Source organism: Nocardioides palaemonis (assembly GCF_018275325.1).
In the GTDB taxonomy this organism is placed as follows: Bacteria; Actinomycetota; Actinomycetes; order Propionibacteriales; family Nocardioidaceae; genus Nocardioides; species Nocardioides palaemonis.
Map to the genome: position 1 here is coordinate 619,081 of NZ_JAGVQR010000001.1, position 57,671 is coordinate 676,751.

At 73.4% G+C, this 57,671-nt stretch carries 49 protein-coding genes, 1 tRNA gene, 1 pseudogene and 1 riboswitch (2 of these 52 only partly in view); of the genes and pseudogenes, 31 read left to right on the forward strand and 20 right to left on the reverse strand.

All coding sequences use genetic code 11. The features are described 5' to 3' along the window. Window positions 1–802, reverse strand: the 5' portion of a protein-coding gene (locus KDN32_RS02910; RefSeq protein WP_211730613.1) for a sulfite exporter TauE/SafE family protein. 230 nt of this gene lie to the left of the window's left edge; only the first 802 of its 1,032 coding nucleotides appear in the window; the start codon lies at window positions 800–802; the stop codon falls past the left edge of the window. A 308-nt stretch (window positions 803–1,110) separates the two neighbouring features. Between KDN32_RS02910 and KDN32_RS02915 the strand changes: the two genes are divergently transcribed. From KDN32_RS02915 to KDN32_RS02925, 3 genes are all read left to right on the forward strand, one after another. Continuing rightward, window positions 1,111–6,249 (forward strand): PKD domain-containing protein, encoded by a 5,139-nt coding sequence (locus KDN32_RS02915; RefSeq protein WP_307853654.1) that lies wholly within the window; start codon window positions 1,111–1,113, stop codon window positions 6,247–6,249. Window positions 6,250–6,630: 381 nt separating this feature from the next. Then, a complete protein-coding gene (locus tag KDN32_RS02920) occupies window positions 6,631–7,578 on the forward strand; it encodes a hypothetical protein (protein ID WP_211730615.1) in 948 nt (315 codons plus the stop codon). A 77-nt stretch (window positions 7,579–7,655) separates the two neighbouring features. Continuing rightward, window positions 7,656–8,549 (forward strand): hypothetical protein, encoded by an 894-nt coding sequence (locus KDN32_RS02925; protein ID WP_211730616.1) that lies wholly within the window; start codon window positions 7,656–7,658, stop codon window positions 8,547–8,549. Between the two features lie 22 nt (window positions 8,550–8,571). Here KDN32_RS02925 and KDN32_RS02930 read toward each other — a convergent pair whose 3' ends face one another. The 9 genes and pseudogenes from KDN32_RS02930 to KDN32_RS02970 form a co-directional block, all read right to left on the reverse strand. Continuing rightward, complete coding sequence (locus KDN32_RS02930; RefSeq protein ID WP_211730617.1) at window positions 8,572–9,705, reverse strand: hypothetical protein; 1,134 nt, start codon at window positions 9,703–9,705, stop codon at window positions 8,572–8,574. 160 nt (window positions 9,706–9,865) lie between these two features. After that, a complete protein-coding gene (locus tag KDN32_RS02935) occupies window positions 9,866–12,931 on the reverse strand; it encodes a lamin tail domain-containing protein (RefSeq protein WP_211730618.1) in 3,066 nt (1,021 codons plus the stop codon). A 120-nt stretch (window positions 12,932–13,051) separates the two neighbouring features. After that, complete coding sequence (locus tag KDN32_RS02940; RefSeq protein WP_211730619.1) at window positions 13,052–14,611, reverse strand: oligosaccharide flippase family protein; 1,560 nt, start codon at window positions 14,609–14,611, stop codon at window positions 13,052–13,054. Next, window positions 14,608–16,194 carry a Wzz/FepE/Etk N-terminal domain-containing protein gene (locus KDN32_RS02945; protein ID WP_211730620.1) on the reverse strand — a complete coding sequence of 529 codons (1,587 nt, stop codon included), beginning with the start codon at window positions 16,192–16,194 and terminating at the stop codon, window positions 14,608–14,610. Before KDN32_RS02945 ends, KDN32_RS02940 begins: the two co-directional genes overlap by 4 nt. Continuing rightward, a complete protein-coding gene (locus KDN32_RS02950; protein WP_211730621.1) occupies window positions 16,184–16,990 on the reverse strand; it encodes a GumC domain-containing protein in 807 nt (268 codons plus the stop codon). Before KDN32_RS02950 ends, KDN32_RS02945 begins: the two co-directional genes overlap by 11 nt. Window positions 16,991–17,136: 146 nt before the next feature. Then, window positions 17,137–17,847: pseudogene (locus tag KDN32_RS02955) on the reverse strand (sulfotransferase family protein); the annotation flags it as partial. Next, on the reverse strand, window positions 17,844–19,085 hold the full coding sequence (locus KDN32_RS02960; RefSeq protein ID WP_211730622.1) for a protein kinase family protein: 1,242 nt from the start codon (window positions 19,083–19,085) through the stop codon (window positions 17,844–17,846). The gene KDN32_RS02960 and the pseudogene KDN32_RS02955, both read right to left, overlap by 4 nt. Further along, entirely contained in the window at window positions 19,082–20,449 is a 1,368-nt protein-coding gene (locus KDN32_RS02965; RefSeq protein ID WP_211730623.1) for a hypothetical protein, read from the reverse strand. Before KDN32_RS02965 ends, KDN32_RS02960 begins: the two co-directional genes overlap by 4 nt. Then, the gene (locus KDN32_RS02970) at window positions 20,446–21,402 is read right to left on the reverse strand and encodes a sulfotransferase (protein WP_211730624.1); all 957 of its coding nucleotides are present in this window, start codon (window positions 21,400–21,402) and stop codon (window positions 20,446–20,448) included. Before KDN32_RS02970 ends, KDN32_RS02965 begins: the two co-directional genes overlap by 4 nt. 173 nt (window positions 21,403–21,575) lie before the next feature. Between KDN32_RS02970 and KDN32_RS23170 the strand changes: the two genes are divergently transcribed. Then, on the forward strand, window positions 21,576–22,358 hold the full coding sequence (locus tag KDN32_RS23170) for a laminin G domain-containing protein (RefSeq protein ID WP_211730625.1): 783 nt from the start codon (window positions 21,576–21,578) through the stop codon (window positions 22,356–22,358). 11 nt (window positions 22,359–22,369) lie between these two features. Here KDN32_RS23170 and KDN32_RS02980 read toward each other — a convergent pair whose 3' ends face one another. Beyond that, on the reverse strand, window positions 22,370–23,368 hold the full coding sequence (locus tag KDN32_RS02980; protein WP_211730626.1) for a hypothetical protein: 999 nt from the start codon (window positions 23,366–23,368) through the stop codon (window positions 22,370–22,372). Between the two features lie 131 nt (window positions 23,369–23,499). On the opposite strand from KDN32_RS02980, the gene KDN32_RS02985 reads away from it, so the two are divergent. The 5 genes from KDN32_RS02985 to KDN32_RS03005 are packed head-to-tail and all read left to right on the forward strand — an operon-like array spanning window position 23,500 to window position 27,372. Further along, window positions 23,500–23,988 carry a glycosyltransferase family 28 protein gene (locus KDN32_RS02985; protein WP_211730627.1) on the forward strand — a complete coding sequence of 163 codons (489 nt, stop codon included), beginning with the start codon at window positions 23,500–23,502 and terminating at the stop codon, window positions 23,986–23,988. Beyond that, window positions 23,985–24,551, forward strand: coding sequence for a glycosyltransferase (locus KDN32_RS02990; RefSeq protein WP_211730628.1), 567 nt, complete (start codon window positions 23,985–23,987; stop codon window positions 24,549–24,551). Before KDN32_RS02985 ends, KDN32_RS02990 begins: the two co-directional genes overlap by 4 nt. Window positions 24,552–24,563: 12 nt before the next feature. After that, entirely contained in the window at window positions 24,564–25,592 is a 1,029-nt protein-coding gene (locus KDN32_RS02995; RefSeq protein ID WP_211730629.1) for a sulfotransferase, read from the forward strand. Further along, entirely contained in the window at window positions 25,589–26,542 is a 954-nt protein-coding gene (locus tag KDN32_RS03000; RefSeq protein WP_211730630.1) for a glycosyltransferase family 2 protein, read from the forward strand. The genes KDN32_RS02995 and KDN32_RS03000 overlap by 4 nt, the downstream gene beginning before the upstream one ends. Continuing rightward, window positions 26,539–27,372 carry a sulfotransferase family protein gene (locus KDN32_RS03005; RefSeq protein WP_211730631.1) on the forward strand — a complete coding sequence of 278 codons (834 nt, stop codon included), beginning with the start codon at window positions 26,539–26,541 and terminating at the stop codon, window positions 27,370–27,372. Before KDN32_RS03000 ends, KDN32_RS03005 begins: the two co-directional genes overlap by 4 nt. A gap of 570 nt (window positions 27,373–27,942) precedes the next feature. Here the strand turns inward: KDN32_RS03005 and KDN32_RS03010 are convergent. The 4 genes from KDN32_RS03010 to KDN32_RS23175 form a co-directional block, all read right to left on the reverse strand. After that, on the reverse strand, window positions 27,943–29,454 hold the full coding sequence (locus tag KDN32_RS03010) for an exopolysaccharide biosynthesis polyprenyl glycosylphosphotransferase (protein ID WP_211730632.1): 1,512 nt from the start codon (window positions 29,452–29,454) through the stop codon (window positions 27,943–27,945). Between the two features lie 370 nt (window positions 29,455–29,824). Beyond that, complete coding sequence (gene asnB, locus KDN32_RS03015; protein WP_211730633.1) at window positions 29,825–31,630, reverse strand: asparagine synthase (glutamine-hydrolyzing); 1,806 nt, start codon at window positions 31,628–31,630, stop codon at window positions 29,825–29,827. Further along, on the reverse strand, window positions 31,627–32,310 hold the full coding sequence (locus tag KDN32_RS03020; RefSeq protein WP_211730634.1) for a response regulator transcription factor: 684 nt from the start codon (window positions 32,308–32,310) through the stop codon (window positions 31,627–31,629). The genes asnB and KDN32_RS03020 overlap by 4 nt, the downstream gene beginning before the upstream one ends. Then, window positions 32,288–33,724 (reverse strand): sensor histidine kinase, encoded by a 1,437-nt coding sequence (locus KDN32_RS23175; RefSeq protein WP_211730635.1) that lies wholly within the window; start codon window positions 33,722–33,724, stop codon window positions 32,288–32,290. Before KDN32_RS23175 ends, KDN32_RS03020 begins: the two co-directional genes overlap by 23 nt. 529 nt (window positions 33,725–34,253) lie before the next feature. Here KDN32_RS23175 and KDN32_RS03030 point away from each other — a divergent pair. Together KDN32_RS03030 and KDN32_RS03035 are read left to right on the forward strand one after the other, a co-directional pair. After that, window positions 34,254–35,054: a helix-turn-helix transcriptional regulator gene (locus KDN32_RS03030; RefSeq protein ID WP_211730636.1), complete on the forward strand. Its 801-nt coding sequence runs from the start codon at window positions 34,254–34,256 to the stop codon at window positions 35,052–35,054. Next, complete coding sequence (locus KDN32_RS03035; RefSeq protein ID WP_211730637.1) at window positions 35,051–35,821, forward strand: 3'(2'),5'-bisphosphate nucleotidase CysQ; 771 nt, start codon at window positions 35,051–35,053, stop codon at window positions 35,819–35,821. The genes KDN32_RS03030 and KDN32_RS03035 overlap by 4 nt, the downstream gene beginning before the upstream one ends. A 66-nt stretch (window positions 35,822–35,887) precedes the next feature. Here KDN32_RS03035 and KDN32_RS03040 read toward each other — a convergent pair whose 3' ends face one another. Continuing rightward, window positions 35,888–36,202, reverse strand: coding sequence for a DMT family transporter (locus KDN32_RS03040; protein ID WP_211730638.1), 315 nt, complete (start codon window positions 36,200–36,202; stop codon window positions 35,888–35,890). 12 nt (window positions 36,203–36,214) lie between these two features. After that, window positions 36,215–36,279, reverse strand: a riboswitch (guanidine-III (ykkC-III) riboswitch). 81 nt (window positions 36,280–36,360) lie between these two features. On the opposite strand from KDN32_RS03040, the gene KDN32_RS03045 reads away from it, so the two are divergent. Further along, entirely contained in the window at window positions 36,361–36,774 is a 414-nt protein-coding gene (locus tag KDN32_RS03045; RefSeq protein ID WP_211730639.1) for a VOC family protein, read from the forward strand. Window positions 36,775–36,793: 19 nt separating this feature from the next. Here KDN32_RS03045 and KDN32_RS03050 read toward each other — a convergent pair whose 3' ends face one another. Continuing rightward, window positions 36,794–37,486, reverse strand: a complete 693-nt coding sequence (locus KDN32_RS03050) for a hypothetical protein (RefSeq protein WP_211730640.1) — start codon at window positions 37,484–37,486, stop codon at window positions 36,794–36,796. Window positions 37,487–37,583: 97 nt separating this feature from the next. Further along, on the reverse strand, window positions 37,584–38,282 hold the full coding sequence (locus KDN32_RS03055; RefSeq protein ID WP_211730641.1) for a hypothetical protein: 699 nt from the start codon (window positions 38,280–38,282) through the stop codon (window positions 37,584–37,586). Window positions 38,283–38,485: 203 nt separating this feature from the next. On the opposite strand from KDN32_RS03055, the gene mfd reads away from it, so the two are divergent. The 11 genes from mfd to KDN32_RS03110 all read left to right on the forward strand — a co-directional run bounded on the left by mfd (window position 38,486) and on the right by KDN32_RS03110 (window position 48,681). Beyond that, a complete protein-coding gene (mfd, locus tag KDN32_RS03060; RefSeq protein WP_211730642.1) occupies window positions 38,486–42,055 on the forward strand; it encodes a transcription-repair coupling factor in 3,570 nt (1,189 codons plus the stop codon). 2 nt (window positions 42,056–42,057) lie between these two features. Next, window positions 42,058–42,753 carry a SurA N-terminal domain-containing protein gene (locus tag KDN32_RS03065; protein ID WP_211730643.1) on the forward strand — a complete coding sequence of 232 codons (696 nt, stop codon included), beginning with the start codon at window positions 42,058–42,060 and terminating at the stop codon, window positions 42,751–42,753. A gap of 5 nt (window positions 42,754–42,758) precedes the next feature. Next, the gene (locus KDN32_RS03070; RefSeq protein WP_307853658.1) at window positions 42,759–43,199 is read left to right on the forward strand and encodes a MazG nucleotide pyrophosphohydrolase domain-containing protein; all 441 of its coding nucleotides are present in this window, start codon (window positions 42,759–42,761) and stop codon (window positions 43,197–43,199) included. Between the two features lie 42 nt (window positions 43,200–43,241). After that, window positions 43,242–44,519, forward strand: a complete 1,278-nt coding sequence (eno, locus tag KDN32_RS03075; RefSeq protein ID WP_211730644.1) for a phosphopyruvate hydratase — start codon at window positions 43,242–43,244, stop codon at window positions 44,517–44,519. Between the two features lie 19 nt (window positions 44,520–44,538). Then, window positions 44,539–45,168 carry an FtsB family cell division protein gene (locus tag KDN32_RS03080; RefSeq protein WP_211730645.1) on the forward strand — a complete coding sequence of 210 codons (630 nt, stop codon included), beginning with the start codon at window positions 44,539–44,541 and terminating at the stop codon, window positions 45,166–45,168. A 56-nt stretch (window positions 45,169–45,224) separates the two neighbouring features. Then, on the forward strand, window positions 45,225–45,740 hold the full coding sequence (locus KDN32_RS03085) for a DUF501 domain-containing protein (RefSeq protein ID WP_307853987.1): 516 nt from the start codon (window positions 45,225–45,227) through the stop codon (window positions 45,738–45,740). Beyond that, window positions 45,737–46,666 (forward strand): Ppx/GppA phosphatase family protein, encoded by a 930-nt coding sequence (locus KDN32_RS03090; RefSeq protein WP_307853659.1) that lies wholly within the window; start codon window positions 45,737–45,739, stop codon window positions 46,664–46,666. Before KDN32_RS03085 ends, KDN32_RS03090 begins: the two co-directional genes overlap by 4 nt. Continuing rightward, the gene (locus KDN32_RS03095) at window positions 46,663–47,487 is read left to right on the forward strand and encodes a uracil-DNA glycosylase (RefSeq protein ID WP_211730647.1); all 825 of its coding nucleotides are present in this window, start codon (window positions 46,663–46,665) and stop codon (window positions 47,485–47,487) included. Before KDN32_RS03090 ends, KDN32_RS03095 begins: the two co-directional genes overlap by 4 nt. A gap of 13 nt (window positions 47,488–47,500) precedes the next feature. Next, window positions 47,501–48,019: a glycine cleavage system transcriptional repressor gene (locus tag KDN32_RS23180; RefSeq protein WP_211730648.1), complete on the forward strand. Its 519-nt coding sequence runs from the start codon at window positions 47,501–47,503 to the stop codon at window positions 48,017–48,019. A gap of 11 nt (window positions 48,020–48,030) precedes the next feature. Next, entirely contained in the window at window positions 48,031–48,582 is a 552-nt protein-coding gene (locus KDN32_RS03105) for a peptide deformylase (RefSeq protein WP_307853660.1), read from the forward strand. Window positions 48,583–48,607: 25 nt separating this feature from the next. Beyond that, window positions 48,608–48,681 (forward strand) — tRNA-Leu (locus KDN32_RS03110). A 144-nt stretch (window positions 48,682–48,825) separates the two neighbouring features. Here KDN32_RS03110 and KDN32_RS03115 read toward each other — a convergent pair. After that, on the reverse strand, window positions 48,826–49,266 hold the full coding sequence (locus tag KDN32_RS03115) for an adenylyltransferase/cytidyltransferase family protein (protein ID WP_211730649.1): 441 nt from the start codon (window positions 49,264–49,266) through the stop codon (window positions 48,826–48,828). A gap of 156 nt (window positions 49,267–49,422) precedes the next feature. Between KDN32_RS03115 and KDN32_RS03120 the strand changes: the two genes are divergently transcribed. The 4 genes from KDN32_RS03120 to KDN32_RS03135 all read left to right on the forward strand — a co-directional run bounded on the left by KDN32_RS03120 (window position 49,423) and on the right by KDN32_RS03135 (window position 53,426). Next, a complete protein-coding gene (locus tag KDN32_RS03120; protein ID WP_211730650.1) occupies window positions 49,423–50,754 on the forward strand; it encodes an HNH endonuclease in 1,332 nt (443 codons plus the stop codon). A 223-nt stretch (window positions 50,755–50,977) separates the two neighbouring features. Beyond that, on the forward strand, window positions 50,978–51,160 hold the full coding sequence (locus KDN32_RS03125; protein WP_211730651.1) for a hypothetical protein: 183 nt from the start codon (window positions 50,978–50,980) through the stop codon (window positions 51,158–51,160). A gap of 29 nt (window positions 51,161–51,189) precedes the next feature. Beyond that, the gene (locus KDN32_RS03130) at window positions 51,190–52,464 is read left to right on the forward strand and encodes a calcium-binding protein (RefSeq protein ID WP_211730652.1); all 1,275 of its coding nucleotides are present in this window, start codon (window positions 51,190–51,192) and stop codon (window positions 52,462–52,464) included. Between the two features lie 146 nt (window positions 52,465–52,610). Beyond that, complete coding sequence (locus tag KDN32_RS03135; RefSeq protein WP_211730653.1) at window positions 52,611–53,426, forward strand: Bax inhibitor-1/YccA family protein; 816 nt, start codon at window positions 52,611–52,613, stop codon at window positions 53,424–53,426. An 82-nt stretch (window positions 53,427–53,508) separates the two neighbouring features. On the opposite strand, the gene KDN32_RS03140 is transcribed toward KDN32_RS03135, so the two are convergent. Next, window positions 53,509–54,555, reverse strand: a complete 1,047-nt coding sequence (locus tag KDN32_RS03140) for an SGNH/GDSL hydrolase family protein (RefSeq protein WP_211730654.1) — start codon at window positions 54,553–54,555, stop codon at window positions 53,509–53,511. A gap of 61 nt (window positions 54,556–54,616) precedes the next feature. Between KDN32_RS03140 and KDN32_RS03145 the strand changes: the two genes are divergently transcribed. The 4 genes in view from KDN32_RS03145 to KDN32_RS03160 are tightly spaced (at most 36 nt apart) and all read left to right on the forward strand, a layout consistent with a single transcriptional unit that may run on beyond the window. Beyond that, window positions 54,617–56,011 (forward strand): cystathionine beta-synthase, encoded by a 1,395-nt coding sequence (locus KDN32_RS03145; RefSeq protein WP_211730655.1) that lies wholly within the window; start codon window positions 54,617–54,619, stop codon window positions 56,009–56,011. After that, the gene (locus KDN32_RS03150) at window positions 56,008–56,454 is read left to right on the forward strand and encodes a hypothetical protein (RefSeq protein WP_211730656.1); all 447 of its coding nucleotides are present in this window, start codon (window positions 56,008–56,010) and stop codon (window positions 56,452–56,454) included. The genes KDN32_RS03145 and KDN32_RS03150 overlap by 4 nt, the downstream gene beginning before the upstream one ends. A 2-nt stretch (window positions 56,455–56,456) precedes the next feature. Beyond that, entirely contained in the window at window positions 56,457–57,236 is a 780-nt protein-coding gene (locus KDN32_RS03155; RefSeq protein WP_211730657.1) for a TSUP family transporter, read from the forward strand. Between the two features lie 36 nt (window positions 57,237–57,272). Continuing rightward, window positions 57,273–57,671 carry the beginning of a YihY/virulence factor BrkB family protein gene (locus KDN32_RS03160; RefSeq protein WP_307853661.1) on the forward strand. The gene runs 618 nt beyond the window's last position, so the window shows 399 of its 1,017 coding nt (coding positions 1–399); it begins with the start codon at window positions 57,273–57,275; its stop codon lies off the right edge, out of view.

Below are 57,671 nucleotides of genomic sequence, written 5' to 3' on the forward strand. Positions count from 1 at the left end.
AGCCCGCCTTGTCGAGCAGCGCGACGCCCGACATGGTCAGCACCACGACGATGCCCCGGCGCACGACCGACTGCGGCACGCGCGGCGCTGCGAGGCTGCCCAGGATCGTGCCCGGCACGGAGCCGAGGATCAGGGGGATGGTCAGGGCGAGGTCCAGGCCGTGCAGGGAGATGTTGGAGATCGCGGCCGCGAGGACGAGCGGCACCGCCTGCACGAGGTCGGTGCCGACCAGGCGGACCGCCGACAGCCCGGGGTAGAGCATGAGCAGCGCGATCATGATGACCGAGCCGGACCCGACGCTCGTGATGCCGACCAGCAGCCCGCCGAGCGCGCCGACCAGGAGCGTCGGGAGCGGGCGGATGGCCGGTCGCTCCTCCGTGGTGACGCCGCGCCGCATCCGCGCCAGGTTGACCCACAGGCGCAGCGCGTAGGTCAGGGCCGCGAAGAGCAGCGCGAAGCCGATGCACATCTTCAGGACGTGGTCGAGGTCGCCGGGCGGGGAGAGCCAGCTGATCAGGTGGGGGCCGAGCAGCGCCATCGGGACCGACCCCAGCACCAGCCAGCCGGCCAGGCGCAGGTCGGGGGAGCCCTCCCGCTTGTGCACCACCGCCCCGCCGGTCTTGTAGACCGCGGCCGCGGTGAGGTCGGCCGTCACCACCGTGGCGGCGTCGCCGACGCCGAGGAAGATGAGGGCGGGCGTCATCAGGGCGCCGCCGCCCATCCCGGTGAGGCCCACCACGACGCCGACCACGAAGCCGGCCGCCACGATGGCGAGGAAGGTCGTCATCACCAGGTCGTCCACGGGCCACCCCTGCCGGCGAGATCGGTCCGCACCCGGCGGGTGCGGCGTACGTCGACCATCTGAGCGGTCGCAGGGGCGTCCGAGGCGCTCGTCCGGGGTGGTTCCCCAATTGGGGTGATAAGCCGGTGACCGGTCGTCCACGCCGTCCGGCGCTCCCTACGTTGCCGATCGACACCTGTCCGCGTCGACACACCGTGCCGTGTGCGGGCCCGGAACGACACGGCTCTTCGAGGGAGTGCGGCATGAAGGCTAGGAACAACGTGGGGCGCACGCGGCGCAGTGTCGCGCTGTCGTCCGTGGGGGCGCTCGTGGCAGCACTCCTGGGAGTCGTCGCCGCGGCGACCCCCTCCGCGGCGGCGGACACCATCACCTTCCGGGCGGCCACCCAGGCGGCCTGGAACCAGACGACCGCGCGGGTGACGGTCCCCACGACGGTGCAGGCGACCGACGGCATGCTGCTGTTCGTCACGACCAACACCGACGTCGCGCTCACCACCCCGGCCGGCTGGACGCTCGAGGGCACGCGCCTGTCGAACGTCGACACCGAGACCACGCTCTACAGCAAGGCCGCCGAGACGGCCGACATCGGCCGCAACGTCGCGGTCACGCTGTCGCAGACGGCGAAGAGCTCGATGACCCTGCTCGCCTACGACGGCACCGCCGCCGACCCGGTCGCCGCGTTCGCGTCCGCGGCCGAGACCAACCCCTCGAAGACCGCGCACGCCACTCCCGGTGCCGCGGTCGCGACCGCGGGGTCCTACGTCGTGTCCTACTGGGCCGACAAGTTCGGCCAGGAGACCAACGGCTGGACCCTCCCGGCCGGGCAGACCCAGCGCTCGATCGTCTCCGGTGTGGGCGCGGGCCGCATCTCCGCCGTCGCCTCGGACGAGAACGCCCCCGTCGGCGTGGGCGCGAGCCCGAGCCGCACCGCCACCAGCGCCGCCTCGAGCGCCAAGGCGACGATGTGGACGGTCGTCCTCCAGGCCGACCAGTCGGCCGACCCCAACGTCGCGCCCGTCGCGTCGTTCACGACCGCCTGCCCGACCGCGACCTGCACCGTCGACGCGTCCGCCTCGACCGACACCGCGCCGGGGACGATCGCGTCCTACGCGTGGAGCTTCGGTGACGGCACCACCGGCACCGGCGTCTCGACGACCCACACCTACGCGACCAGCGGCAGCAAGACGATCACCCTGACCGTCACCGACAACCAGGGGCTGAGCGCCACCACGACCCGCACGGTCAACGTCACCGTCGGCGGCGGCACCGGGGGAGCCGGCGACCAGCCGCGTCCGGGCCACACCCGCCTGGTGCCGAGCACGCCGCGCAGCAACACCCCGCGGATCAGCAACGGCGAGATCTGGGACATCGAGGTCGTGCCGCAGCTCAACCGGGTGTTCATCGCCGGAAACTTCACGTCGATCCAGAACAACGCCACCGGCAACACCACGACCTACCAGCAGGCGGGCCTGGCCAGCTACAACTACCAGACCGGCCTGGTCGACGCGCAGTTCCGCCCGACCTTCAACGGTGGGGTCGCGGCCGTCGAGGCCAGCCCGGACGGCACCAAGCTGTTCGTCGCGGGCTCGTTCAACACCGTCAACGGCGTGGCCAAGCAGAAGGTGGCCAGCCTCAACCTCACCACCGGCGCACCGCTGAGCACCTTCGGCTTCACCAACTCCACCAACAACCAGGTGCAGTCGCTGGCGGCGACCAACTCCACGCTCTACGTCGGTGGACGGTTCTCGCGCATCAACGGCGTGCTCAAGACCGGCCTGGCCGCGGTCAACGCGGCCTCGGGCGCCGTCGACACGGGCTTCTCCAACGACCTCGCGGGCGGCATCGGCGTCAACGGCCAGCTCGGCGTCCCGCAGCTCAAGCTGACCCACGACAACTCCAAGCTGATCGTGGTCCACACCGGCCGCTCGATCGCCGGACAGGACCGCCTCGGCGTCGGCATCATCGACACCGCCACCAAGCAGCTGCTGCCCTTCCGCACCCGGCTCTGGGACGAGAACCTCGCCCGGGTCGGCGGCGTGACCCGCATCTGCTGCGCCGACGTGGCGCCCGACGACTCCTACTTCGTCGTCACCTCCGGCTCCGGCGGCGACGCCCCGCCGATCAGCGACACCGTCATCGCCTACCCGCTCTCCGCGGCGGCGATGCAGAACGACGACGTCGACGAGATGTGGCTCTCGCGCCACTTCGACTCGATCTACTCGGTGGCGATCACCGAGAACTCGGTCTACGTCGGTGGTCACTACCAGTTCGTCGAGTCGCCGACCTCCTGCGCGGCCGAGCCCTGCTACCCGGGGCTGACCAACGTCGGCTACGGCACCGGCCAGGGCCTCGCGGGCTACGGCCTCGGCGACGCCGTGGTCCGGCGCGACCACATCGCGGCGCTCAACCCGGCCGACGGCCGCGCACTCGAGTGGAACCCCACCGGCGGGTCGAACTCCTTCGAGGGCAACAAGGCGATGGAGGCGACCTCGCGGGGTCTGTTCATCGGAGGCGACGGCATGTTCCAGGGCGGTGTCCGCACCGGACGTGTCGCGTTCTACGACTTCAACAGCGAGACCTTCCCGGCCGCCCTGCCCGACACGACCATCACCGCGCCGATCGAGGGCCGTGTGGTGGCCAACAACGCGCCGACCACCATCACCGGCACCGCTCGCGTCAGCACCGGCACGGTCGGTCGGGTCCAGGTCTCGATCCGCGACCGCGACTCGGGCCAGTACCTGCAGGACGACGGCACCGCCTTCACCACCTTCGGGACCGGCACCAACACGCTCAACGCGACGCTGTCCGGCACGGGCACGACGCGCAGCTGGTCGATCCCGGCCACGATCACGGTCAACCGCAACATGATCGTGACGGCGACGGCGTTCACCGCCGCGACCGGTGGCACGGGCGACTCCACGCCGGCGACCAAGAAGTTCGAGTCGTTCAGCACCGACGACCAGACGCCGACCACCAACATCACCGGACCCAGCGGCGTGCAGACGTCGACGACCTTCACCGTCACCGGCACCGCCAACGACGACAAGGGCGTCAACTCGCTCACCTACTGGTTCCGCGACGAGGCGGGGCGCTACCTGCAGAACGACGGCACCGTCGACGACATCTACAACACCTTCCGCGGCCAGCCCGACGTGGTCGGGGCGACCAGCGCCACCTGGTCCTACGAGGTGACGCTGCCGCACGAGGGCATCTGGCGGGCCAGCGCGACGGCGGTCGACACAACCGGCCAGGCCGACCTGCGCAGCGCCACGCGTGACTTCCGGGTCGACTCCACCTCGGTGGCGCCGACGGTGAAGATCAACGCGCCGGTGGAGATGACCCCGCCGTTCGCCGTCCCCGCCGTGACCGTCGACCCGGGTGGCCGGGTCACCTTCTCCGGCACCGCGACCGACGACGCCGGGCTGAAGAACGTCGAGATCGGGCTGCGCAACACCTCGACCGGCGAGAACCTCGGCAGCGACTGCACCTGGGCGGTCGGGATCAGCGCCGGCAACTGCCGGATCTCCCCGGTCGACATCAGCGGCGCCAACTACAACTGGAGCTGGACCACGCCGTTCAACCTCTCCGCGGGCACCTACAGCTTCACCGTCCGCGCCACCGACGACGAGGACCTCACCACCTCCTCGACCAACCAGGGCCGCCTGACGCTCAACGCCCAGTTCGCCGGTGACCTGCCGCCCGACACGACGATCGCCTTCACGCCGCCGGCCGACCGCTCCCTGGTGGTCAACCTCCAGGGCACCGCGGTCGACGACCTGGGCGTCGACCAGGTGCGGGTGACGCTGCAGGACCGCGACACCGGTCGCTACCTGCAGGCCAACGGCACCATGTCGTCGACCGTCGCCTTCCGGACCGCCACCCTGGCGAGCCCGGGCGCGACCAGCACCACCTGGTCGCTGCCGACGATCACCCTGCCGACGGGAGGAAACTGGCGCTTCACCGCGACCGCGTACGACGCCGCCCACGCCCAGCAGGACGCCAGCCCGGCGACGGCGAGCTACCAGGTCTACCCCGGTGACGGGCTGCCGACGCTGTCGGACACCCTCGGCCAGCCGGTCAGCGGCTCGACCTTCGACCAGGGCAAGATCGTGGTCACCGGTCGCGCCGAGGACGCCCCCGACCAGTTCGCCGGGATCTCGGCGGTGCAGGTCGCGGTCGTCAACGCGGCCGGGCAGTACATGAGCTCGACCGGCACCTTCACCAGCACCACGCCGAGCTTCCGGACCGCGTTCCTCAACAGCCCCGGCAGCGTGGGGTCGAACTACTCCTACACGACCCCGGTCATCCCGGCCGGCACCTACAGCGTGATCGTGCAGTCGGTCGACGTGCACAACCAGGTGATGACCCCGCCGCGCACGTCGACGGGTGTCGTGGTCACGCAGCCGGCCAACAACCCGCCGGTCCCGAGCTTCACCTACACCTGCAACCAGAACGTCTGCACCTTCGACGGCCGCGGGTCGACCGACGAGAACACCAGCGCCCTGACGTACTCCTGGAGCTTCGGCACCCAGGGCACCGCCACCGGGCCGCTGCCGACCAAGACCTTCACCGCCGCCGGCACCTTCCCGGTGACCCTGACGGTCAAGGACGAGTGGCAGGTCTCGGCCACGACGGTCGCGCAGAACGTCACGATCGCCGAGCCCGCGGGCAACGTCGCCCCGGTCCCGACCTTCATCCAGAGCTGCCTGGGCACCACCTGCTCGGTCAGCAGCGCGGGCACCGCGGACCCGAACACCGGCGACACGATCACCTACTCGTGGAACTGGGGCGACGGGACGCCGCTCAGCACGGGCGCCTCCCCGGCGGCGCACGCCTACGCCGCACCGGGCACGTACACGATCACGCTGACCACCACGGACGGCTGGGGCAAGTCCGCCTCGACCACCCGCACGGTCAACCTGGTCGAGCCCGCGAACAACACGGCACCGGTGCCGCAGTTCACGGTGAACTGCCTGTCCTTCACCACCTGCACCTTCAACAGCTCCGGCACCGCGGACCCGCAGGGTGACTCGATCCGCTACGCGTGGACCTTCGGCGACGGCGCCACCAGCACCGCCGCCAACCCGTCGCGGACCTACGCGACGGCCGGGGCCTACACGGTGAACCTGACGGTCACCGACGTCTGGGGCAAGAGCACCACGATCAGCAAGGTCGCGACGATCGAGGAGCCGGTGGGCAACAACGCGCCGACGGTCACCTTCACGACGGCGTGCACCGGCCTGGTCTGCACCATGAACAGCACCGGCACGGTCGACAACGACGGCGGGATCCGGAGCTATGCGTGGACCTTCGGTGACGGCGGGACCGCCACGACGGCGAGCCCGACGCGGACCTACGCCGCCGCCGGCACCTACACCATCACCTTGACGGTGACCGACAACTGGGGGAGGGCCACCGCGGCGACGCGCACCGTGACCGTCCCCTGACCGGGGCGTCCCGATCCGCTCGTGACGGGACCGTGGGCCGCTCGGCCCGCGGTCCCGTCACGTCTGTCCGACGGCTGTTGGCACGCACGTGTGCACACCAATTCGCACGTGGTGTGACACCCTCGTCACCCGCCTGACGTCACCGCACGTGACCCCCCGTCCGGCGTCCCGCGGGGGGTCCCGGCGACTTGACGACCCCGGCGCGGTGGGGTGGACTGCCGGTGGTTTGGCGTACATCACCCACCGGCACGGGGGCCCAGGTCGGTGGGGGCGTCAAGCCGGCATCCCGCCCTGCGGATGTCGCCCTCGTCCCCCAGCGGCGTGGCCCTCGGTGCCCCTCGTGCACCGCCCTGCCCGGCCCACGCCGACCCGGAAGGTCTCATGGAACACGTCTCCCGTCGTCACGTCCTGCAGCTCGTCGGAGCCACCGGTGCCGGAGTCGCCGGCGCCTCCACGCTCGGCTCGCTCCCGGCCGCCGCCCGCAGGGGTGGCCGCGGCCGACGCACCGGCATCCGCAGCATCCAGCAGCTCCGCGTCCCGCTGGTCGGCATGAGCGCGCCCGTCGAGGACTGGGCCGAGCGCCACGCGCTGGTCGGTCCGGGCGTCGGCGCCCGCCGCATCTTCGCCGACCTCGCCGACGGCCCCACCTCCCAGCTCCGCCTGGTGCGCGAGGCGCACGCCGCGGGCCAGCTCCCGGTCATCTCCTACAAGGCCGGCGGCAGCGTCGACGACGTGCTCGCCGGGCGCTACGACGCCGTGGCCGCCGAGGCCGCGGCCCGGCTCGGGTCCTTCGGCAAGCACACGGCCGTGACCTTCTGGCACGAGCCGCACGGCAACATGACGCCCGCCGAGTACGTCGCGGCGAGCAAGCGCCTCGTCCCGATCCTCAAGCGCGGCGGCGCCAAGGTGAAGGTGGGCCCGCTGCTCAACGGCTGGCTGCTCGACCGGCAGGTCGACCTGTTCGCCCAGTACGCCCCCGACGAGCTGCTGAAGAAGTGGGACTGGTTCGGCCTCGACACCTACGAGTCGGGGACGATGGACAGCCCCGGCGCGGTCAAGCCCGCCTCGCGGATCCCGGCCGCGCGGCAGTTCCTCGCCTCGCGCGGCTTCGACCTGCCGCTCGGCATCGGTGAGTACAACGGCTACTCCGCCGCCACCATCGCCGAGGCCGGCAACACGCTTCTCAACACCGACAACGTCTGGTTCGGCTGCCTGTGGAACACCACCGGCGGCAAGGGCGTGGAGCTCAGCGGCGACCGCCTGACGGCGTTCCAGGGCACCCTGCAGAAGGCGCGCGCCCGCCGGTCCCGTCGCCGCAAGCGCCTCTGACGCTGCCCCCCGCGGGGTGCGAGCCCCTCACCGCCACGCCATTTCTCTCGTCGTCTCCCCGGAAGGTCCCAGGACCCATGGAACACCTGTCTCGTCGTCATGTCCTCCAGCTCCTCGGAGCCACGGGCGCCGCGGTCGCCGGCGCGTCCGCAGGCGCCCGGGCGGCGGTCCCGCCGTCGACCGTCCCCCAGATCGGGATGAGCTCGCCCGCCGCGCAGTGGGCGACCCGCACGGCCCAGGTCGGCCCCGGCCTCCGCGCGCGCCGGATCTTCGCCGACCTGGCCGCCGGCCCGACGTCCCAGCTCCGCCTGGTGCGCGAGGCGCACGCCGCGGGCCAGCTCCCGGTCATCTCCTACAAGGCCGGCGGGTCCATCGCCGACACGCTCGCCGGGAGGTACGACACCGTGGCCGCCCAGGCGGCCGCGCAGCTCGCGGCGTTCGGCAAGCCCACGGCCGTGACGTTCTGGCACGAGCCGCACGGCAACATGACGCCGGCGCAGTTCGTCGCCGCCCAGCGGCGGATGGTCCCGATCTTCCAGGCCGGCGGCGCCTCGCTCAGGGTCGGTCCGCTGCTCAACGGGTTCCTGCTCGACCGCCAGGTGGCGACGTTCGCCCAGTACGCGCCCGACGACCTGCTGGCCCGCTGGAACTTCTTCGGGATCGACACCTACGAGTCCGGCACCATGACCAGTCCCGGCACGGCGAAGCCCGCTCCGCGCATCGGCGCGGCACGGACGTTCCTCACCCAGCGCGGGTTCGCGACGCTGCCCCTCGGCATCGGCGAGTACAACGGCTACAGCGCGCAGACGATCACCGACACCGGCAACGCCCTGCTCACCACGTCCGGCGTCTGGTTCGGGTGCCTGTGGAACAGCACCGGCGGCAAGGGAGTCGCGCTCAGCGGCGACCGACTCACGGCGTTCCGCGGCACCCTCGCCGCGGCGACCGCCCGCAGCGGGCTGCTCGCCTGACGCGGTCGGGACCCCGGACCCGTCAGGCCCGGGCCGCGGCCAGCGTCTGCTGGAAGGCCGCGAGCCGCTCGCCCTCGAGGACGTGGCCCTTGCTCTCGGTCGAGTTCCACAGGCACCCGAACCACACGTGGGGCGTGTCGAGGATCGCTGCGCCGGCTGCGGCGATCGTCGCGGCGGAGTAGCCGTTGTACTCGCCGACGCCGATCGGCATGGTCGGGTGCCCCCGAGCCGCGAGGTAGGCCGACAGCGCCGGGAGGCGCTGGGCGGGCTTCGCGGGCCCGGGCGAGGCCATGGTGCCGGACTCGTAGGTGTCGATGCCGAACCAGTCCCACAGCGAGAACAGGTCGTCGGGACAGAAGCTCGTGAACACGTCGAGCTGGTTGTCGAGCAGCCAGCCGTTGAGGATCGGCCCGACGCGGACCTCGCCCTGCCGGAACGCGGGGAGGATCCGCCGGCTGGCGGCGGCGTACTGCGCCCCGGTCAGGTCGCCGTAGGGCTCGTGCCAGAAGGACACCGCCGTGGGGAGGCCGTAGGACGCCAGCCGGGCTGCGGCCTGCCGGGCGACGGCGTCGAACCGCCCGGCCGCTGCACCCGCGGCGTCCCCGCCGACCTTGTAGGAGATGACCGGCAGCATCCCCGCGGCGTGCGCCTCCTCGACGAGTCGCAGCTGGGTGTCGGCCCCGTCGGCGAGGTCGGCGAAGATCCGGCGCGCGCCGAGACCGGCACCGACCTGGGCGACGCGCAGGTCCCACTCCGGAGCGGGCGCGCTCATGCCGATCAGGGCGCCGGTCCCGCCGACGGTGACCTCGGTGCCGAGGACCTCGTAGCCGATCGTGCGGCGGAAGACCCGGCCGTCCTTGCGGCGGACGACGACGGTGACCGCGCCGGTGCCGGGCTCGGTCGGCGTGGCCGTCCAGACCTGTGAGCGGCGGTGGCGCTCGGTCCGCGTCCACACCAGTCCGCCGTCGTCCCGGACCCGGATCCTGCGGGGCTGCTTGAGCCGCTCGACGACGGTGAGGGTCAGGAGCTCACCCGTGTGCACGGTGCTCGTGGCCAGCTCGGCGCGGACCTTGCGGCGTCGACGCGCCGCGCGGGCGGGCGCGAGGAAGCCGCTCGCGCCGAGGACGCCGGTGGCGACGCCGGAGAGCTGGAACACTGATCGACGGGAGAGGTGCGGCACTTCTCGAGCCTTTCGAGGGGTGGTCGAGGCGTCCGCTGCCCCCGCTGGCACGCGCGCACCCGGCGTGGGCGCAGACGTGCGACGGACGGCAGCACCGTACGGGAGGGGTCGGTCGGGCTGTCAACCGTCGGGGCGGTCAGCGAGCCACCACGGCGGCCGACCGCGCGGAGGGCGCACCCGTGCCGACCGCGTTGACGGCCACGACCTCGAACCGGTAGGTGCCGGCCGCGAGGGTGAAGTCGTACTGCTTGACGTTGGGGCCGAGCAGGCGCGACGTCTGGGTGCCGAGGACGGTGGCGTCGGCCGCGGCCGAGCTCATCCGCAGCGCGACGACGCGGTAGCCGGTGATCGCCGACCCGCCGTTCGTGGACGGTGCCGTCCACCGGGCGATGGCGCTGAGCGTCCCGCCGGCCGCACCCTGCGCGGGCGTGCCGATCACCGGTGCCCCAGGGACGGTCGCGGCGTTGCTCGGCGTGACCGCGTTCGACAGCGCGGAGTACGCCCCGGTGCCGGCGCTGTTCGTCGCGGCGACCTGGAGCCGGTAGGCGGTGCCGTTGGTGAGCCCGGTGACGGTGAGGCTCGTCGCCCCGGCGGCGGCCGGGCGGAGCGCACCGACCTGGGCACCGGCGCCGTTGACGACCCGGACCTGGTAGCCGGTGACCGCCGACCCGCCGTCGTCGCTCGGCGCGGTCCAGGTCAGCGTCGCGGTGCCGTTGCCGGCGCTCGCGGTGCCGACCGTGGGCGCGGCGGGCGTCGTGACGACCGGCCCGGTGCTGCGCGGCGTCCCGGGGGTGCCCGCGCCGGTCGACAGCGCCCAGCTCGCGCCGGCGTCGTTGTCGGACGCGGGGTCGAGCAGCTCCAGCGACTGGCCCGCGGTCGGGACCGGCCAGCCGGCGCCGCCGTAGGTCACGGTGTCCGCGAGGCTGCCGTCGGGGCGGGTCAGGGTGAGCGTGCCGGAGGCGGGGAGCGCCCCGCTGAAGCGGTCGCCGACGAAGACGCCGGCGCCGTAGGCGGTGCGGAACGCCGGGTCGTTCGCCACCAGCGTCAGCGCCGAGCGGGCCGGGACGACGGTGCCGGGCTGGACGGTCGCGCTGGCCGCGCCGGCGAGGGTCCAGCCGCTGAGGTCGACCGCCTGGGTGCCGGGGTTGTAGACCTCGACGAACTCGGCGCCGTCACCGGACGCCGGCGAGTGCTGGATCTCGTCGATCACGACGGCCGGGGCAGCCGCCTGGGCGGCCGGGACGCGGGCGTCGGTGGCGAAGACCGTCCTCCGGGCGGCGAGGTCGTTGAACAGCCGCTTGCGGAAGGTGGCGTAGTCGACCGGGTTGCCCGGGTAGGGCCAGGCGCCGTGGTCGAGCGCCGCGACCGGCTGCGTGGGGCCGTAGGTCGCGTCGTAGAGCGCCTCCATGCGACCCGGTGCGAGCAGGTCGTCGACCAGCGTCCGCAGCCGGCGGAAGTACATCGCGCGCCACGTCGGGTCGGCCAGGATCGCCCGCATCAGCGCGCTCGTGTTGTCCCCGGGCTCGGCCGGGGTGACGAACGTGCTGTTCACGTTGCAGCAGCCGTTGCCGAGGGTGTGGTCGAGGTCCCACGGGAGGATCCGCCAGCGGCCGGTGACCGAGTCCTGGACGAGGTAGAAGTTCTTCGACGAGGAGTCGTGGTGCTCCACGATCGCGGTGACCGCCGCGTAGTTGATCATCTGCGGCAGGTCGGCGGTGGCCAGCAGGGCGTTGCGCTGCGCCGCGCCGGTGAGCCGCACGCCGGCGACGAACGCGCTGATCGGCGCGAAGTCCTCGTCGGCCGGCTCCTTCTTGGAGAACTGGACGGTGATCGGCCGCGTCGAGAACGCGCTCGTCTCGGCCTCGAAGAACTGGTCGTCGTCGTAGCCCTCGCGCTCGCGCCAGGTGCCGTCGTAGGTCTCCTGCAGGTTGTAGAGCCCCTGGAACGCGCCGTTGCGCTGGGTGCGGACCGGGAACATCGTGTGGTCCTCGAACCCGGCGCGGCGGTAGGCGTCCCACGAGAGCACCGCGCGCCCGTGCGAGCGGTCGCTCCAGTCGGCCTGCATGTCGATCTCGTCGACGGGCTCGACGAAGAGGCCGGGCAGGTCGAAGTCGTAGCCCGACGGCGTCTTGAACTTCCAGCTCACCTTCGGGTCGGTCTGCGAGGCGTGGCCCTTGATCTCCATCGAGACGTTGTCGTAGACGGTGCCCCCGTAGGCGATCGCACCGGAGCGCACGATGTCGGCGGTCGGGTTGGCGACCATCTGGTTGTAGTCGGCGGGCGCGATGAACCACTCCCACTGCGGGATCGGGCTGCTGATGCCGCTCGGCACGACCACGCCGCGGTAGACGACCGTGTCGTCGACGCGGGGCAGACGGGTCGTGGCGACGGCGTTGGTCGCCTCGAGGCGGTAGCGCAGGAGGTGGCCGGCCGCGGCGCCGGGGATGGTGGCGGTGTAGGTGTCGCCGCCGGCGGGGGTCATCGCGACCGACTGCTCGGCGGCGAAGTCGGTGCGGTAGCGCAGGGTGGCCGACGTCTGGTCGGTGATGGTCGCGGTCACGGTGACCGGCTGGCCGGGTGCGGGCGCGGTGGTGCTCGGCGTGACGCCCGAGATGCGCGGCCCGAGGCCGGAGCGGCGCACCGAGTTCGGGGCGCCGGGGGTGCGACCGGCCGCGTTGGTCGCCGAGGCCCAGTTGAGGGCGTCGTCGTTGTCGAGGGTGGCGTCGACGAGCTCGAGCGACGGGCCGGTCCCGTCGGCGGTCACCGGCCACGGGTCGGCCTCGCCGTAGGTCACCGTGTCGATGGTGGCGCCGCCGGCGTCCCGGAGGGCGATGGTCTCGCCCGAGTTGGACAGGTTGCCGCCGTAGACGGCGGCGGGCGCGGAGCCGTAGGTGGCCTGGAACTGCGCCGCGTCCTTGGCGACGACCAGGAAGCCGCCGGGCGCGATGCTGGTGCCGGCGGGCAGGGTCAGGGTGATGCCCGAGAAGGTCCAGCCCGAGAGGTCGACGGCGGTCGGGCCGGTGTTGAGCAGCTCGAGGTAGTCGTCGCCGTCGAGGTCGGAGACGGCGTGGAACATCATCTCGTTGATGACCACGTCGGTCGCGGCGGCCGTCGCCGGCGGGCTCGTGGCGATCGCGAGGCCGGCGGCGGTGGTGGCGGTCGCGGCGAGCACGGCCGCGAACCTGTGCGTGGGTGTGGTCATCCGTCTCGCCCCGTCTCGTCGCGGACCGGGGCCGCCGGTCGCGACCGGTCCTGTCGCAACGTAGGTCGCTCGCCGCCCGGCCCTCCAGCCCCGGATTGGTGAAACCCGTGCGGAGCCGGGTCAGGTCCCGGCGGGCATGCGGGGCGTGGCGACGGCGGGCCGGCGCAGCGCGGACCGGAAGGCCGCGAGGCCGAGCGTCTCGCGCCACGACCACACCAGCGCGAGGTAGGCGGCCAGCGCGACCGCGGTGAGGGACGCGTCGGCGACCAGGCCGGGGTCGCGCAGCGCCATCACCACGCCGACGGCCCCGAAGCACCCGACCGCGGCCGCGCCGACGCGCACGGCCGGGCGGGTGACCGGCCACATGTCGAGCTGTCGACGGACCTGGACCAGCGGCAGCACGTTGCGCACCACGATCGCCACCGACCACGCGACCGCCGCGCCCCGGATGCCGTCGAGCGGGATCAGCACGAGGTTGAGCCCCACGTTGACCGCGAGCGCGACGGTGCTGTTGCGCAGGCTCAGCCAGCTGCGCCCGGCCATCAGCAGCACCGCGTCGACCGGTCCGCACGCGGTCGCGAGCAGCATCGTCAGCGACAGGATGACCACGACCTCCGACGCCACCGAGTAGCCGTCGCCGAAGACGTCCATCAGGGCGGGCGCGAACGCCGCCAGCACGAGGTAGAGCGGCCAGCTCGCGATCATGCTCCACCGGGTGGCGGCCTGGAAGACGGCGTTGGCGGCGCGGTCGTCGCCGCGCGCGAAGAGGGTGCTCATCTGCGGCGACAGCGCCTGCTGCACCGACTGGACGAAGAGCTGGCCGAGCACGATGAACCGGCTCGCCGCGGTGTAGAGGGCGGCCTCGGCCGGACCGGCGAGCGCGGCCACCATGACGATGTCGGAGCGCTTCAGCGCGGTCTGCGTGACGCGGGCGATCCCGCGCGCGGCCGTGTAGGACCAGAACTCGCGGGCCACGTCGGCCCAGCCGGTCGTCGCGACCTGGCCGCGCGCGCGGCGGCGCACGAGCCGCGACAGCCAGAAGGACGAGGCCAGCAGCCCGGGGACGTAGGCGAACGACCACGCCAGCGCCAGCACCGTCGGGCTGCCGTCCGACAGCCACGCGAGCAGGACCAGCAGCGACTGCAGCCCCAGCCGTCCGATGTTCTCCACCACGACGGTCGGGCGCATCGAGCCCGCGCCCCGGGTGGCTGCCACCACGAGGTCGTGCAGGGCGGCCACCGGGAGCACGATCGCCAGCACCCGCAGCATCCCGGTCATCGTGCCGGCCTGCGCGTCGCCGACCAGCCAGGGCGCCAGCGTGGGAGCCAGGGCGTAGGTCGCGGCGCCCACGCACAGCGAGAAGCCCAGGACCGGCCCGATCGCGACCGCGAGCGTGCGGCGCACGTCGCCCGCACGACCCGAGGCCAGCTGGGTGGGCAACCAGCGCACCAGACCGGTGTCGGTGCCGAGCAGCGCCACCGACTCGAGGATGAGGAAGGCGGCGGTGGCGGCGAACAGGGTACCGGCGACCTCACGGGAGAAGCCGTTGGTGACGATGACGACGAGCGCGACGCCGAAGAGCCCGCTGAAGCCGGCGCCGATCACGCTGACCGTGCCGCGGCGGGCCAGCCGCTGCAGCTGGCCGGCGTGGCCGGCGGTCGGGTCCGTCGCGTCGGTCACCGGCGCGACCGTGCCTTCGGGTCGTCGGCGGAGGACGTGGAGCCCTCCCGGCCGGCGGTCGGGCGCGCGGGCTGGTCCTCGCGTCCGGGAGGGGCAGGGTGGCGCAGGTCGCCGCGCCCGACCACGAGTGCGACCCGCGGTGAGCCCGAGGCGGCGGCCTCGGCGACCAGCTCGTCGACCTGACGGCGCCGGCTCCGGCCGGTGGACACCACGACCAGGCCGAGGTCGGCCGCCCCGAGGTAGGCCTCGTCGTCGGCCGGGCCCGCGTCGTCACCGGTGGGCACGTGCACGACGACCACGTTGCCCTCCTCGACGAGCGGGGCGAGCACGCCGCGCAGCCGCTCGGCGCTGAGCAGCTCGCGGCTCTCGGCGCCCATCCCGCCCCCGTCGAGCACGCTGAGCAGCGGCTCGACGGTCGGGCGGAGCACGTCGCGCACGTCGAGGCGCTCGTGCAGGAGCAGCTGGGCGAGCCCGTGCTCCTCGACCGCGACCTCGCCCGCTCCCGGGCCCTGGGCCGGGCGCACCAGCACGACCCGGTGGCCGGCGCGGGTGAACGACCCGGCCAGCGCCTCCGCGGCGCTCGCGTCCGAGGTGTCGCTCCCGGTGCCGACGACGCTGATCAGCTCGGGCCTGGGGTCGAGGGCGAGGACGGTGGTCCGGACCCGGCGCACCGCCGCGTCGACCTGCTCGCGGCGCTCCACCGCGCTGCGGCGCTGCCAGACGTGGTGCCGCGGCACCGCGGACACCACGGTGAGGCCTGCGTCGCGGACCTCGGCGACCGAGCGGACCGTGCCGCGCAGCCGCTCGAGGAGCAGGGCGAGCAGGAACCCGACGCCGAGCCCGGCGACGGCGCCTGCGACCGGCCACAGGAGGGTCGCGAGCAGCGGCGGCCCGGACGGCTCGGTCGCGGGCGAGACCACGGTCCCGGAGGGGGCGGTGAGGTTCTCCAGCGCGGTGCGCTGAGCGCGCAGGTTGACCAGCTCGTTGCGCAGCGCGTCGGCGAGCTCGTTGTTGAACGCGCGCTGTGCCGGCGTGCCCTTCTGGGCGGCGTTCGTGGCCGACCGGAGGTCCTCGACCGTGCGGACCGTCTGCGACTCCAGCCGCCCCACGCGATCGTCCTGCACCTGCTTGAAGCGGGCGTCGCGGTTCGCGAGGTAGGCCTCGGCGACCGCGTCGGCGACCTGGCGGGCGAGCTCGGGGTCGTCGGCGGTGTAGGAGATCTCCAGCACCTGGGTGCTCGGCGGGACGTTGACCTGGAGCCGCCGCGAGACACCGCGCACGGTCAGGCCGGTGCTGCGGTCGACGACCGCACCGAGGACGTCCTCGGACCTCACCATCTGGGCCTCGGTCTCCAGGCTGGTCTCCTGGTCCTGGCGCACCGACGACGGCGTGGACGAGAACGGGTTGCCGACCGACGGGTTCACCAGGATCCGGGTGGTGCTGGTGTAGGTCGACGGGGTCGTGGAGGCGTAGAGCCAGCCGCCGACGGCCCCGAGGACCAGCAGCACCGCGACCAGCGCTGCGTGGTGCCGCAGCGCCCGCGCGAACGGGACCCGGGGCGTGGCAAGGACGTCATGCGACATGGGCGTGCTCCTCGGGGTGGAACGGGAGGCGCAGGCCTCGCGAACGGTCTCGTGCGATGCCGGCCAGGCAGCCGACGAGCAGCCCGAGGGCCGCTCCTGACGTGGTGGGGACCTCGGTGTTGGCGTAGTCGGCCGTGCCGCGGTCGGGCGCGGGTGTGATCACCCGGGCCGGCTCGGCACGCGCCGCGCGCAGCTCGTCGAGCCGGGTCTGCAGCGCGAGGAGCGAGGCGAACAGGTCGTCGGACGACGCGACGACGACGCGCCGGGCCTGCTCGCGCGCGAGCAGGCTCTCCTGCGCGATCACGAGGAAGCGGAGCTGGCGGATCTGGTCGAGGGTCAGCGACCCGAGGGAGTCGCGCCGCACCCGGACCAGCGTGGTCGCCGCGGCGTCGGCGGCACGGGCGACCCGGACCGGGTCGGCGCCGCTCACCGTGACGTGCAGGACGTGGCTGCCGGCCGACGCCGTCACCGACAGGTGCTGCTCGCTGCGCGCCGCGCTCACCCCGAGCTCGTCGCCGACCGCGGAGAGCACGGCGGGGCTGCGCAGCAGCTGGGCGTCGGTGTCGATGCTGACCTCGGGCGGGGCCAGCTCGTCGACCGTCGGCATCACGTAGACCGGGACCGGCGTCAGCGAGACCGACGCCGTCGCGGAGTACGTGCTGGGCCGGGTCGTCGCCACCCCGACCCCCGCCAGCAGGCCGAGGCCCACGAGCGCGAGGAGCAGCGTCGCGTGCCGCCGCACGAACGCGGTGTAGTCGGAGGCACGCGGCAGCCCGGCGGGTGTCACGTGGTCCATGCGGGCCGCCGTCCCAGGAAGTCGGCGAGCGCCTCGTCGTGCGGCGCGAAGTGGTCGCGCAGCCGGGCGCGGGTCGCCGGCGCCATGGGGGCGCTCGGTCGGCCGTTCCAGCGGTCGAAGCGGTCGGGCATCACGACCGGCAGGCCGAGGAAGTCGAGGATCGCCTCGAACGTGCGCTCGGGGTGCTCGAAGAACGACTCGCTCTCGACCGCGTGCACCTGCTCGCGGGGGAAGTGCTCACCGATCCGCGCGAGCTGCTCGGCGTAGTGGCCGCGGCGGACGTAGGCGTGGTGGCGGTGGCTGGTGCTCTGGTAGAGCGGGTCGGCCAGCATCCGCTCCGCCTGCCCCTCCAGCCGCTCGTCCTCGAGGTCGAGCGCGCGCTCGAACTCCTCGGTCTCGAAGCCGCGGGCGTGCTCGTGCTTGTAGGCCGACCAGGCACGCTCGACCGGGTCGCGGAGCATGGCCAGCACCTTCACGTCGGGCAGGTGCTCGGCCATCCGCGCAGGCGCGCAGGGGTGGAACATGTAGTACCCGCTCGCCTCGAACGTGATCGGCTCGCCGTCGATGCCCCGGGCCCGCGAGCGCAGCGAGGCCCGCAGCGGGAAGTGCCCCTGGTACCAGTCGAAGCCGCGCTGGTAGTTGACGTCGAAGTAGTTGACGCCCTTGTGGTAGTTCGCGGAGTGGATGAGCGGGTGCGCCATGAGGGCCCGGAAGAGCGACGTCGTCCCCGCCCGCTGCGCACCGACGAGGATGAACGTCGGCAGCTGGCGGTGCGAGGCGGTCGCCGAGCCGAGCTGGACGGACAGGACGCGTCCGGCGGTCTTGACGGGGTGGGGCATCTGGCTGCGGATGGTCATGGTGCTCCGTTCGGTACGGGTCGGGGCCCGCGCAGCTGGTCCTCGAGGAGCGAGGTGATCCAGTCCGTGCGGAGCCGGAGGGCGGGCGTGGCGCCGTGCTCGAGAGCCTCGAGGTAGCGGGTGGCCATGTCGGCGAGGTAGAGCAGGAGGGTCAGGTGGCGGCGCTCGGCCGGCACGTCGAGCGCGGCGAGCCGCTCGTCGACGCCGGCGAGGAACGTCCGCTGCTGCTGCGCCGCGGCGCGCTGCCCGGGACGTACGGCCTGGGCGGCGAAGTGCAGCTCGTCGAAGCCGACCGGGACCCGGGGCTCGTGGCGCTCCCAGTCCCAGACGTGCAGCACGCCGTCGGTGACGCCCATGTTCCAGTGGCCCCAGTCGCCGTGCCAGCCGCCGAGCGCGACGGTCTCGCCGCCGTGCCGCTCGGCGAGGGTCTCCACCGCGTCGAGCACCCGCTCGGCGGGAGCGCCCCCGGTGACGCCGAGCACCCGCTCGAGCAGCCGGGTGAGGTGCGCGCTGTCGGCGACCGTCGTCTCGACGCGACCGTCGAGGTCGGTGACCTCGCGGGCGGCGGCGAGCCGCTGCCGCTCGGAGGCCCGTCCGCCGGACGGGAGGGCGGACATCACCAGGACCTCGAGGCCGGACCAGCGCCCGTGGTGCAGGACCTCGGGGACCCGGAAGGTGCTCGGGCGGTGGGCGGCCACCGAGGCCAGGGCCTCCGCCTCGCGGCGGACCAGGTCGGCGGTGAGGTCGTTGTGCCCGACCTTGGCGTAGCCGAGCACCGAGCCGTCGGCGGAGAAGACCTGCAGGACCGGCTTCTGGTTGACCCGGCGGGTCCCGAGCAGCACCCCGACGCGGACGTCGGTGCCGAGGCTGGCAGAGAGGTGGCGCTCGATCGAGTCGGCGTCGGGGCCCCCGCCCTGGACGGTGAGCCGCGGCCAGCCCAGCAGCGGGAAGGCCGGCGAGCGCAGCGACCGCTCGAGCACCCGGCGCGCGGGACCGGCCAGGCCGGCGCGCGACCCGCCGAGGCGCCGGACCATGACCGAGGAGCCGGGCAGGTCGGCGGGCACCAGCAGGCGCGGCCGCCCGCCGCTCGGGAAGAGGTACACGTCGCGGGTGTCCGAGCCGCTCGGTCCGCGGCGGCGCGACCGGGTGACCCGGGGCTCGTCCCACGGCTCGGGCCACAGCAGCCGCGCCACCTCCGCGGCGTAGGACGCGGACGCGGTGGGTGCGGGCGCGCTCACGACGCCACCTCCTCGAGCTCGACGGGCAGGTCGGCGCGCGCCATCAGCCCGATGGCGATCATGCTGGTGAACATCGCGGACCCGAGGGAGTCGTAGACGAAGAAGCAGAGCACCGTGATGATCAGGACCGAGCAGCCGGTGACGTCGAGCGGCGCCGGTCCCCGTGCGCGGCGCAGGAACTGGTGGGCGAAGAACGCCAGGCACAGGAACGTCCCGACGAACCCGGTGGTCAGCACCAGCCGCCACATGAACCCCTGGGTGCCGAGCGGCGGCGCGGCGCACTGGTGGCACTGCGCGGTCTCGCCACCCGCGAGCGAGCTGAAGCTGCCCTGCATGGTGCGGGTCGTGCCGTAGCCGACGATCGGTGACCCCTGCGCGGTGACCGACACGACCGTCTCGGCCGTGCCGGCACGTCGGCCGTTGCTGTGGGGCGTCTCCACCCGCAGCACGAGCGTGTCGTAGAGCGGCGAGGAGACGAAGACGATGCCGCCGATGAGCACCGCCGCGACCAGCGCCTGGAGTGCGCGGTAGCGGCCGTTGACGGCGAGCCGGAACGCGGCGTAGGCCGCGGCCAGGCCGAGCGAGATCCACAGGCCGCGGTTGAGGGAGAAGGTGATCGGGAAGACCGCCGCCACCAGCACCAGCGGGGCCAGCTTGCGCCGCCACCCGGCGTCGCGGCCGGTCCACGCGAGCACGAAGAACGGGAGGTAGAGGGCGATGTTGTTGCCCCACGCGTTGGAGTAGGGGAACGGCGCGGTCGGCCGCGGCTGGACGTAGCCCAGGAAGTCGCTCGACGACGACAGCGACGGGTGCACCAGGGTGCGCACGAAGTTCTTCGACGTCAGGCTGCGCGGGAGCAGCAGCTCCATCGGCGAGCGGAACTCCAGGGTGGGCGCCAGCATCGCGAGCACCCCGAACCCGGTGGTGACCACGAACATCCAAGCGAGGAGCCGCACCACGCGCTGCGTGGGCAGCTCGCGGGCGGTGTTGACGACGTAGAGCATCACGATCGTGATCGCGACGTACCAGCCCGCCCAGACCGCGAAGCCGGCCACCCGGCCGAGCCCGCCCCCGGGAACCGTGTCGGGGGCCTGCGCGTGCGTGACGAGGACGCCGACGAGCATCCAGACGAGGAACAGCAGCCACAGTGCGAAGCCGCGCGGCACGTGCAGGTCGCCCTTGCGGCGCAGGATGACGGCCATGGCGAGCGCCATCGCGAAGAAGATCAGCTGGGCCAGCCCGAGTGCCCACCACAGCGGGAAGCCGAGGTAGAGCACCGCCAGCGGCCAGCCCGGCCCGAGCAGGCGCCGCTCACGGGTGCCGGCGAGGGCGCGGGACGTGGGGACCAGCGCGGCGACGCTCATCGGGCCGCCCCCGTGCGGGTGCGGGCCGGCGTCCGGCCGACGTAGCCGTGGGTGAGCAGCTGCGGGAGCGTGATCGCGGTGACGACGCGCTGCGAGACCGGCGGCAGCGCGGTGTGCCAGGCGTCGTCGAGGCGCAGGTCGATGCGGCCGTGGACGAAGCGGGTGCGGCTGCCCGCGACGCCGTGGCTCGGGCCGAGCTCGACGCTGGAGGCGCCGACGTGGTCCAGGGCGCCCGGAGCCGGCGGCAGCCCGACCTCGCGCAACGCCCGCTCCACGGTCGTGCGCGGGCTGGCCACCAGGTCCTCGTAGCGCACCCGCGTCGCGTGGGTCGCGGCGGAGCCGAGCACGGACGACTCGGCCTGCAGCGCCGCCCACAGCACCGCGAGGCGGTGCGGGGAGTAGGTCCCCATCGCCTCGCCGTCCTGCGACTGCGGCTTGCGGATGTCGGACTTGCTCCACGAGCTCGCCACGCCGCGGGGGTCGCGGACCAGGTTGAGCACCCGCAGGTCGAGGCCCTCGATGCGGCGCAGCGCGAACAGCTGGGCCGTCGACTTGCTGGCGTCGACGACGACCTCGGCGCCCGACACCTCCGCGATCGCACGGTAGAGGCGGTCGTGGCGCTCGAGGTAGGTGTCGAGCTCGCGACGCGCGTCGGCCGGCATCGCGCCGGTCATCATCCGCGGGACGTAGCGCTGGCGCACCACGCGCGGCTGGAGCCGGGCCACCTCGTCGGTCACCTCGTCCCAGCCGCCGAAGGCCACCTGGCCGACCTCGGTCCAGAAGGGGCACTCCGAGAACGGGACGCCGCAGCCGCAGCGCTGGTCCTGGCGCGAGACGCGCGAGAACAGCGCGTTCAGCTCGCCGGCGTTGACCCAGCCCGGCTGCGCGCCCAGGACACGCTCCAGCAGCGTGCTGCCGGACCTGCCCACACCCACGATGTAGAGGATTGTCATCCTCAGCCCCTTTGCCTTGCGCCCCACGCGGCCCCTCGCTCGGAGGGGCCGGTGGCACGACGCTAGGCGGCTCGTCGCGACCCACCGGCCGGAGTCGCCGGGCATCCCCAATTCGGGGTAGCCGTCCCGTGCGGGTGGTCCCGCGGAGCGGGGTGATGGTGTGGCCTTGGGGGGTGAGGACCTCCACGACGATCCCCGCGCTGGCCGTGCTGGCGCTGCTCGCGGCCGGCTGTGGCGCCGACGGCACGCCGCCGGGGGAGCGCGCCTCGGTGCCGCCCGCCGCGGCACCGTCCATCGACACGTCGGGCGCCGAGCTCTGGCTGTCCTTCGACGACGAGCAGGCCGGCTTCGACGGGTCCCCCGAGTACGGCGACGCGCAGGGCGGGCTGATCGCCGGCCAGGTCGTCACCGCCAACGGCGGCGAGGTCCGCGTCGTCGCGGGCGCGGCCGGGCGCGGCGACGCACTGGAGTTCCCGGACGTGTGCGACGACTCCTCGGGGTGCCCGCGCGCGATGGTGGAGGTGCCGGCCGACCCGGCCCTCGACCCCGGCGACCGGGCGTTCTCCTACGGGGCGAGCGTCCGGCTGCCCGCGGACCGGACCGCGATCGGGTCCAACATCGTGCAGAGCGGGCGCTACGGCTCCGACGGCGACCAGTGGAAGCTGCAGGTCGACGGCGAGGAGGGCCTGCCCAGCTGCATCCTGCGGTCGGGTGAGGAGATCGTGAAGATCCGCTCCGAGACCTCGGTGGCCGACGACGCCTGGCACCGGGTCGTGTGCCGCCGCGACGCCGACGGCGTGAGCATCGAGGTCGACGGCGACGTCCACCGCAAGGCGGCCGCGACGGGGACGGTCCACACCGGCCTGCCGGTCCGGATCGGGAGCCCCGGCGTGGGCGACCACGACGACCAGTTCCACGGGACCATCGACGACGTCGTCATCGACGTCGACGGCTGACGGCCCCGGGATCAGACGGGTCGTGCCACCCAGTCCGAGGTGAGCTCGGAGGCGAACGCGGACTGCATCGACGGGCTCATCTCCCACGTGCCCTCCGGGGAGTTCAACCCCGAGTTGAAGTAGGACATCGACACGATGTCGTGCTCGCGGGCGTAGGCCGCCGCGTCGCGGATCCACTGCGCGGCCAGGCCGGGGTTCTGCGGGTCGTCGCGGCAGCCGTACTCGCCGATCACGATCGGGCGGCCCTCGAACCAGCCGAGCACCTCGTCCATCTTGCTGCCGAAGCTTCGCCACTCCTTGCGGTTGGCCGGTGACCACGGGTTGTAGACGTCGAGCCCCGCCACGGGGGCCTCCGGGACCAGCCAGCGGCCGGGGTCGACGTCGTGGCGCGACGGGTCGAAGGTCCAGTGCTGCAGCACCGGTGCCACCACGACCGTCGGCGCGAGGTCCGCCGCCATCGTCACCGCGCGGCGCTGCATGGCGGTCCAGTCGTCCGGGCTCATGCCCGGCGCGCCCGCGTCGTTCTCCGGCTCGTGGTGCAGGGTGAACAGCACCGTGCCACCGAGCCTGCCCAGCGGCTCCAGCATGCTGGCCAGCCAGGGGTCGCGCCGCCCGGCCGCCACGTCGGCCCAGGTGCCGTCGGCCTTGCTCGACACGTGCGGCAGGCGTCCGTTCGCGAGGTCGTCGCGGCAGCGCGCGACCAGCTGCTGGGCCTCGTTGCGGTCGGGCGCGAAGTAGGAGCGGTTGAGCGCCAGCGGCGTGCCGAGCTCCTGCTCCCAGCCGACCAGCGAGCGGTGGAAGGGGACCGACGCCCCGTAGTAGAGGTCGCCGGCGGCGGGCTGGCCCGGGAAGGCCGACGCGGTCGGCGACGGGGTGGCCCGCGCGGTGCGGGTGGGCCGCGGCGTGACGCTCGCCGGCGCGCTCGCGGACGGCCGGCTGCACGACGAGGCCAGCGCGGCCACCGCCGCGCCCGCGCCGAGGCCGAGCAGGCGCCGTCGTCCGATCTCCATGTCCCCGACACTAGGATTCTCGCCCGCGCCCCGGAAGGCGTTCACGCCTGAGTCCGGGTGCATACCCCCAATATGGAGGATCCCGACGTCGCCGCCGACCCGGCCGGACGTGGGTGCACCAGCCTGTGGGCATGGACGAAGCCGTCATCGAACCAGGCCAGCGCCGCAGCGGTCCGGTGCTGCTCGTGAGCACCCAGGGCGGCCACCTCACGCACCTGCTGGCCCTGCGCCCGTGGTGGGAGGGGCGCGACCGGCTCTGGGTGTGCCCGGCTACCCCGGACGTGGTGGACCGCCTCGACGGCGAGCGGCTGCGGCCGTCCTACCACCCGACCACCCGCAACGTGCCCAACCTGCTGCGCAACGCGGTCCTCGCGCTCCGCGTGCTGGTCCGCGAGCGTCCCGCGATCGTGGTCAGCGCCGGTGCCGGCGTCGCGGTGCCGTTCTTCGTCCTCGCCTGGCTGATGCGGATCCCGACGGTCTTCATCGAGGTCTACGACCGCGTCGACACCCCGACCATGACGGGCCGCCTCTGCGGCCCCTTCACCACCCGCCGCCTCGTGCAGTGGGAGAGCCAGCTCGCGTTCTACCCGGACGCCCACCTGGTCGGACCGCTGCTGTGAGCGCCCTCGTCCTGGCCCTCGCGGGCACCGACCACCACCCGTTCGCGCGTTTGGTGGAGTGGATGGACGCCGCCGCCGAGCGTCGTCGCGACGTGCGCTTCGTGGTGCAGCACGGCGCCGCTCCGGCCCCGCGCGTGGCCGAGGGGCACGGCTTCCTGGCCCACGACCACCTCTCCCGCCTCGTGCAGGAGGCCGACGCCGTGGTGTGCCACGGCGGGCCCGGCACCATCATGGACGCCCGCGCCGCCGGCCACGTGCCGCTGTGCGTGCCGCGCGACCCGCGCCTCGGCGAGCACGTCGACGACCACCAGCAGCGCTTCGTCGCCGTGGTCGGCGAGGTCGGCCTGGTCCGGCCGGTCGTCAGCCTCGAGGGCTTCCTCGCCGACGTCGACGGAGCGCTCCTGCTGGGTCGCGGCGGCCTCGCGAGCGAGGCGGGCGACCTGGCCCGCCGGGCGGCGCTGAGCCTCGCCGCGCAGGAGCTCGACCAGCTCGCCACCGTACGACCGCCGCGGATCCCGCGGCCGCGTCGCAGCCGGGCGGCGTTGCCGTCCGGCGGGAACTGAGGGGCGTCGGACGTGGGGGCACGGACGCAGCGCGTGAGCGTGGTCTACCTCGGCGGCTTCGGCCGCTCCGGGTCGACGCTGGTCGAGCGCGTGCTCGGCGCGGTGCCCGGCTGGGTCAACGTCGGCGAGGTCGTCGACCTGGCCCGCTCGGTCGCACCGCACGACGAGCTCTGCGGGTGCGGTGAGGCGTTCTCGTCGTGCCCGGTCTGGACCCGCGTCGGTGAGCTCGCGTTCGGCGGGTGGACCGACGAGGTCCTCGAGCGGATCCGCAGCGCCCACCGAGGCGCTGCCCGCCAGCGGCACCTGCCCGGGCTGCTGCCCGACCTGCCGCGACCGCGGCGTGTGCCCACCCCGTCGGCCGCGCTGGCCTCGCTGCGCTCCGACTACGCCGCGATCTACCGCGCCGTCGCGGAGGTGACCGGATCGAGCGTCGTCGTCGACGCCTCGAAGGGTCCGGCGCTGGGCCAGGCCCTCGCCGGTGCGCCCGGCATCGACCTGCGCGTGCTCAACGTGGTGCGTGACCCCCGGGCCGTCGCGTGGTCGTGGCAGCGCGAGGTCGCACGGCCGCACGACGCCACCGGCTCCGAGCAGATGTGGCGCATCCCCGCCCACCGCGCGGCCGCCCAGTGGAGCGGTCTGCAGCTGGAGATGGCCTCGATCGCCCGCTGGGGCGGCGTGCCGACCGCACGGCTGCGCTACGAGGACTTCGTCGCCGACCCGGTCGGCTCCCTCGTCGCCGCGACGACCGACCTGGGCCTGCCGCTCGCACCCGAGCAGCTGCCCGCCGTCGACGACGGCGCGATCCTGCTCGAGCCCAGCCACGGGCTGTCCGGGAACCCGTCGCGCTTCCGCTCCGGCGTCGTCCGGCTGCGGCGCGACGAGGCGTGGGCCAGCGAGATGCCGGCCGCCGCACGTGCGGTCGTCACCGGCCTCACGCTCCCGCTGCTCGTCGACTACGGCTATGCCCCCACCCCCCGCTCCGCCCCCGCCGTCGCCGGTGCGGCTGCGGGGACCGCTCCCGACAGGAGGACCGTGACGTGACCGCCGAGCACGCATCCCCGCTGGCCGACCCGGCCCGTCCGCTGGTCAGCGTCGTCGTCCCGACGCACGGCCGACCCGAGCTGCTGCGCGAGACGCTGGCGACCATCGTCGGCCAGGACTACGCCGGCCCCATGGAGGTCCTCGTCGTCCACGACGGCGAGCCCGAGGACCTCGGCCTCGCCGGGCTCTCCCGCCCGGGGCGCCAGGTGCGCACCACCGTCAACACCCGCACCCGCGGCCTCTGCGGCGCCCGCAACACCGGCGTCGCGGAGACCCACGGCAGCCTCGTCGCCAGCTGCGACGACGACGACCTCTGGGCGCCGAGCAAGGTCCGCAAGCAGGTCGAGCGGCTGCTCGCCGACCCCTCCCTCCTCGTCGTCGGCACCGGCATCAGGCTGCTGATGGGCGGCCAGCGCGGCGACGTCGAGTGGCCGGCGAGCGAGGCGGTCGTCTCCCACGACCGGCTGCTGCAGAACCGCGTCAAGGAGCTGCACAGCTCCAACCTGATGATGCGGCGTGAGGCCTTCGACAGCGTCGGCCCCTACGACGAGGACCTCCCGCACGGCTACGGCGAGGACTACGACTGGCTGCTGCGCGCCAGCCGCGTCGGTGGGGTGGGCGTGGTGCAGGAGACGCTCGCCGACATCCGCAAGGACATCCCGTCGTGGTTCCGCGACCGCTGGATCAACACGGCGACCGCGCTGGAGTACCTCCTCGCCAAGCACCCCGACTTCGGCGACCACCGCCGCGGCCACGCCCGGATCCTCGGCCAGATCGCCTACGCCCGCGCCAACGCGGGTGACCGGCGGGCGGCCGCCCGGATCGCAGGTCGCGCGCTGCGCCGCCACCCCGCCGTGCCCCACGCCTGGCTGGCGCTCGCCGCAGCCGGGCCGGGCGACCACCACCGCATGCTCACCATGGCGCGCCGCTTCGGAAGGGGACTCTCATGAGCCGTCTGCCCAACTTCCTCTACGTCGGGCCCGACAAGGCCGGGTCGTCGTGGCTGCACGAGACGCTGATCAAGCACCCCGACGTCTACCTCACGCCGTCGAAGGACCTCTACTTCTTCGACCGCTACTACGACCGCGGGATGGGCTGGTACGCCGCGCAGTTCAAGGACGCGCGCGACGAGAAGGTCGTCGGCGAGGTCTGCCAGGACTACCTCTTCCACCCCGAGGCCGCCAAGCGCATCCACCACGAGCTCGGCGACGTGTCGGTCATGGTGTCGCTGCGCGACCCGGTCGACCGGGCCTGGTCGTCGTACCTCTACATGCGCAAGCACGGCATCGGCCCCGACACCTTCGCCGAGGCGCTGCGCAGCTGCCCGGAGCTGCTCGAGCACGGCCGCTACGCCACCGGCCTCGACCGGTTCCTCGACCTGTTCCCGCGCGAGCGGGTCCACGTCGCGCTCTTCGACGACCTCGAGGCCGACCCGCAGCGATTCCTCGACGACGTGACCGACATGCTCGGCATCGCCCGCCAGCCGCTCGACGACAAGGAGCGCGAGGCCCGGCTGCCGGCTGCGAAGGCCCGCTCGGTGCACCTCGCCTCGGCCGTGCGCAAGGGCGCCGACTGGGTGCGCGAGCACGACGGTGCCCGCCTGGTGGGCGCGGTCAAGCGCTCGCCCCTGGTGCACCGGGTGCTCTACCAGCCGATCGACCGCTCGGCGGTGCGGCCCGACGAGCGCGACGTGCTGACCGTGCGCCGCGAGCTCGACTCCGAGGTGACTGCACTGGAGAGCACCTTCGGCCTCCGCCTGCGCGAGTCCTGGGGCTGGTAGCCCCCACCCTCGTGTCGCGGCGGCGGGACGTGCCCCCTTCCCGCCGCCGCGGCCGTCCAGCCCGTCCCGCCTCGCGCGGGGCGGGCTCTCTCGTGCGCGCCTCTCCGATCCGGCCCGGGCATCTGAGGACGTGGTGCAGCCCCCTTCGGCGCACGTGCGGCGAACGTGGTCCTGCATCGGCAACGTCGAGGGCGAGAAGCGCCACACGTGCGGCGCCGGTGCGGCCGCGTCGTACACGTGTCCGAGAACTTGCCCTCGAGCTGCTGGGCGAAGGGCGAAAGGTCGGACACGTGTGCCCGAACGGCCAGCACGCGACCTTCACGTATGGGTGTGTTGCGATCCGAACGCACGCCAATGCGAGTTGCGGGCGCCGGAGAAGGTGTACGAGCCACATTCTGTCGGCCAGGAATGCAGGTGGAGCACCGCTGGCGGTGCGCGTAGGCATACGTCCGCTCATGCGGCGACGCGTGCGGTCCGTACGAGCGCGACCGGGCCGCGAGGTTGCCCAGGAGTCGCCGTGCCCGGTGTCGGGAGAAGTGGCGCGAACCCGAGCAGACCGGCTGCGTGTCCTCAGTAGGCCCCGCGGTGGCCGAGCACCGCGCGGACGGTGCGCACGAGGATCCGCGCGTCGAGGCCGAGCGACCAGTTGTCGACGTACTTCAGGTCGAGGCGGACCGACTCGGCCCACGTGAGGTCGGAGCGGCCCGAGACCTGCCAGAGGCCGGTGACGCCGGGCTTCACGACGAGCCGGCGCTTGGGGTCGATGTCGTACTGCGCGACCTCGGAGGGCAGTGCGGGCCGCGGGCCGACCAGCGACATGTCGCCGCGGACGACGTTCCACAGCTGGGGCAGCTCGTCGAGGGAGTAGCGGCGCAGCCTCGCTCCGAGGCGGGTGATGCGCGGGTCGTCGGCGATCTTGAACAGCACGCCGTCCTTCTCGTTGGACGCGGCGAGGCCCTGGCGCACCGCCTCGGCGTCGACGCCCATCGAGCGCAGCTTGAGCATGGTGAACGGGACGCCGTCGCGACCGATGCGCTCCTGGCGGAACAGTGCGGGTCCGGGCGTCTCGAGGCGGATCGCGAGGCAGAGGACGGCCAGGACGGGCAGCGCGGCGACGAACGCGACCAGCGCGAGCGCCCGCTCGACGACGTCCTTGAGCAGGCGTCGCGGGCCGTCGAGGACCGGGCGCGTCACGTGGAGCACGTCGATGCCACCGGTGGCCACGACGCGGGTGCGCTGGGGCTCCACGTCGAGCAGCCCGGTGCCGAGGTAGAGCTCGGCACCCACGCCGGCGAGCGACCAGTGCAGGCGGCGCACCTCGGTCGGGGTGAGCCGGGCGCCGGGGAGCACGACGACGGCGTCGGCGTCGTGCCGGTGGGCGACCTGCGAGGAGGAGTCGAAGCCGACGTAGGTCGGCAGGTCGAGCGGCACCTTCGACCGGCGGGTGAGGCAGGCGGCGACGATCTCGTGGCGGTCGCTGAGCTCGAGCTCGATCATCGCCTCGCGCACGTCACGCGGTCGTCCGGCGAGGACGAGGCGGGGCCGGTGGCGCCTGCCGACGAGCAGCGACGGCACCGCGCTGGCCACGCTGAAGACCGCGACGAGCTCCGCGAGCGCGACCAGGTCGTCGGCGACCAGCCACGGCGAGACCGCGAGGGCCAGCACCGCGCCGCGCAGGCCGGTGGCGAGGACCACCCAGACGCTGGCGAAGCGGTCGTGGCCGAGCGGCGAGCGCCGGTAGTGGCCGGCCGAGAGCAGCAGCAGCGGCCAGGCCAGGGCGGACAGGAGGGCGACGGGAGCCGACAGCATGCCGGTCGCCGCGGCGCCGACCGCCAGCACCGACGCCAGCACCGTGTCGAGCCAGATCGCCCAGGCGGGTGCCCGCCGGGCGCGTGGGCTCGGCAGGGCGGACAGCTCGTCGTCGAGCGCTGCCAGCTCGGCAGCCTCCCAGGCAGGGTCCGCGGGCCGGTCGGAGACCGTCGGCGCGGACACCCTGAGCTCGGTCGACACCCGTGGAAGGGGGATCGGAGCTGCGAGCAGCTCGTCCTCCGGCGAGTCCACCCGGACCCGGGCCTGCGTCATCCCCACCACCCCTTCCAGGACCCCTCCGACGACCTCGTCGTCCGTGCTTCGAGCCTAGGAAACCGACACCCTCCGCGGCATGCCGCATATGAGCGAAAGCCCTGCAGGGAGCGGGTTCTGGCGTCGTCGCGGCGACCGGGAGATACCCAGTCGTGGGGATGGGCCGGGCCACCGGCGGACCCTACGCTCGTCACGTGCACCCCACGGGTTCACCGTGCTCGTCTTGTCCTCCTCCGGCCGTCTCGGTCGGGCGGACGCGAGGTCCCCACGTCTCGTCACAGCGACGACGGTGAACCACAGCGGCGGCCGAGGTTCCCCCTCCTCGGCCGCCGCGCAGGGTCGTGCCCGCGCGGCGGTCGGCCCGGGTCCGTCAGGGACGGGTGCTCGGCGCCGCCTCCACGACGGTGGCCCGCGGACGCGGGACGACCGGCGCGGCGCCGAAGAACGCGTGGTGCCACATCTCGAGGCTGAGCAGCGTCCAGAGCTGGAGGTCCTCGTGGACGCCACGGGCGGGCGACTCCACCAGGGCACGCACCGCCGCAGGGTCGAGCGCGTGGGACACCCAGGAGCCCGGCGCGGCGAGCCACTCGTGGGCGGTCTCGTGCAGGCCGCCGCGGAACCACGTGTCGAGGGGCACGCGCGGGACCTCGGTCCGAGGCTGGTCGATGACCTCCTCGGGCACGAGCGGCCGGGCCGCCTCCTCCAGGAGCCACCGGGTCGAGCCGGACCGCACCCGGACCGACGTCGGCAGCCGGAAGGCGAGCTCGACGAGGCGGTGGTCGAGCAGCGGCGGCCGCCAGGCCAGCGACCCGGCGGTCCACATCCGGTCCCCGCGCTCGAGGAGGTGGTCGGGCAGGAGGTGGCGTACGTCGTCGCGCACCTGCCGGTCGTAGGCGTCGGCGCCGGGCGTGGGCACCACGCGGCGCTCCGGCGGGGGAGCGGTGCCGAGCAGCCGCTGGCGCTCGGCGGCCGCGAACGGGGCGCCGAGGTGCCGCTCGACGCTGGCCCGGACCCGGCTGGGCAGCAGCGACGCGTGCGCGGCGAGCCGGCTCAGGCGTCGGTGCGGGAGACCGCCGAACAGCTCGTCGCCTCCCTCGCCGGAGAGCACCACCCGCACTGACCGCCCCGCGTCCTGGGCCAGGCCGAACTGCGCGACGTCGCAGGGGTCGGATATCGGCGCCTCGCGGTGCCAGGTGAGCCGGTGCCAGAGGTCCTCGAAGCCGTCGGCCCGCAGCCGGACCTCGTGGTGGTCGGTGCCCATCAGCGCCGCGGCGCGGCGGGCCCGGGCGAGCTGGTCGGGCGGGTGCACGTCGAGACCGACCGCGAACGACGGGAGCGGCGCGTCCCGGCGCAGCTGCTGCACCTCGGCAGCGACCAGGGCGCTGTCGACGCCGCCGGTGAGGTGCACGCCGACCGGCACGTCGGCCACCAGCGCCGCCCGGACCGCCTCGCGCACGCCGTCGCCGACGGCCTCGATCGCGTCACCGGCGGTCCAGATCCCCTCGGGATCGCTCTCGGGAGGCGTCCACCAGCAGGTCTGCTCGAGGTGGCCGCGCGGCGTGATCGCTGCCCGGTGCCCCGGCAGCACCTTCTTCACACCCGCGAACAGCGTGTCGGGTGCGGGCACGGTCCGCGTGGCGAGGTACGCGTCGAGGCTGCGCAGGTCGACGTCCACGGGCGGACCGATCGCCAGCAGCGCCTTGACCTCCGAGGCGAACGCGATCCCACCCGGCACGTGCCGGTAGTAGAGCGGGAGCACGCCGAGCCGGTCGCGGACCAGGTGGGTGACGCCGGTGCGCAGGTCGTGCGCGGCGATCGCGAACTGGCCGTGGAGGCGCTCGACGAAGCTGATCCCCTCCAGCGCGAGCCCGGCCACCACGGCCTCGGTGTCACCGTGGGTGCGGAACGGGTGGTCGAGCTGGGTGCGCAGGCTGGCGTGGTTGGCGATGGCGCCGTCGAGTGCCACCACCCACCGGCCGTCGGGGGAGTGCATCGGCTGGTGCGAGTGCTCCGTGTCGAGGACGGCCAGCCGCGCGTGGGCGAGACCGACGTCGGGCCCCACCCAGACCGACGACTCGTCGGGCCCGCGGTGCTGCAGCGTGCGCGACATCGTCCGCAGGGTGTCCGCGGCCGGTGCCGCCCCCGAGAAGGTCCGCAGGCCGGCGATGCCGCTCATGCGCCGAGCCGCCAGCCGACCTGGTTGGCCATCCCGACGGCGGCCAGCTGGGAGGACACCTCGAGCTTGTTGAGGATCGACTTGACCTGCGTCCGGACCGTGGCCTCCGAGACGACGCTGACGTGGGAGATCTCGCGGACCGTGCGTCCCTCGATCAGCGCGCCCAGCACCTGCCGCTCGCGGGGCGTCAGCAGGTCGAGCCGGCGACGCAGGTCGTCGTGCGCCCGGCGTTCGCGCGCCCAGGCGTCGAGCAGCGTCTCGAGCTCGTCGCGGTTGATCACCGGCAGCCCCTGGTGCAGGCGCCGGACCGTCGCGAGCGCCTGCTGGAGCGCGCCGCTCTTGGGCAGCACGCGCCGCGCCCCGAGGCGCATGCAGCCGCCCCACCTGCCGAGCTCCTCCGAGGCGGTCAGGACCACCACGTTGATGCCGGCCTTGGCCAGCGGCGCGACGAGGTTCATCCCGTCACCGAACCGGCCCAGGTCGAGGTCGAGGAACACCGTGCGCGGGTTGGCCCGCAGGGCCAGCGAGCGGATGGTGGCCATCGACCCGCCCTCCTCGGGCAGCTCGAGACGGCGTACGTCGTAGCCCTCGAGGGACAGCGCGAGCTCGAGCGACTCCGCGAACAGCACGTGGTCGTCGACGATGAGGACGCGGTGGTCAGCGCGCGACGTGCCAGCCATGGCTGCCTCCCACCGTCAGGTCGTTCTCGGTCGAGCGGCGCGCGGCCGGCAGCGAGATGACGAACGACGAGCCCGTCCCCTCCGTCGCCACGTCGAGCTCCAGGGAGCCGCCGTCCTCGGTCATCAGGCGTTTGGCCAGGTGGAGCCCGATGCCCTCGCCGGGCGCCTCACTGGCCCGCTCGCCCCACTCGAAGATGCGGGCGCGCTGGTCCTCGGCGATGCCCCGGCCGAAGTCGGTGACCCGGATGTCGACCGTCTCGTCGTCACGGGTGACCATCTCGACCACGCTGGTGTCGGACCCGCCGTGGGTGACCGCGTTGTCGACGAGGATGTTGACGACCTCGGCCAGGGCGTCGTAGCGGCCGTGGACGACGCCGCCGTCCGACTGCAGCTCGACGCGTCGGCCCTTGAGCCGCTGGAGCTCGAGGATCCGGTCGAGCGCGTCTCCATCGATGTCGGTGGTGGGCTGCTGCTGCCCGGCGAGCAGTCGCTCCATCCGGTCGAGCTCGGCGCGCACCGAGCGCCACAGGCGCTCACGCGCCTCGGCCGGCACGTCGGCGTTGTCCAGCAGGGCCGAGCCGCTCACCAGCCCGGCCATGGTGCTGCGCAGCTCGTGCATCCGCTCGCGCTGGTCGCGCGTGGTCGACACGAGGACCGAGTTCATCGCCTCGAAGCGGCGGTCGTCCTCCTCGGCGTTGCGCTGCAGGCAGGTCCAGGTGTAGCCGAACCAGGCGGCGCCGACGGCTGCCCGCGACAGCGTGGCCAGCAGCTCCCACTCGGTGCCGGAGAGCCCGGACCAGCGGACCGCGAGCCCGGACGACACGACGGCCACGGTCGCCACGACCAGGGCACGGGCCGTCGGGGTCAGCCCCCGCTGGCGCAGCACCAGGACCGCGGTCGCCACGTGCGTGGCCACCAGCACCCCGGCCAGGGTGAGCATCGCCGGCCGCGGCGTCTGCGACATCGGGAACTGCAGCACCAGGAACCCGGCCGCGGTGATGCCCATGCCGAGCCCGATGACGAAGCTGTCGTCGACCACGTGGTCGACGCGCCGCAGGCGGAGCAGCGGCGCCACCACGCAGGCCATGCCGAGCAGCGCGGCACCGAGCAGCAGCGTGAACGACATCGGGTGCCGCGGCGGCGGCAGCTGGAGCGCGAGCAGCGTCACGGCCAGCGCCTGGGCGGCGACGAGGGCACCGGTGCCCACGATCCAGCCGGCCAGCGGCCCGCCGTGACGTCGCCAGGTGACGAGCGCCGCGCCGACGGCCCCGGCGACGAACGCGCCGCTGAGCAGACCGTCGGTCAACGGCGGCAACGCCGTCTCTGTCGGCAGCGTGTTGAACGCGTGCCCGCCGCTCGATGCGACGCCGACCAGCACCAGGAGCCCGGCTGCGGCCGTGGTCGCCCCGACCACCCGCCAACCGTCCTCCGAACGATAGATCCCCTGCATTTCCTGCCCCCACCCACTGACACGTTCACTTGTATGTGCGTCCTGCTGTCCGAGGGATGTCCGCGGTTCCCATGCCACGGCCCCGAGTCGTGGCCCGCTGTCCCCGGTGCAGATTGGAACCCCCACAAATGGGGATGTTCCAGCGATTGTGGGGCCCTACCGAGATTGTGGTAGCCCCGGTCTGGTCCGCACCCTCCAGAGGTCCAGCAGTCTTCGTCAAGGACCCCCTCAGAACCGTCCTAGGGCGAGGGAACTCCGCGTCACGAGTGCGTCATCCGACCCCCTCGACGAGGGGTCGACGGACCCCGGACGTAGGCGGCCGCGGGTCGCTCGGGGTCGCTGCGCCGGGCCGGCGTCCCTCCCCAATTCGGTGCACGTGCGCCCCGGGTGGACACCTGCCCGCCGGTGCTGCGTCAGAGTGCGGACAACGCGTCAGCGAGGCCGCACGACGCCACGACGAAGGCCGCGAGGAGGCCGCGATGAGGGAGGTGCCATGTCGACGCGCGCAGCGCAGGAGGGCGTGACCGACCCCGCACCCACGCCCGTCGCGTGGGTGGTGTCACCGCACGACCTGGTGGCCCAGGCAGTGGCCGAGGCGCTGCGCACGACCGGTGCGCCCGCGGAGTTCCACGCGTGGGACCAGCTGCTCGAGCCGCACGAGGGCGAGGCCGGCGACCCGCCCGGGGCCGGTCCGACGGACCACGTGATGGTGATCCTCGACGGTGTCGACCGCCCACGCGCGGTCGAGGAGGTGAGCCGCTTCGTGGCGCGCGGACGGGCCCGGGTGGCCGTGGTCACGTCGGCTCCGAACGCCCTGGTCTGGGGTGGCCTGCTGCAGGGGAGCTCGGTCGACGTCGTCACCGTGACGACCTCCGTGGAGCAGCTCGGCGACATGGTGCGCCGCTTCGTCGCGGGCGATCCCTTGATGGACCCAGAACGTCGCAAGGCCTTGCGGGCCGACTGGTTGGACGCTCTTGACAAGAGGCACCACCTCCTGACCCAGATGCGGGGCCTGTCACGCCAGCAGCTGCGCGTCCTCGAGCTGCTCGCCTCCGGGCGCCGGGTCCCCGAGGTCGCCGAGGTGATGGGCATCGCCGACGGCACCGTGCGCAGCCACGTCAAGACGTTGCGCAGCAAGCTCGGCGCCCGCACGCAGCTCGAGGCGGTGGCGATGCTGCGCCAGGTGCACGAGGTCGGCGACGTCGGGGAGACCGGCGACCTCGTCCCGCGGCCGCGGGTGGCGCGGACGGGTCCGTTCGGCCACCTCGCGACGCCGATAGGATCGCGTGCATGATCGATCCCTCCACGCTGGACGACCACGCCTTCGCCGTCTGGGCGGCCGAGCGAGCAGGCACCGTGCTGCTCGACGTCCGCTCCCGGGCGGAGGCCGATGGCCTGGAGGGCAAGGCCCTCAAGGACGCCGGTGACGCCGCCGCGCAGGCCGAGCTCGACCGGGTCCTCACCGCGCACCGTCCCGATGACGCCGTGCTGTCGGAGGAGGCGGCCGACGACAAGTCGCGCCTGACCGCGAGCCGGGTGTGGATCATCGACCCGCTGGACGGCACGCGCGAGTTCTCCGAGCCGCCGCGTGACGACTGGGCCGTCCACGTCGCGCTCTGGCAGGATGGCGACCTCGTCGCCGGTGCCGTCGCCCAGCCGGCGCTGGGGGAGACCTTCTCCACCGGACGGCCGAGCGTCGTCCCGCCCCGCACCTCGGACCGGCCGCGGATCGCGGTGTCGCGCAGCCGGCCGCCGGCCTTCGTCGAGGCGCTCGCCGCCGAGCTCGACGCCGAGCTCGTGCCGATGGGCAGCGCCGGCGTGAAGGTGATGAGCGTGGTCCGTGACGTCGCGGACGCCTACGTCCACGCCGGCGGCCAGTACCAGTGGGACAACGCGGCGCCGGTCGTCGTCGCCCGCGCGGCCGGGCTGCACTGCAGCCGCGTCGACGGGTCCGACCTGGTCTACAACGAGGACGACACCTCGCTGCCCGACCTGATCGTGTGCCGCCCCGAGCTCGCCGAGGCGATCGTCGACTTCGTCCGGCGCCACGGCACCGACTGACGGGGCCGCTCACGGGACCGGGTCTCGTGACGGTCGCTGCGCGACCTCCTCGACCACAGGGGACCATCAGTGCACGAGCTTGAGCCCGACGATGCAGCCGACCAGCCCGACGAGCAGCAGCGCCTTCGTCACCGAGAGCGTCTCGGCGCCGGTCACCACGGCGACCGCGATGGTGAGCACAGCGCCGATGCCGACCCAGACGGCGTACGACGTGCCGACCGGCAGGGTGCGCATCGCGTAGCCGAGCCCGGCCATGCTCAGCAGCAGCGCGACGCCGAAGGTCACCGTCGGGACGAGCCGGGTCAGCCCCTCGGACCGGCTGAGCGCCGTGGCCCAGACGGCCTCCAGCACCCCGGACAGGACGAGCACGATCCACGACATGGCCATCTCCTCGACGGCCGTCTTGTCGCGTTCCCGGTACGGCTCCCTCGTCGGGTCGCCCGCTGGTCGGGCGTGCTCCGACGCTCCCACGCAGCGACGTGGACGGCAACTCGCGGAAACCGGTTGCCGGGCCCCGGCGGCCTTGCGAGCGTGGGGCCATGACCTCCTTCGTCTCCCACACCACCGTCGACTGCCGCAACGCCTACGAGCTCTCGGAGTGGTGGAAGCAGCTCCTCGGCTACGTCGACGTCGACGGCGACCCCAACGAGCCGGGCCACGAGGAGTGCATGATCCTCGACCCCGAGACCCGGCACCACGTGCTGTTCATCGAGGTCCCCGACGCCGAGCTGCCGGCCAAGCGGATCCACTTCGACCTGCGCCCGCGCACCGGCACGCGGGACGAGGAGGTCGAGCGCGTGCGGGCGCTGGGCGCCACCCAGGTCGACGACCAGCGCGGGACCTACGGCCCCGGGACCGGGTGGGTCGTCTTCGCCGACCCCGAGGGCAACCAGTTCTGCATCCTGCGCTCGCAGGCCGAGGTGGACGCGGGCCCGCCGCCGCCCGCGGGGTGAGCGCCGGGGTGAGCGCCGGTCAGGACGCCCAGGTGCGCCACTTGAACCGGGTGCCGCGGTACTGGTCGTCGGCGCGGACGATGAAGGTCCAGAACCACTCGCCGCTGCGGCGCGGCAGGGTGACGGAGTAGCGCCCGCGGCGGTCGGTGCGGATCTTGCGGTACTTCTTGAAGCCGCTGGTCTCCTCGTCCGAGACCTTGATGACGATCGTGCGCTTTCCGTAGGCGGGACGCACGCGCCCCTTCATCTCGAAGCCGCCGGTGGGGTAGGTGATGGTCCGCGCGACGCCGACGGTGAACTCGGCGGACTCGCTCGAGGCGAAGCTGTCGTCCTGCGCGGACGGGGCGTCGTAGCCGCCGTAGACGACCTTGTAGGTCGTCGTCATCCGGGGCCGGACCGACAGGAAGTCCAGCGACGCCGAGGTGTTGCTCGAGACGGCCGTCCACCGCGTCGAGGTGGCCTCGCGCGCGTAGAGGGTGGAGGTGCCGTCGTCCACGGTGCTGGTGCTCGCGTCGCTGTCGACGTCGAGCGCGATGTCGACGGTCTGGCCGAACTCGATCTTCGTGGTGTTCGGGGTCGCGACCGTCGTGGTGTCGACCGGTGCCGCGGCGACCGCCGGCGCCACGGTGACGACGAAGGGCGTCGCGACCACCACCCCTCCGGCGAGCGTGCTCCCCAGGAGCCTGCGTGCGGTCGGGTGGAGGCGGGTCATGCGGCCCATCGTAAGCACAACGACGACGGCCGGGCCCCGGATCCCCGAGGGGACCGGGACCCGGCCGGCGGATCGGTCGGTCAGTGACCGGACGGTGTCAGCGCAGCGACGCGCGCGGGGCGACCGAGCGGTACGCGATGGTCGAGCCCTCCTGGGCGCTGGCGGCGTACATCGAGTTGCCCTTCACCACGAAGCGGAAGAAGGTCCGCTTGCGCGAGGCGGGGAGCGTGGTCTGGAAGGCGCTCTTCTTGTTGGTCTTGAGCGTGCGGAACTTCTTCCACTTCTTCCCGACCTTCTTCTGGATCAGGACCTTCTTCTTCTTGTAGTCCGGCTTGATCTTGCCCTTGATGAAGGTGCCGCGCGGGTTCTTGATCGTCATCTTGCGGGCGGTGGCGATGGTGAACGGCACCGACTCGCTGGCGGTGTAGACGTTGCCGGAGCCGTCCGTGCCGCCGGGGTAGACGACCTTGTAGGACGCGTTGGAGGTGGCCTTCACGTCGGTGAAGTAGAGGTAGCTGACGCCCTCGTCGCTGCTGACGGGCGTCCAGGCGGAGGAGCCCGGGGTCAGGACGTAGAGCGTGGCGGAGCCCGGCGCGTAGGCGTTGTTCGGGTCCGACGTGGTGACGGCGGCGTCGAAGTAGATCTTGTCGCCGTAGACGTAGGCCGTCTGGTCGGACGTGAGCGAGGTGGCGGTGGTGACCGTGACGGCGGCCCCGGCCGGAGCCGAGATCGCGAGCGGCGTGACACCGAGCAGGCCGGCGGAAACGGTGCCGGCGATGAGACGCGTGATGCGCATGTCCCCGTTGTTCCTCTCAGGATGAAGTACGTGTCCGTCCGACGCTGGTACGCCGGACGCTGTGGATGGTGCTACCCGTGGGACGTGCGGCACAAACCCTTCTCACCCCTACGTCCGGTGTCGGACAGCCCCCGTAGACTTTCATCCCTCCCCCCGGCTCGCGCCCACAGGGGGTTTTTCGCGTGCTCCTGAAGGGATCCCCGGTGCCGACCACGCCCCTGTCCGACGTCGCCCAGCGCCTCGCCTCCGCCCCCGCGCTCGGCGGTGCCCTCGCCGATGCCTCGCTGGAGTCCGCCCTGGACCTGACGGGTCCGCAGGCGGTGCGCCCGTTCGTGGTCGGCGGGCTCGTCGACCGCGGCCGCACGGTGCTCGCCGTGACCGCCACCTCGCGCGAGGCGGAAGACCTCGTCGACGAGCTGGCCGACCTCGTCGACCCCGACACGGTCGCCTACTACCCGAGCTGGGAGACCCTGCCGCACGAGCGGCTCAGCCCGCGCAGCGACACCGTCGGCCGCCGACTGGCGGTGCTGCGCCGGCTGCGCCACCCCGGCACCGACGCCGCCAACGGCCCGCTGAAGGTCGTCGTGGCGCCGATCCGCAGCATCCTGCAGCCGCAGGTGCCGGGGCTGGCCGACATCGAGCCGGTCGAGCTGGCGCCGGGCGACACCCGGGCCCTCGAGGACGTCGTGCGCGGCCTCGCCGACGCGGCGTACTCCCGGGTCGACATGGTCGAGCGACGCGGCGAGTTCGCTGTCCGCGGCGGCATCGTCGACGTCTTCCCGCCCACCGAGGAGCACCCGCTCCGCGTCGAGTTCTGGGGCGACGACGTCGAGGAGATCCGCGCGTTCTCCGTCGCCGACCAGCGCACCCTCGAGACGGTCCCGCGGCTTTGGGCCCCGCCGTGCCGCGAGCTCCTGCTCACCGAGGAGGTGCGCCGCCGCGCCGCCGCGCTGGGCCAGGCCCACCCGCAGCTGCTGGAGCTCACCGACAAGATGGCCGCCGGCATCGCCGTGGAGGGCATGGAGTCGCTCGCCCCGGCGCTCGTCGACTCGATGGAGCTGCTCGTCGACCTGCTGCCCCCCGACACGACCGTCCTGGTGCTCGACCCCGAGCGGGCGCGCACCCGCGCCCACGACCTCGTCGCCACCAGCGAGGAGTTCCTCGGCGCCTCGTGGGCCGCGGCCGCCGGCGGCGGCACCGCGCCCATCGACCTCGGGGCCGCGTCCTACCGCGAGATCGCCGACGTGCGCCAGCACGCCATCGGCCTCGGCCTTGCCTGGTGGTCGGTCAGCCCCTTCGGCATCGACGACGAGGGCGCACCGGTCGATGGTCAGACCGCGGGGGTGCCGAGCCGGCTGCTGCCCACCCACGCAGCCGACGCCTACCGCGGCGACCTCCAGAAGGCCGTCGACGACATCCGGACCTGGGTCACCGACGGCCTCGACGTCGTCGTCGTCCACGCCGGCCACGGCCCGGCCAACCGCTTCGTGGAGCTGCTCGGGGAGAACGACATCGCCGCGCGCGTGGTCGAGGAGGGCGCGACGGCCGGTCCCGGCGTCGTCACCGTGACGTGCGGCCACCTGGTCCACGGCCTGGTCGACGACTCCGCCGGGGTCGCGGTGCTCACCGGCGACGACCTGTCGGGCCAGAAGGCCTCGACGCGCGACATGCGCAAGATGCCCGCACGCCGCAAGCGCCAGATCGACCCGCTCGAGCTCACGGCCGGCGACTACGTCGTCCACGAGCAGCACGGGGTGGGGCGCTTCGTGGAGATGAAGCAGCGCGAGATCGGCGGTGCGGTCCGCGAGTACCTCGTCCTGGAGTACGGCCCGAGCAAGCGCGGCGGCCCCAACGACATGCTCTACGTCCCGGCCGACACCCTCGACCAGGTCACCCGCTACGTCGGCGGCGAGAACCCGAGCCTCGACCGGCTCGGCGGCGGCGACTGGACCAAGCGCAAGAACAAGGCGCGCAAGGCGGTGCGCGAGATCGCGGCCGAGCTGATCAAGCTCTACGCCGCCCGACAGGCCACCGAGGGGCACGCGTTCGGCCCGGACACGCCGTGGCAGCGCGAGCTCGAGGACGCCTTCCCGTTCACCGAGACCGTCGACCAGCTCACCACGGTCGACGAGGTCAAGGCCGACATGCGCCGCGTGGTCCCGATGGACCGCCTCGTGTGCGGTGACGTCGGCTACGGCAAGACCGAGATCGCGGTGCGCGCGGCGTTCAAGGCGGTGCAGGACGGCAAGCAGGTCGCCGTGCTGGTGCCCACGACGCTGCTCGTCACCCAGCACCTCTCGACCTTCTCCGAGCGGATGTCGGGCTTCCCGGTCGTGATCAAGGGCCTGTCGCGGTTCCAGACCGACAAGGAGGCCAAGGAGGTCATCGAGGGGCTCGCGGACGGATCGATCGACATCGTCGTCGGCACCCACCGCCTGCTCAACCCCGACATCCGGGTGAAGGACCTCGGCCTGATCATCGTCGACGAGGAGCAGCGCTTCGGCGTCGAGCACAAGGAGCAGATGAAGCGGATGCGCACGTCGGTCGACGTGCTGTCGATGAGCGCGACGCCGATCCCGCGCACCCTGGAGATGGCCGTCACCGGCATCCGCGAGATGTCCACCATCACCACCCCCCCGGAGGAGCGGCACCCGGTCCTGACCTACGTCGGCGCCTACGAGGACCGCCAGGTCGTCGCGGCCGTGCGGCGTGAGCTGCTGCGCGAGGGCCAGGTCTTCTACATCCACAACCGGGTGCAGTCGATCGAGAAGGCGGCCGCGCGGATCAAGGAGCTGGTGCCCGAGGCCCGCGTGGCCACCGCGCACGGCCAGATGAACGAGCGCCAGCTCGAGCAGGTCATGGTCGACTTCTGGGAGAAGCGCTTCGACGTCCTGGTGTGCACCACGCTCGTGGAGTCCGGGCTCGACGTGTCCAACGCCAACACCATGATCATCGAGCGCTCCGACACCCTCGGCCTGTCGCAGCTGCACCAGCTGCGCGGCCGCGTGGGCCGCTCGCGGGAGCGGGCGTACGCCTACTTCCTCTACCCCGCGGAGAAGCCGCTCACCGAGACCGCCCACGAGCGGCTCGCGACGCTGGCCCAGCACTCCGACCTCGGCGGCGGCATGGCGATCGCGATGAAGGACCTCGAGATCCGCGGCGCCGGCAACCTGCTCGGCGGCGAGCAGTCCGGGCACATCGCCGACGTCGGCTTCGACCTCTACGTCCGGCTCGTCGGCGAGGCCGTCGCCGACTTCAAGGGCGGCACCGAGGAGGAGCTGGCGGAGGTCCGCATCGAGCTGCCGGTCGACGCCCACCTGCCCCACGACTACATCCCCTCGGAGCGGCTGCGCCTCGAGATCTACAAGCGGCTGGCGGAGGTGCGCTCCGACGCCGACGTCGACGAGGTGCGCGCCGAGCTCGTCGACCGCTACGGCACGCCGCCGGAGGTCGTGGAGTCGCTGCTGGTCGTGGCGCGATTCCGCGCCCGGTGCCGGGAGGTCGGGGTCAAGGAGGTCACGCTCGCCGGCAAGTACGTCCGGTTCGCCCCGGTCGACCTGCCCGAGTCGCGGGTGGTCCGGCTGCAGCGGCTCCACCCGCGCAGCATCGTCAAGGCGCCGATCAGCACCATCCTCGTGCCGCGCCCGCAGCCGTCCGGCTTCCCCGTGCAGCCCGTTGCGGGCGTCGCCCTGCTTGAATGGGCCCGGAGTGTGATCGACGACATCATCGACGTGCCGGCGCCCGCCGCGCCGGCCGCCGCGAGCAAGGAGTGACCGTGAGCAAGCAGAGCAAGGTCGGTTCCCGCCTGGTGACGGCTGCGACGACGGTCGCCGCCGGACTGCTGCTCTCGAGCTGCGGGAGCGCGGCGCCGGGCATCGCGGCGAAGGTCGGCGACGACGAGCTCACGGTCCGCGAGGTCGACCGGGCAGCAGGCCAGATGTGCACCGCGCTGGGCGACCAGTTCGAGCAGCAGAGCACCGTGCTGCCGATGAGCTTCGTGCGCCAGGGCACGATCCAGCTGATGATCCTGCGCGCGCAGGCGCTGCAGGTCGCCGACGACTACGGCATCGAGCCGGGCTCGAGCTATCGCAACGAGCTCGCCCAGCGCCAGCGCTCGGCGGCGACGATGCCCCGCGACGTGCGCAGCACCTACGTCGAGCTCACCTCGGCCAACGCGCTGGCCACCGACGTGGTCAACCAGGTCGGCGCGATCGTGCTGGCCGACCAAGGCGTGTCCGACCCCACCGAGGAGCAGACCACCCAGGCCGGCGTCGACGTGTTCAACCAGTGGCCCGACGCCAACGGCATCGACATCGACCCGCGCTACGGGCTCGAGGCGGTCGACGGGGTGCTCAAGCCGATCGACACCAACACCTCGGTGGCCGTGGGCGAGCTGGCGAAGAAGGGCCTGGAGACCGACCCCGACACCGCGTTCGCCCGGACCCTCCCGCTCAACCAGCGCTGCGGCTGAGGCCCGTGGACGCGGACGGCTCGGCGCTGGAGGCCTTCGCCGACCAGATGCGGGTGCTGCAGCGCGAGTGCCCGTGGAAGCGTCAGCAGACCCACACCTCGCTCATCCCGTACGTCCGTGAGGAGGCCGAGGAGGTCGTCGAGGCGATCGAGTCCGGCGACCCCGCCGCGCTCTGCGACGAGCTCGGCGACCTGCTGCTGCAGGTGGTCATCCACGCCGTGATCGCCGAGGAGGCGGGGGAGTTCACCCTCGACGACGTCGCGCGCGGGGTGTTCGCGAAGATGGAGCGGCGCAACCCGCACGTCTTCGGCGACGCCGTCGCGACCGACGTCGCGCAGGTCGAGGCGCTCTACGACGCGGCCAAGGCAGCGGAGAAGGCGGAGAAGGCGGCAGGGCGCACGGCCGGCGCCGGACACCCCGGCGACGCCACGCGCCGACCTGACTAGGCTGGCGGGCGTTCCCCGGTCGTCCCCTGTCAGGAGCCCTCCATGTCCATCATCTCTGCCGTCGGCGCCCGCGAGATCCTCGACTCGCGCGGCAACCCCACCGTCGAGGTGGAGGTGCTGCTCGAGGACGGAGCGTTCGGTCGCGCCGCGGTGCCCAGTGGCGCGTCCACCGGCCAGTTCGAGGCGGTCGAGCTGCGCGACGGCGGCGACCGGTACCTCGGCAAGGGCGTCCAGAAGGCCGTCGACGGCGTCATCGACGACATCGCCGGCGCGGTCGTGGGCCTCGACGCCGACGACCAGCGCCTCGTCGACCAGGTCATGCTCGACCTCGACGGCACGCCCAACAAGGCAAAGCTCGGCGCCAACGCGATCCTCGGCGTCTCGCTCGCCACCGCGAAGGCGGCCGCGGAGTCGGCCGGCCTGCCGCTCTTCCGCTACGTCGGCGGCCCTAACGCCCACCTGCTGCCCGTCCCGATGATGAACATCCTCAACGGTGGCGCCCACGCCGACTCCAACGTCGACGTGCAGGAGTTCATGATCGCGCCGATCGGCGCGCCCACCTTCCGCGAGGCGCTGCGCCAGGGCGCGGAGGTCTACCACGCGCTCAAGTCGGTGCTGAAGAAGAAGGGTCTCTCGACCGGCCTCGGCGACGAGGGCGGCTTCGCGCCGAACCTGGAGTCCAACCGCGCCGCGCTCGACCTGATCGCCGAGGCCGTGCAGGCCGCCGGCCTCACGCTCGGCACCGACATCGCGCTGGCGATGGACGTCGCGGCGAGCGAGTTCCACGACAACGGCTCCTACACCTTCGAGGGCGCGGCGAAGTCGACCGACGAGATGGTCGCCTACTACGCCGAGCTGGTCGGGGCGTACCCGATCGTCTCGGTCGAGGACCCGCTCGACGAGGAGGACTGGGACGGCTGGAAGGCCATCACCGACGCCCTCGGCGACAAGACCCAGCTGGTCGGCGACGACCTGTTCGTCACCAACGTCGAGCGGCTCCAGCGCGGCATCGACGGCGGCCAGGGCAACGCGATGCTGGTCAAGGTCAACCAGATCGGCTCGCTCACCGAGACCCTCGACGCGGTCGAGCTCGCCCACCGCGCGGGCTTCCGCAACATGATGAGCCACCGCTCGGGCGAGACCGAGGACACGACGATCGCCGACCTCGCGGTCGCCACGAACTGCGGCCAGATCAAGACCGGCGCGCCGGCCCGCTCCGACCGCGTCGCGAAGTACAACCAGCTGCTGCGCATCGAGGACGAGCTGGGTGACGCGGCTCGCTACGCCGGGGCGCGCGCGTTCCCGCGATTCCGGGGCTGAACGAGGCAGACTGGTCCGCATGCCTTCCCAGCGCCGTACGCCCCGGAGCGGGCCCGGCGGGAACGGCTCCCGTGGTCCGGGGCAGGGCGGCTCCACGCGGCCCGGCGTGCGCGGTCCCCGACCGCGCGCCGCCGGGACGCGTCCGGCTGCCTCCCGCCCGACCGAGACGTTCGCGGCCGTCCCCGCCTCGCCGCGACCCCGCAGCAGCGCCCGCCGGCCGCGCCTCACCGGCCGCGCCGCGGTGCTGGTGCTGGTGCTCGCCGTGCTCACGGTGTCCTACGCCTCGTCGTTGCGCGCCTACCTGCAGCAGCGCTCCCACATCGGCGACCTGAAGTCGCAGATCGCCGAGCGGGAGGCCAGCATCGACGCCCTCGAGCGGGAGAAGTCGCGCTGGGACGACCCGGCCTACGTCAAGGCCCAGGCCCGGGCCCGCTTCGGCTACCTGATGCCCGGCGAGTCCGGCTTCGAGGTGATCGGCCCCGACGGCAAGCCGCTCGAGGCCCAGGCGACGCTCAACGACCCCGACGAGGTCATCAAGACCGTGCCCAAGGCATGGTGGAGCGCCGCGTGGGAGTCGATGGAGCTCGCCGGCAACCCACCCCCGCCCGAGGAGCAGCCCGCAGACGTGATCGACGGTACGAAGCAGTGAGCCACAAGAAGGTCCCCCCGCACGAGCCGGGGGTGGTCCACCGCGACAACCCGCGCATCGACGAGGCCGACGAGCGCGTCGTCCAGGCCCAGCTCGGTCGGCGTCCGAGCGGCATCGACTCGATCGGGCACCGCTGCCCGTGCGGCAACCCCGACGTGGTCACGACCGAGCCGCGGCTGCCCAACGGCACGCCGTTCCCGACCACCTTCTACCTCACCTGCCCGCGGGCGGCCTCGCGCATCGGCACCCTCGAGGGGTCGGGCGTGATGAAGGAGATGCAGGAGCGCCTCGGCACCGACGAGGAGCTCGCCTCCGCCTACCGGGCGGCCCACGAGCGCTACCTCGAGGCGCGCGCCGAGGTCGGTGAGCGTGCCGGGCTCGACGTGCCCGAGATCGCGGGCATCACCGCCGGCGGGATGCCCGACCGGGTCAAGTGCCTCCACGTCCTCGCCGGCCAGTCGCTGGCCATGGGCCGCGGCGTCAACCCGCTGGGCGACGAGGTCCTCGACGCCCTCGGCGACTGGTGGGCGTCCGGACCCTGCGTGAGCGTCGAGGCCGACGAGGCACCGTGAGCGAGCCGGGGCTCGTCGCCGCGATCGACTGCGGCACCAACTCGATCAAGATCCTGGTGGGGCGCGTACGCCCTGACGGCGGCATGGACGTGGTGCTGCGTGACTCCCGGGTGGTCCGCCTCGGCCAGGGTGTCGACCGCACCGGCGAGCTCGCCGACGAGGCGCTGGAGCGCACCTTCGGCGCGATCGACGAGTTCGCCGCCGTGGTCGCCGAGCACGGCGTCCCCGCCGAGCGGCTCCGCTTCTGCGCCACCTCCGCCACCCGCGACGCGCGCAACGCCGCGGTCTTCGCCGAGGGCGTACGCGTCCGGCTCGGGGTGGAGCCCGAGGTGCTGTCGGGCGACGAGGAGGCGGCGCTCGTCTACGCCGGCGCGATCGCCGGCCGGGCCGGCGCACCCGAGGAGCCGGTGCTGGTGGTCGACATCGGCGGCGGCTCCACCGAGCTGGTGCTGGGCGAGGGCGGTCGCCGGACGGCGGTGTCGATGGACGTCGGGTCGGTGCGGCTGCACGAGCGGCACCTGCACGGCGACCCGCCGACCGCCGACGAGGTCGCGGCGTGCGTGGCCGACGTCGACGCGGCGCTCGACGCCTCGGGCGTCCCGCTCGAGCAGGCCCGCACCGTCATCGGCACCTCCGGCACCATCAAGACCCTCGCCTGCGGGGTGCTCGCCCTGCCGACCTACGACCGTGACGCCTTCGACGGCGCCGAGCTGTCCAACGCCGAGACCGCGCGGTTCGTCGCCGACCTGGTCGCGATGAGCGTCGACGAGCGCCGCGCGCTGCCCTACATGCACCCCGGTCGCGCCGACGTGATCGACGCCGGTGCGCTCATCTGGGACCGGATCCTGCGGCGGGTGCCGGTCTCGCAGCACGTCGTCTCCGAGGCCGACATCCTGCACGGCATCGCGGCCGCGATCGGGTCGTGACGCTCCTGCCGCACCCCGTCGTGGGCGGGGCCTTCACCAGTCCGGTCGAGCCCGGCACCGGGTGGCCCGACGACCCGGCCGACGCCACCACGGCGGTCGCGCGCGACGCCGAGGACGTACGCCTCCTCGCCGCGGACGCCGACCTGGCCGGGCTCGAGGCCCGGGTGAGCGTCTGCGCGGCGTGCCCACGCCTCGTGCGGTGGCGCGAGGACGTCGCCCGCGACAAGCGCGCCTCCTTCGCCGACCAGCCCTACTGGGGCCGGCCGATCGCCGGGTGGGGCGATCCCGAGCCGACGCTGCTGGTCGTCGGGCTCGCGCCCGCCGCCAACGGCGGCAACCGGACCGGACGGATCTTCACCGGCGACCCGAGCGCCGACTGGCTCTTCGCCAGCCTGCACCGCACCGGGTGGGCGTCGCAGCCGACCAGCGAGCACGCCGGCGACGGGCAGCAGCTCCTCGGCGCCCGGATGGTCGCCACCGTGCGCTGTGCGCCCCCGGACAACAAGCCCACGCCCGCCGAGCGCGACACCTGCGCCCCCTGGATCGCCGCCGAGCTCGCGCTGCTCCCGACGGTGCGGGCCGTGGTGGCGCTCGGGTCGTTCGGGTGGGACGGCGCGGTCCGCTCGCTGGTCGCCGCGGGTGCGCCCGCGCCACCGCGGCGCCCGCGGTTCGGGCACGGCGAGGAGGTCCGGCTCGGGGACGTCACGCTGCTCGGCTGCTACCACCCGTCGCCGCACAACACCTACACCGGCAGGCTCACCGCGGACATGACGGACGCGGTCTTCGAGCGGGCGCGTGCGCTGACGGGTCCGGCCGTCTGACAGGGTGGCGCCCGTGACCTCCCACGCCATCACCGTCCTCGGCCACGACCGCCCCGGCATCATCGCCGAGACCACCGGTCGGCTCGCGGGTCTGGGCCTCAACCTCGAGGACTCCACGATGACGCTGCTGCGGGGCCACTTCGCGATGATGCTGGTCTGCGCGGGCGACGTCGCGGACGCCGAGATCGAGGCGGCTCTCGCGCCGCTCGCCGCCGACGGCAGCCTCACCGTGTCGGTCCGCGAGGTGCCGGCCGAGCCGGCCGCGGCGAGCGCCGGCTCGTCGTGGGTGCTGTCGGTCCACGGGGGCGACCGCCCGGGCATCGTCTCCGCCGTGGTCGGCGTCGTCGCCGGCGTCGGCGGCAACATCACCGACCTCACCACCCGGCTGTCCGGCGACCTCTACCTCCTCGTCGCCGAGGTCGACCTGCCGTCCGGGGCCGACGTCGAGGCGGTCGAGCGCGACCTGGCGGCGGCCGCGGCGGACCTCGGCGTCGGCGTCTCGCTGCGCCCGGCCGACACCGACGAGCTCTGAGCCGCGTGGGCGTGAACCCCCGGGTCCTGCGGTGGACCGAGGCCGACCTCGGTGTGGCCGGCGAGCTGCGCGAGGTCGTACGCGCCCCTGCCGGCGTGCTCTCGACCTCCGGCGCGACCGTCGACCCGACCTCGCCCGAGGTGGTGCGGCTCGCCGCCGACCTGGTCGCCACGATGCGTGTCTCACCCGGCTGCGTCGGCCTCGCCGCGCCGCAGGTGGGGGAGGGCGTCAAGGTCTTCTGCGTCGACGTCTCCGAGCACCCGAAGACCCGCGGCCACCACGGCACGTTCGTGCTCTGCAACGCCGAGGTCGTGTCCGGCACCCGCAACCAGAAGGCGCGCGAGGGCTGCATGTCGGTGCCCGACTTCACCGGCGACGTGAAGCGGCCGAGCCGGGTCGTCGTGCGCGGCCAGCTGCCCGGGACCGGCGAGGAGGTCGAGCTCGAGGCCGAGGCCTTCGAGGCGCGGGCGCTGCAGCACGAGATCGACCACTGCGACGGCCTGCTCTTCCTCGACCGCGCGGCCGGCGCGCACGCCGTCTACGCTCGCAAGACCTATCTCTGAGCCGTCCCACGATCCATCGGCTCGCGCCCCGGTATCCCAACCGGTAGAGGAAGCCGCCTTAAAAGCGGCACAGTCTGGGTTCGAACCCCAGCCGGGGCACCCAGGTCGTCGACGGCCCGGCTCGGGCGCGTGGTCGACGTGGTAGGCCAGCGCACACGCGTCCGACCTCCGGGTGGCGGGCTGAGGGAGTCGTCCCCGCAACGAGCGCGGTGCTCCATCGCTCGTCACCGGAGGTGCCGGGCGTCACAGGTCGGGCCGGTCGCGGACCCGCCGGATGACCTCGGTGGTCGACAACGCGCTCGTGCGCGGCACGGTCACGAAGGCTCCCGCGGCGACGGCAGGTCCGTAGACGGACGCGGCGCCGTCGGCCGAGAGCTCGTCGCCGTGGACGACGAGGGAGATCCGGTGCTCGGTCAGGAAGGCGTCGGTCAGCCGGGCGGGGGCGTCCGCGACCACCTCGTCGACGAAGCGGCACGACTCGATGACGGCGACGCGCTCGGCGAGGGTCATGACGGGACGTCGCTTGTAGGACGCAGCGGTCTCGTCGGAGAGCACGCCGACGACCAGCCAGTCGCCGTGAGCCCGCGCGGCGCGCAGGAGCTCGACGTGACCGGCGTGGAACAGGTCGCCGACCATGTCAACGTAGACGCGTGCGTGGGCCCCGTGCTGGTCCTGGAATGTCACCGGCACCGCCCCTTTCGCCGACTGCCCGGTCGTTGGGTTCTACCCGTCGCGGCTCCGTTGCACACCTGCGTCGGATCTTGACGCTGTCTTCGAAGGCAGTGTCGGTGCTTGGTGTCACAATAGAACAGGTGATCTACTCGGCAGAGGAGGCGGGACATGGAGCAGGAAGCGGCTTGGCAGGCATCCGATCTTCACGCCCTCGCCGACCTCCTCGCGGACCTGACCGCCTCCGGCACCGCGGTCGACCTGCTCGACGGACTCGAGGCCCTCGAGCGGATCAAGTCCGCCGCCGCGGCCGCCCAGGTCGTCCTGACGACGACCTTCGCAGATGCCGCCGACACCGAGGACGTGCCGGTGCCGGGCCGCCGCACGCCGCCGCGGGCGTTGTCCGTCGGCGCCGAGGTCGCCCGCACCACCCTGGCCAGCCCGCACCAGGGCGAGCAGCGGGTCCTGCTGTCGCGGCGCCTGCGTGATGACCTGCCGCAGACCCTGGCCGCCCTGGCGCGGGGCGAGCTCACCGAGGACCGCGCCTTCGCGATCGCCCGCGAGGTCGCCCACCTCGACCCAGCCCAGCGCCGCCGGGTCGACGACGACCTCGCGCCCCGGCTCGCCGGGCTCGGCGACGTGCGGCTGCGCCAGGCCGTCCGCCGTTCCTGCCTGACGGTGGCGGCCGAGGCCGAGGGCCGTCGTCACCGCCGCGCCCGAGCGGACCGACGGGTCACGACCCGCCGGCTCGACGACGGCACCGGGCAGGTCGTCGCCACCCTCCCGCTGGAGGACGTCGCCGCCGTGCGTGCTGCCCTCGACGCCGCGGCCGCGAGCGCGCGGGCCGCGGGCGACGACCGCACGGGCGGCCAGGTCCGCGCCGACACGCTCGTCGCTCGCGTCACCGGGCGCGACCCCGTCACCGACGTCGCACCCGTGCGGGTCAACCTCGTCATCGGCGTGGAGTCGCTGTTCGGCGACGGCACGGAGCCCGGGTTCGTCCAGGGCGAGGGATTCCTGCCCGCCGCGATCTGCACCGACCTCGTGCGTCGCGCGAGCGCCGCCGCGAAGGCCGCGCTGCGCCGCCTGTTCGCCAGTCCGGCCGACCGGGCGCTCGTCGCGATGGAGTCGACCTCGCGGCACTTCGACGGCGCCCTCGCCGAGCTCCTCGACCTCCGCGACGGCGGCACCTGCCGCACCGCCGGCTGCAACGCCCCCATCCGCCACCACGACCACGTGGTCCCCGTCGCACGCGGAGGCTCGACCACCGCCGCCAACGGGCAGGGCCTGTGCGAGCGGTGCAACTACCTCAAGGAGTCTCCTGGCTGGGCCTCCTGGGTCAGCGAGCCACCCGAGGGCGACCGCCACCAGGTCGACTGCGTCTCCGAGCACCTGCGGCTCGCCAGGTCGACGGCGCCACCGCTCCCTGGAGGCCCGTCGGGCGGAATCGACTACTCGCCGGCCGAGCGGCAGCTCGCCAGCCGCTTCACCCTCGCGTCCTGAGCGCGCTCACGCTCCGGGCCACCCACGCGGCCGCTTCGGCCGGGTAGAGCGGGAGCGGCTCGCCCTCGTCGTCGACCGGTCGCCACACCACCGGCACGACGGAGCCGTCGATCTCGGTGAGGGTCGCGCCGGTGGGGGCGGGAGGCGGGTCGAGCCGACCGGCCTTCCGCGGTCGCGGCTCGACCCTCGCGTCGTGCGCGCCGGGCGACGTACCCTCCCGGCCATGGGGATCTTCCGCCGACGACGCCGCCGTGCCGCGACCAAGGAGGAGGCGCTTGCCGAAGCCCGCCGCGCGGTCGACAGCCTGCGCCGGGACCAGGCCGACCTCGAGCGCTACCGCTCGGGCAAGCAGTCGGAGCCGGCGGACCGGATGACCCAGAACCAGTGGCTCGGCAGCGGCGGCTGAGCCTCGGTGCGGCGACCTCGCGGGGACGCATGAGGCTGCACACGGGCCTGGCAACGCTGCTGGTGGCAGCCCTGTGGCTGCCCGTGCCCGCCTCGGCCGTCCACGCCGAGGCCCCCACCTGCGACGGGCTGGCCGCGACCTTCGTCGGCACCGACGGTGACGACACCATCGTGGGCACGCCCGGCGACGACGTGGTCGTCGCCCTCGACGGCAACGACGACGTGGACGCCGGCGCGGGCGACGACGTGGTCTGCGGAGGCGCGGGCGCCGACGTGCTGACCGGGGGAGAGGGCGCCGACCGCCTCTTCGGCGGCACCCACGGGCTGGTGCCGATGTTCGAGGACGAGCCGATGCTGGGCGGGGACACCCTCGTGCCCGGGCCGGGCGACGACCTGGTCGACCCGGGCGTCAACACCCTGCTGCGCGACGACGGCTACAACAGCGTGGACGTCATCGACCTCTCCACGTCGGTGGCCGGGGTCGTCGTCGACCTCCTCGCGGGCACCGCGACCGGCGACGGCACCGACACGGTCGTGGTGGCCCAGCCGGTCCCGGTGAGCGGCGCCGTCATCGAGGTGCGCGGCTCGACCCACGCCGACACCCTGCTCGGCACTGACGGCCCCGACCAGCTGATCGGCAATGGCGGCGGCGACCGGATCGAGGGGCGTGGCGGCGACGACTTCATCGTCAACGACTGGGACGAGTACGCCCCGGCGCGCGGCGAGGACGCCAACGACGTCTTCGTCGGCGGCGAGGGCGACGACTACCTCGACTCCACCGGAGGCGCCGGCGTCATCCTCGGCGGCCCGGGCGACGACGGGCTGCGCAAGGAGGGCGGTCCCTCGACGCTGGACGGCGGTCCCGGGCGCGACCGGCTCGAGGTCTACCTCGGTCGCGGACGGCACGCCCTCACCGGCGGGTCCGGCCGCGACGAGGTGTTCCTCGGCGTCCTCGACACCGGACCGCGCACCCGCGGCGTGCTCGACCACGCCCGCGAGCGGTTCGTGGCCCGCTTCGGCCACCGCGACCCCGTACGGGCGTCGGTGGTCGACGTCGAGCGCGTCGCCATGCCGCACAACCGCGGCCGCTGGACCTACCTCGGCACGCCGGGGGACGACCACGTGAGCGGGGGAGCGCCCTACACCGCCCGCGGCCGCGGCGGCGACGACGTGCTGGTCGGGTCGTACGGCGACGACGTCCTGCTCGGCGGCCGGGGCCGCGACGTCGCCCGCGGGGGTCGCGGCGCCGACCTGTGCCGCGCCGAGGACGCGCGCCACTGCGAGCGCGGTGGCCGTCGTTCCTGAGAAGTTGCTGTGACGGGAACAGTGCCCCCGCGGCACACGTTTGACCATGTGTCATCCCGGCTACAGTGGGCTGACACGACAGGCGCCGTCACCGCGACGGCGTCGTGACCTCCGGAGACTCCGGAGGAGGCCTCCAAGGAGAGACCATGAGAAGCAACAACCCCGTGTTCGCCCGTTCGGAGGAGTTCAACCGCTCCTCGAACGCCTACGGCAACCAGACCTACGCCGGCGGGGGCGCTGCCTACCCCGGCTACGGCGAGACCCCCACCCAGGTCGACCAGGGCCGGATGACGATCGACTCGGTCGTGCAGAAGACCGCGATCTCGATCGCGCTCGTCTTCGCTGCTGCGTTCGCCACCTGGTGGTGGATCGGCGATCTGACCGAGTCCGCAGACCTCGGCCGCGTCGGCATGCTCGCCATGCTCGGCGCCGGCAGCGCGTTCCTGCTGTCGCTGGTCAACTCGTTCAAGCGGATCATCAGCCCGGCCCTCGTCATGGCCTTCGCGGTCGCCGAGGGTGTCGCGCTCGGCGCCGTCAGCAAGCTCTTCGAGGTGTCCTACCCGGGCATCGTGACCAGCGCCGTCCTCGGCACGTTCGCCGCGTTCGCCGGCACGCTCGCGGCCTACAAGTTCCTCGACATCAAGGTCGGCGACAAGTTCCGCCGCGGCGTCGTGGCCGGCATGTTCGCGATGGTCGGCCTCGGCCTGCTGTCGCTGGTGCTGAGCTTCTTCGGCATCGACACCGGCCTCTACGGCAACGGCGGCCTGGGCTTCGTCTTCGCCCTCGCCGGCCTGGTGCTCGGCGTGTTCATGCTGATCCTCGACTTCGACTTCGTGGAGAACGGCGTCGCCGCCGGCCTGCCCGAGCGCGAGTCGTGGCGCGCGGCCTTCGGCCTGACCGTCAGCCTGGTCTGGATCTACACCAACCTGCTGCGCATCCTCGCGATCCTGCGCGGCGACTGACGCGCACCCGGTCCCGAGACGGCGGCCCGTCCGAGCACTGCTCGGGCGGGCCGTTCGTCGTCCCGCGACCGGTCGGCTGGGTCTAGGAGGCGCTCTCGTCCTCGACTGCGGCCTCGTGGTCCTCGTGGTCCTCGTGCTCCTCGGGCGACTCGGCGTCGGTGGAGGGCCGGCGCCGGCGGTGGCGCAGCTCGACCCAGCGCCCGCGCAGGCCGCGCTGGTTGCCGCCGACCTCGGTGCCGTCGACCTCGGTGCCGGGGGTGCGCGCCGCGCGGACGGCGGCGGCCGCGACCGGCAGGATGCCCTCGCGGCGCAGCGGCTCGGGCAGCGCCTCGTCGGCGGGCAGCAGGTCGAGCGCGGCGAGGCAGGACGGCACCAGCACGGAGGCGAGCTGGCGGTAGCCGTCGGCGGACGGGTGGAACCGGTCCGGGCCGAAGAGCACCGCGGGTGCGGCGTCGAACTCGGGGCCGAGGATGTCGCCGAGGGAGACTGAGCGGCCGCCGTTCTCGACGACGGTGATGGTCTGCGCGGCGGCGAGCCGGCGCGACCACTCGCGCGCCACCTGCTTGAGCGGCGGTGGGATCGGCCGGATGGTGCCGAGGTCGGGGCAGGTGCCGACGACCACGACGACGCCGGCCTCGCGGAGACGGCGTACGCCCTCGGCGAGGTAGCGCACCGAGGCCGACGGCAGCACGGTGTGGGTGACGTCGTTGGCGCCGATCAGCAGCACGGCGAGGTCGGGGTGGGTGCCGAGCGCGGCGTCGACCTGGTCGGCGAGCGCGCTCGACTGGGCGCCCACGACCGCGAACGAGCGCAGGTGGACGCGGCGGTCGGCCTGCGCCGCGAGGCTGCTGGCGAGGTGGGCGCCGGGGGTGTCCTCGACGCGCTCGACGCCGTAGCCGGCGGCGCTCGAGTCGCCCAGCAGCGCGATGCGGATCGCGGGGCCGGGACGGCCCCGGCCATACCAGCCGGTGGCGTCGGGCGGAGCCTCGGTGGCGTTGCCGATGACCTTGCGGGCGAACTTCGCCTCGGCCACCAGCACGCCGTAGAGCCCGGCTCCGAGCACGGACAGTCCGCCGCCGCCCAGGGCCGCGGCCGACGCCAGCTTGCGTGCTGCTCCAGTTGCCCCCACGCCCCAAGGCTACGCACCCGCCGAAGCGGGTTACGGCCCGGTAGGTGGCTAGATTGACCCGGTGCAGTACGCGAACTCCGTCATCGACCTGATCGGCAACACCCCGCTCGTCCGGCTCGGCCGGACCCTGGACCTCCCCGGGACCGACTCCGACGGTCCGCTGGTCCTCGCGAAGGTGGAGTACCTCAACCCCGGTGGGTCGGTGAAGGACCGCATCGCCACCCGGATGATCGAGGCGGCCGAGGCGTCCGGCGAGCTCCAGCCCGGCGGCATGATCGTCGAGCCGACCTCCGGCAACACCGGCGTCGGCCTGGCGATGGTGGCCCAGCAGAAGGGCTACACGTGCGTCTTCGTCTGCCCCGACAAGGTCAGCGTCGACAAGCGCAACGTGCTCAAGGCCTACGGTGCTGAGGTCGTGGTGTGCCCGACCGCGGTCGCGCCCGAGCACCCCGACTCCTACTACAACGTCTCCGACCGCCTCGCCTCGCAGCCGGGCGCGTGGAAGCCGAACCAGTACGCGAACCCGCACAACCCGCGCTCGCACTACGAGACCACCGGGCCGGAGATCTGGGAGCAGACCGAGGGGAGGATCACCCACTTCGTCTGCGGCATGGGCACCGGCGGCACGATCAGCGGCGTCGGCCGCTACCTGAAGGAGCAGAACCCGGACATCCAGGTGATCGGTGCCGACCCGGCCGGGTCGGTCTACTCCGGCGGGTCCGGCCGGCCCTACCTGGTCGAGGGCGTCGGCGAGGACTTCTGGCCCGACACCTACGACCGCACGGTCGCCGACCGCGTCATCGAGGTCTCCGACGCCGACTCCTTCGCCTTCACCCGTCGCCTCGCCCGCGAGGAGGCGCTGCTCGTCGGCGGGTCCTGCGGCATGGCCGCCTGGGCCGCCCGTCAGGTCGCGCAGGAGCTGGCCGCCGAGGGCCGCACCGACGCGGTGGTCGTGGTGCTGCTGCCCGACTCCGGCCGCGGCTACCTCACCAAGATCTTCAACGACGAGTGGCTCGCGCAGTACGGCTTCGCCACCGGCGCCCAGGCCGACCACCGCACCGTCGGTGAGGTGCTGCGCGGCAAGTCCGGCCGGCTGCCCGACCTGGTCCACACCCACCCCGGCGAGACCATCGCCGAGGCGGTCCACATCCTGCAGGAGTACGGCGTCAGCCAGATGCCCGTCGTGCGCGCCGAGCCGCCGATCGTGGCGGCCGAGGTCGCCGGGTCGGTCTCCGAGCGCACGCTGCTCGACGCCCTCTTCGCCGGCACGGCCAAGCTGACCGACCAGGTCGAGGACCACATGTCGAAGCCGCTGCCCACGATCGGCTCGACCGAGGCGGCCACCGACGCCGTGACGCTGCTGACCGAGGCCGACGCCGTCCTGGTCCACGAGGACGGCAAGCCGATCGGCGTGCTGACCCGCCAGGACCTGCTCACCTTCGTGGCGGCGCCGTGAGCGCCCGGCGCGCCGCGGGCGCCGCGGTCGTCGCGCTCGCGCTGCTCGGCGGCACGGCCGCCTGCGGTGGGGACGACGTCGACACCAGCACCGACCCGGTCGAGGTCGAGGTCGGCAAGGCCTTCTCCTGGAACGGCTACACCGTCGACGACGGCTGGACCCTGAAGGGCATCGAGCGCTCGGTCAACGGCAACGCCGTGACCACACCCAACGTCGAGGGCTCCATCACCAACACCCTCGACGAGGAGCGCGCGCCGATCTTCGAGATGGTGTTCTCGACCGACGGCTCGCCGATCGCCACCCTCAGCTGCTCGGCGGCGAAGATGGTCAAGGACCAGTCCCAGCAGTTCGAGTGCCCGGGCCTCAGCGCCACCATGCCCGAGGACTACGACGCCGTCGTCGTGCAGGAGTTCGTCCGCGAGGACGGCTCCAGCTCCAGCTGATCGTGTCCGACCTGTCGCTCGAGGTCGTCGGCTTCCTGGTGCTCGCCGCCCTGGTGGCGGGCTTCGTCGACGCGGTCGTCGGCGGCGGGGGCCTCGTCCAGCTGCCCGCGCTGCTGATCGGGCTGCCGGGCGCCTCGGTGGTGCAGGTCGCCGCCACCAACAAGCTCGCGTCGTTCTGCGGCACCTCCATCAGCGCCGCGACGTACGTCCGACGGATCCGCCCCGACCCGCGGACCTTCCTGCCCCTGATGCTGGCGGCCTTCGCCGGCTCGGCGGGCGGCGCCTTGGTCGCCTCGCTGCTCCCGCGCAGCGCGTTCGACCCGATCATCCTCGCGGTGCTCGTGCTGGTCGGCGCGTACGTCTGGTTCAAGCCCGGCGTCGGCGAGCTGACCCGGCTGCGGTTCCAGGGCGGGCAGCACCTCACCGCCGTGGTGCTCACCGGCGTCACGATCGGGTTCTACGACGGGGCGATCGGCCCCGGCACCGGGTCGTTCCTCGTCTTCGCGCTGGTGGGCCTGCTCGGCTACAACTTCCTCGAGGCCTCGGCCAAGGCCAAGCTGGCCAACTGGGCCACCAACCTCGCCGCGCTGGTCGTCTTCGTGCCGCAGGGCGCGGTGCTCTGGCAGCTCGCGCTGCCGATGGCCGCGGCCAACATCGCGGGCGGCTACCTCGGCGCCCGGGTCGCGATGGCGCGCGGTGCGCGGTTCGTCCGCGCGTTCTTCCTCGTGGTCGTCTCCGGGTTCGTCGTGCGACTCGGTGGCGGACTCCTCGGCTGGTGGTGACAGGTCCGGCGTGCCACGACCGGTAGCCTCCACCTCGTGGGTGCGGTGGCGGCAGTCGACGGGTTCCAGCGGCGGCATCCCGTGCTGGGCTTCCCGATCGCAGTGATCTACAAGTACTTCGACGACCAGGGCCCCTACCTCGCCTCGGCGATGACCTACTACGCCTTCATCGCGATCTTCCCGCTGATGCTCCTCGGCACCTCGATCCTGGGCCTGATCCTGCGCGGCGAGCCGCACTGGCAGGAGCAGATCCTCAACTCCGCGCTGGCGCAGTTCCCGATCATCGGCGACGAGCTCGGGCGGCCGCAGGGCCTGCAGGGGTCGGTCAGCGGTGTCGTCATCGGTGCGCTCGCCGCGCTCTACGGCGCGATGGGGCTCGGGCAGGCCCTCCAGAACACCCAGCACGTCGCCTGGTCGGTGCCGCGCAACAGCCGC

Excerpts from the sequence above, each read along its gene's own strand:
- KDN32_RS02920 (WP_211730615.1), top strand. The coding sequence starts at position 6,631 with ATGGAACACGTCTCCCGTCGTCACGTCCTGCAGCTCGTCGGAGCCACC.
- KDN32_RS02925 (WP_211730616.1), top strand. The coding sequence starts at position 7,656 with ATGGAACACCTGTCTCGTCGTCATGTCCTCCAGCTCCTCGGAGCCACG.
- KDN32_RS02935 (WP_211730618.1), bottom strand. The coding sequence starts at position 12,931 with ATGACCACACCCACGCACAGGTTCGCGGCCGTGCTCGCCGCGACCGCC.
- KDN32_RS02945 (WP_211730620.1), bottom strand. The coding sequence starts at position 16,194 with ATGTCGCATGACGTCCTTGCCACGCCCCGGGTCCCGTTCGCGCGGGCG.
- KDN32_RS02950 (WP_211730621.1), bottom strand. The coding sequence starts at position 16,990 with ATGGACCACGTGACACCCGCCGGGCTGCCGCGTGCCTCCGACTACACC.
- KDN32_RS02965 (WP_211730623.1), bottom strand. The coding sequence starts at position 20,449 with ATGAGCGTCGCCGCGCTGGTCCCCACGTCCCGCGCCCTCGCCGGCACC.
- KDN32_RS02970 (WP_211730624.1), bottom strand. The coding sequence starts at position 21,402 with ATGACAATCCTCTACATCGTGGGTGTGGGCAGGTCCGGCAGCACGCTG.
- KDN32_RS02980 (WP_211730626.1), bottom strand. The coding sequence starts at position 23,368 with ATGGAGATCGGACGACGGCGCCTGCTCGGCCTCGGCGCGGGCGCGGCG.
- KDN32_RS02985 (WP_211730627.1), top strand. The coding sequence starts at position 23,500 with ATGGACGAAGCCGTCATCGAACCAGGCCAGCGCCGCAGCGGTCCGGTG.
- KDN32_RS03005 (WP_211730631.1), top strand. The coding sequence starts at position 26,539 with ATGAGCCGTCTGCCCAACTTCCTCTACGTCGGGCCCGACAAGGCCGGG.
- KDN32_RS03010 (WP_211730632.1), bottom strand. The coding sequence starts at position 29,454 with ATGACGCAGGCCCGGGTCCGGGTGGACTCGCCGGAGGACGAGCTGCTC.
- asnB (WP_211730633.1), bottom strand. The coding sequence starts at position 31,630 with ATGAGCGGCATCGCCGGCCTGCGGACCTTCTCGGGGGCGGCACCGGCC.
- KDN32_RS03020 (WP_211730634.1), bottom strand. The coding sequence starts at position 32,310 with ATGGCTGGCACGTCGCGCGCTGACCACCGCGTCCTCATCGTCGACGAC.
- KDN32_RS03030 (WP_211730636.1), top strand. The coding sequence starts at position 34,254 with ATGTCGACGCGCGCAGCGCAGGAGGGCGTGACCGACCCCGCACCCACG.
- KDN32_RS03035 (WP_211730637.1), top strand. The coding sequence starts at position 35,051 with ATGATCGATCCCTCCACGCTGGACGACCACGCCTTCGCCGTCTGGGCG.
- KDN32_RS03040 (WP_211730638.1), bottom strand. The coding sequence starts at position 36,202 with ATGTCGTGGATCGTGCTCGTCCTGTCCGGGGTGCTGGAGGCCGTCTGG.
- KDN32_RS03045 (WP_211730639.1), top strand. The coding sequence starts at position 36,361 with ATGACCTCCTTCGTCTCCCACACCACCGTCGACTGCCGCAACGCCTAC.
- KDN32_RS03050 (WP_211730640.1), bottom strand. The coding sequence starts at position 37,486 with ATGACCCGCCTCCACCCGACCGCACGCAGGCTCCTGGGGAGCACGCTC.
- KDN32_RS03055 (WP_211730641.1), bottom strand. The coding sequence starts at position 38,282 with ATGCGCATCACGCGTCTCATCGCCGGCACCGTTTCCGCCGGCCTGCTC.
- eno (WP_211730644.1), top strand. The coding sequence starts at position 43,242 with ATGTCCATCATCTCTGCCGTCGGCGCCCGCGAGATCCTCGACTCGCGC.
- KDN32_RS03080 (WP_211730645.1), top strand. The coding sequence starts at position 44,539 with ATGCCTTCCCAGCGCCGTACGCCCCGGAGCGGGCCCGGCGGGAACGGC.
- KDN32_RS03120 (WP_211730650.1), top strand. The coding sequence starts at position 49,423 with ATGGAGCAGGAAGCGGCTTGGCAGGCATCCGATCTTCACGCCCTCGCC.
- KDN32_RS03125 (WP_211730651.1), top strand. The coding sequence starts at position 50,978 with ATGGGGATCTTCCGCCGACGACGCCGCCGTGCCGCGACCAAGGAGGAG.
- KDN32_RS03130 (WP_211730652.1), top strand. The coding sequence starts at position 51,190 with ATGAGGCTGCACACGGGCCTGGCAACGCTGCTGGTGGCAGCCCTGTGG.
- KDN32_RS03135 (WP_211730653.1), top strand. The coding sequence starts at position 52,611 with ATGAGAAGCAACAACCCCGTGTTCGCCCGTTCGGAGGAGTTCAACCGC.